Source organism: Paraburkholderia dinghuensis (assembly GCF_003837865.1).
Lineage (GTDB): Bacteria > Pseudomonadota > Gammaproteobacteria > Burkholderiales > Burkholderiaceae > Paraburkholderia > Paraburkholderia dinghuensis.
Genome location: NZ_RQIS01000001.1, coordinates 287,950 through 343,784, shown reverse-complemented (window position 1 = coordinate 343,784; position 55,835 = coordinate 287,950). Strand labels below are relative to the sequence as shown.

Here is a 55,835-nt window from a genome sequence, read left to right as displayed (position 1 = left end):
CGTGCATCCCGAGTCGCCGGCGGCCGTCGTCGCGCTGGCCGACGTGGTCGGCTCGACCACGCAGCTGATCGACGCGGCCGTAAAGCTCGATGCCACGCGTTTCATCGTCGCGACCGACCTTGGCATTCTGCATAAGATGCGTCTCGCTGCTCCGGGCAAGACCTTCATCGAGGCCCCAACGGCCGGCAACAGCGCCACCTGCAAGAGCTGCGCACACTGCCCGTGGATGGCAATGAATGGCCTCGAAAATCTCGCGGATGTGCTCGAGCGCGGCCACAACGAGATCTTCGTCGATGCCGCGTTGGGCGAGCGCGCACGCTTGCCGATCGACCGCATGCTCGCGTTCGCGGCCGAGCACAAGCGCCGCGTGCAGGCAAGCGGCGACCTCGCGCGCGATGGCGCACTTTTCTCGAATGTGGGGGCGGCGTAAATGGGTGCGATGGAACTGATCGGCATTGAGGCGGCGTCGCCGTTGCTGGCCGAGGTGCGTGCGCAATACGGTGCGGCGCTCGATGTCGCGATCGCGCGCAACGTGGCCGAGGCGCTGGCGGAAGACGTCGGCACCGGCGATGAGACGGGCCGTCTCGTCCCCGCCGACGAAATGCGCGACGCGCGCATCATCGTGCGCGAGGAAGCGGTGCTGTGCGGCGTGCTGTGGTTCGATGGCGTGATGCGCGGCGTCGATCCGCGCATCGAAGTGCGCTGGCATTATCGCGAAGGTGATCGCATGAGCGCCGACTCGACGGTTTGCTCGCTGCGCGGCCCGGCGCGTGCGCTGCTCACTGCCGAGCGCAGCGCCATGAACTTCCTGCAGATGCTTTCGGGTGTGGCGAGCGCGACGCGCCGCTACGTGGACGCGGTTGTGCACACGCAGGCACGCATCGTCGACACGCGCAAGACGCTGCCAGGCCTGCGTCTCGCGCAGAAGTACGCGGTACGGGTGGGCGGCGGCGCGAACCAGCGGCTCGCGCTTTATGACGGTATCCTCATCAAGGAGAACCACATCGCCGCCGCGGGCGGCGTGGGTGCCGCGATGGATGCCGCGCTCGCGCTGCACGCAGGCGTGCCGATCCAGATCGAAGTGGAGACGCTCGCCGAACTCGACGATGCGCTCGCACACGGCGCGAAGTCGATCCTGCTCGACAATTTCGCGCTCGATGCGATGTGCGACGCGGTGCGGCTCACGGCCGGCCGCGCGGTGCTGGAAGGCTCGGGCGGCGTGAATTTCGACACCGTGCGCGCGATCGCCGAAACGGGCGTCGACCGCATTTCAATCGGTGCACTGACGAAGGACGTGCGCGCCACCGACTTTTCAATGCGGATCGTCTGAGCGGTCCAAGCGCACGCGCGCGACTGGAATGCAAAAAGGGCCGCCTCTTGCGAGGCGGCCCTTTGTTTTTGTGGCGCTGGCGCGCTCAGTCGACCGTGCGGTTGCGCACGTGCTCGGGCGAGAGAACGCTCGGTAGTGCTTTCGGCAGCGTATTCGGCCAGTCGCGGCTGTAGTGGAGCCCGCGACTCTCACGCCGCGAGCGCGCGCTTTCAACGATCAGCGATGCGACTTCGACGAGATTGCGCAGTTCGAGCAGATCGCGCGTCACGCGGAAATTCGCGTAGTACTCGAGAATTTCGTCGCGCAAGAGGGCGATGCGATGCTGGGCGCGCTCGAGCCGCTTGTCGGTGCGCACGATGCCGACGTAGTTCCACATCAGGCGGCGAAGCTCGTCCCAGTTATGGGCCACGACGACTTCTTCGTCGGAGTCCGACACGCGGCTCTCGTCCCAGTCGGGCAGCGGCGCGTGTGCGGAAGCGCCGAAGCCTTCTGCCTCGATCGCTTCCGCCGCCGAGCGGCCGATCACGAGGCACTCGAGCAGCGAATTGCTCGCGAGCCGGTTCGCGCCGTGCAGCCCTGTGTACGACGTTTCGCCGACTGCGTAAAGGCCAGCGAGATCGGTGCGACCCGCGAGGTCGGTCACGACTCCGCCGCAGGTGTAGTGCGCGGCCGGCACGACGGGAATCGGCTCCTTCGTGATGTCGATGCCGAACTCGCGGCAACGCGCGAGGATCGTCGGAAAGTGCTCTTCCAGGAAAGCCGGCGGCTGGTGGCTGATGTCGAGATGCACGCAGTCGATGCCGTGCTTCTTGATTTCGAAGTCGATCGCGCGTGCAACGATATCGCGCGGCGCGAGTTCGGCGCGCGGGTCGTGCGCGGGCATGAAGCGGGTGCCGTCGGGCAGGCGCAGCACGCCGCCCTCGCCGCGCACGGCCTCGGAGATCAGAAACGACTTCGCGTGCGGGTGGAAAAGACAGGTGGGGTGGAACTGGATGAATTCCATGTTCGCCACGCGGCAGCCGGCGCGCCAGGCCATGGCGATGCCGTCGCCGGTCGCAGTGTCGGGGTTCGTCGTGTAGAGATACACCTTGCCGGCGCCGCCCGTCGCGAGGACGGTGTGCGCCGCCTGGATCGTCACAGTGCGATCGTTCTTCAGATCGAGCGCGTAAAGGCCGTGACAGCGGCGACCGGGCAAGCCGAGCCGGTCGGACGTGATGACGTCGATCGCCTGATAGTCCTCGAGCATCGTGATGTTCGGGTGCGTGCGTGCGCGCTCGATGAGCGTCTGCAACACGGCATGGCCCGTTGCGTCTGCGGCGTGAATGATGCGGCGATGGCTGTGGCCGCCTTCGCGCGTCAGGTGAAAGCCCAGTTCGGCGGCGGCGTCCTTCGTGAACGGCACGTCCTGCCGGATCAGCCACTCGATGGCCGCGCGGCCATGCTCGACGATGAAGCGCGTCGCGCTTTCGTCGCACAGACCGCCGCCGGCGACGAGCGTGTCGCCGACATGGTTTTCCACGCTGTCGGCCGAGTCGAGCACGGCGGCGATGCCACCTTGCGCGCGATCGCTCGCACCCTCGGATGCAGCGCGCTTCGCGATCACCACGACGCGCCGCGTATCGGCGAGGTTCAGCGCGACGCTCAAGCCCGCGAGCCCGCTACCGACGATCGCAACATCAAAATTCATGGTCCAGCTTCTCCATCTCTTGTTCTACTGCGGCGCGCGGTGCGGCCGACGAAGCGGCAAGCATACTCCCAACGGCGACCGAAGGAAAAGCAGGATGAAAGTCCAGATGGACAAAGGTGTCTTGCCGGTCGCAGAAAAAGAAAAACCCCGCGTGGAAGCGGGGTTTTCGGTCTTCGTCAGACTCGGAACCAGATCAGATTACTTGATCTTGGTTTCCTTGTACTCGACGTGCTTGCGCACAACCGGGTCGAACTTCTTGATCGACATCTTTTCCGGCATGTTGCGCTTGTTCTTCGTCGTCGTGTAGAAGTGACCCGTACCTGCGGTCGATTCCAGCTTGATTTTGTCGCGGACGCCCTTGGCCATGATTTACTCCTTAGATTTCGCCGCGTGCGCGCAGGTCTGCGAGCACGGAGTCGATACCGTTCTTGTCGATCAGGCGCAGGCCTGCGTTGGAGATGCGCAGACGCACCCAACGGTTTTCGCTTTCAACCCAGAAACGGCGGTTCTGCAGATTCGGGAGAAAACGACGCTTGGTCTTGTTGTTCGCGTGGGAAACGTTGTTGCCGCTCATCGGCGCTTTCCCAGTCACTTGGCATACTCGTGCCATGAGAGCACTCCTACGGTAATTCTGAGTTCGAGGGCCACTGAAGTTTCCCAAGCGAGACATGGCGGGCAAGGGGACACTCACGTATGGATGAGAGACAACCTCGAACCCGGCACATTTTCCCACCTGGAACGCCTTGAAGGGCTTCGGAACAGGGTTGGAAATAGGCAAACCGTGATACTAGCAGAAAAAGAGCAGAAAAATCAAACCCAATTTGCGCGTCAGTACAGCGGTGCGGAGGTGCTGAAAGCAGCGAATGCCCGTCAGTTCCAGTCGTTGCGGGCAAACGAGTAGGTATCGCGCGCGCCGATCACGAGATGATCGATCAACTGGACTTCGACGAGCGTGAGCGTCTCGCGCAGCACCCGCGTGAGACGCCGGTCGCTCGCGCTCGGCTGCACGGCCCCGGAAGGGTGGTTGTGCGCGACGATCAGGCTCGCGGCGTTGAGCATCAGAGCGCGCCTCACGATTTCGCGAGGATACACCACCATGCGCGTGAGCGAGCCGCGGGAGCTTTCTTCGGCGCGGATCAGGCGATGGCGGATATCCAGATAGAGGCAGACGAACACTTCGTAGGGGCGAGCGCCGATTTGCAGGCGCAGATAGTCTTCTACGGCGCCGGGCGTGTCGACGAGCGGTTTGTCGTCCAGTTGCTCGGCAAGTGCGCGCCGGGCCAGTTCGAACACCGCGAGCAGCTTGGCGCCTTTCGCGTCACCGATGCCGCGCAATCCATCGAATTCCTCGCGTTGTGCGTTGAGCATGACGCGCAGCGAACCAAAATGCTCAAGCAGTGAGCGTGCGACGTCGAAGACATCGTGACCTGGCAAGCCGGCGCCGAGCAGCAAGGCGAGCAACTCAACGTTGGAGAGCGCACCCGGTCCGAACGCGCGCAGACGTTCTCGCGGCATACCGCGATAACGTGCCGCAGCATCCACGGCGCTGGTTCGTGGACGCCTCGCGGCGGGTGCGGCGAGAACCGCACCCTTCAGGGTTTCCTCGCCTCGCCGCTCTGGCTTCGCGCAGGCTGCTTCCAGCATCGTGACCTCCATGGAGCGGCCCGGAATGCGCGGTGCAGCGGCCGTGCTGCGGCCGTTCGTACACACGCCCCAACCGCCCCGGATATGTGGCTTACAATAGTGACTTTGCGGCTGCGTCACCGCAGCCGGGATGGCGCCTCATGGCGCGTGCGCCTTGGGGCGCAACCAGACGAAAATGAGTACCGCATGAGCATCATCGATATCTCCGAGGTGAACCCCGGCTCCCACGTAACGTTGCACTATCGGCTCTCGCTTGCCGACGGCACCGAACTCGTCAATACGTTTTCCGAGCGGCCGGCCACGCTGATGCTCGGCGCCGGGCAGCTTGCGCCGCCGCTGGAAGATATTTTGCTGGGCTTGAAGGTGGGGCACCACTCGACCTTTCAGCTAGCGCAGGGTGTTGCGTTCGGTCAGCGCAATCCAGACCTGATCCAGCGCGTTTCGCTTGCCACGCTGCGCGAGAACGGCATGGTTGGCGACGACTTCAACCCTGGCGACCTCGTCGAATTCAACGCACCCGACGGCGGCCGCTTTGCCGGCGTGCTCAAGGAGGTCAACGAGACCTCCGCGCTGTTCGATTTCAACCACCCGCTCGCAGGCCAGGCGGTCGCGTTTGAAGTGAAAATCATCGGAATCCTGTAAGCCCATGAGTTACACGGACACGTCTCTGAGCGCCGACGCAGAAATCCTGCTCGCGCAGCCGCGCGGTTTCTGTGCCGGCGTTGACCGCGCGATCGAGATCGTCGAGCGCGCGATCCAGTTGCATGGCGCGCCTATCTACGTGCGTCACGAGATCGTTCACAATGCCTACGTTGTCGAGGATCTGCGCAAAAAAGGGGCGATCTTCATCGAGCAGCTCGATGAAGTGCCGTTCGGTAGCACGGTCATTTTCAGTGCGCACGGCGTATCGAAAGCGGTGCGCACGGATGCCGAGTCGCGCGGGCTGCGCGTCTATGACGCAACCTGCCCGCTCGTGACCAAGGTGCACGTCGAGGTCGCGAAAATGCGCGACGAGGGCCTCGACATCGTGATGATCGGCCACAAGGGTCACCCGGAAGTCGAGGGCACGATGGGGCAGGCGGCGGAGGGCATGTATCTCGTCGAGGATGCCGCCGACGTCGACGCGCTGCAGTTGCGCGACCCGGCGCGCGTCGCGTTCGTCACGCAGACCACGCTCTCGGTCGACGACGCGGCCGAAATCATCGAAGCGCTCAAGGCGCGCTTTCCCGAAATTCGCGAGCCGAAGAAGCAGGACATCTGCTATGCGACGCAAAATCGCCAGGACGCAGTGAAGTTCATGGCGCCCCAGTGCGATGTGGTGATCGTGGTCGGCAGCCCGAACAGCTCGAACTCGAACCGGCTGCGCGAAGTCGCCGAGAAGCGCGGCATTCCCGCCTATATGGTGGATGCGCCCGCTCAGATCGACCCTCAGTGGCTGGTGGGCAAGCGCCGTATCGGTCTGACGGCCGGTGCGTCGGCGCCAGAAGCGCTTGCGCAGGAGATCATCCGGCGTCTGCACGAACTGGGTGTGCGCAACGTGCGTGCGCTGGACGGCATCGAGGAAAACATCGCGTTTCCGTTGCCGCGCGGGCTGGGCATGTCGGCCTGAGGCGTCGAGGCTAGACAGGAAAAAGCGCGCCATCGGCGCGCTTTTTTTTACCGCCCGATCCATGAATTGAATCCCGTTAAATGGGGATCTATCACTGATCGAGTCGGGGTAACCGCGTCGGCGTGTCGGCTTTTTTCGCCTTTTCAGGCGCGATAGTGGGCTAAATTTTCAAATGTGACCCCATTTTTAGGCGCCTCATCTCCGAATTGAATTCAGTTTGCATCAATGTGGTGCGTCGCAACCGGTCGCTTGCGTGTATTCCACGTTGTGAGACAAAAGACCGTCTGACAAGGCCTTACGGTCGTTGTTTGCAACACTTGATGTGGATGACAGCAGATTTAGCGCAACTGATGTGCAAAAAAGGTGCAACTGCAGGCGCAACCCGCCGTGCTCATTGATCTCGAAATGCGGTTGCAATGCAGGAAAACCCTGCCGGTTCAACAATATTGCCGGTCGCATAATTGGAGTTACAATGCGCGCGTCCTGAAGGTTTGGCAGCCTTTTGGCGTGGAATTCGGAAGGCGCAGGAGACCTGATTGATGCGAGTCGAGTTTGCTTATGCCGCGTCTTCGGCAACTGCGGTTGCGCCGCGTTATGTGCGGTGCGTCGACAGTGCCTGGGCGGGTAGGGACGCAGCATCGATGATGCCAGCGTCCCCAGTAGGGACTAATGCGCGTTCCGGACATGACGGCGAAACCGGCTGGCCGCGTCATAGTCTGGCGCGCGCTGCAAACGGGACCGGCATGACCGTTGTCCGAGTTGACATGCCAATTGGCATGCAACTTGCTGCTGTACGCACCCTCGCGAGCCCCATTTTCCTGACGGATCGCAGAGTGCGCGCCGCTGCCATCGTCGATGATGTCGCGGCGCGGGCGTGGGGAACGTCTGCAGGTTTCGCCGAAGCCGCGTGCAGCGATGTGGCGTTTTTGGGCGGCGCGGGCAGCGAAGACGGCCCGAAAAAGGGAGTCACGACGTACGACGCAACCATGAGTGGCCAGCAGGCTGTCCGTCATGACGTCGCCACGAAGGTGACAGGTAGTTGAACCTGACGGCACCGAAACATCCGACGGTGCCGTTTTTGCATCCGCTTCCGGCGAGTGTGCTGCTGCAACACAGCGGTGATGCGAGCCGGATGTGGTTAACCGTAACCGGTCTTTTACTTCAGTACCCGAGAGTGTCGTTGCGGTTTTCGTGAACCATCGCCCACCGGCCGATGAACAGCGCGAATCCGGTCGCACGGGCTAAGGAGCAATAAATGGATATCTTCATCCAGCAGATCCTGAATGGGCTGGTGCTTGGCAGCGTCTACGCCATCATCGCACTGGGCTACACCATGGTGTACGGGATTCTGGGCATCATCAACTTCGCGCACGGCGACGTCCTGATGGTCGGCGCGATGGTCGCGCTTTCCGCCGTCACGGTGCTGCAGAATCATTTCCCGGGTCTCGGGAATATTCCCACGCTGGCGATCGCGCTGGTCATCGCCGCGGCGGTCTGTTCGGTCGTCGGGTACACGATCGAAAAGGTTGCGTATCGGCCGTTGCGCCGCGCGCCGCGTCTTGCGCCGCTGATCACCGCGATCGGTGTCTCGATCCTGTTGCAGACACTCGCCATGATCGTCTGGGGCCGCAATCCGCTGGCCTTCCCGCAACTGATCTCCACCGATCCGATCAACGTGATCAAGCCGAGCGAGACAGGCGTCGGCGCCGTGATCTCGCCGACTGAGATCGTCATCATCGTCGTCGCGTTCCTCGTGATGGCCGGACTCCTTCTCCTCGTTCACAAGACCAGGCTCGGCCGCGCGATGCGCGCCGTCGCCGAGAATCCGAACGTCGCGAGCCTGATGGGCGTGAATCCGAACTTCGTGATCTCGGCCACGTTCATGATCGGCTCGGCGCTGGCCGCGCTGGCAGGCGTGATGATCGCTTCCGAATATGGCAACGCGCACTTCTACATGGGTTTCATTCCCGGCATGAAGGCGTTTACAGCCGCGGTGCTGGGCGGTATCGGCAATCTCGGGGGCGCGATGGTTGGCGGTGTGCTGCTCGGTCTCATCGAGCAGCTCGGCGCGGGCTATATCGGCGGTCTGACCGGCGGTGTGTTCGGCAGTAACTACCAGGACGTATTCGCGTTCATCGTTCTGATCGTCGTGCTCGTGTTCCGTCCGTCGGGGCTGCTGGGCGAACGTGTCGCCGACCGCGCATAAGAGGGAGTAGAGCAAAATGACTTCAATTCAACCGATCGAGCCGTCGACGACGCTCATCCCCGAGAAGAACATGACGAAGACCCTCACGGTGGGCATCGTCACCGCGATCTTCGTCATCGCCTTGCCGTTCGTCGTGGGCGCCACAGGCGGCAACTACTGGGTGCGGGTGCTCGACTTCGCGATGCTCTACGTGATGCTGGCGCTCGGCCTTAACGTGGTGGTCGGCTTCGCGGGTCTGCTCGACCTCGGCTACATCGCGTTCTATGCCGTCGGCGCCTACACGGCCGCATTGCTGACGTCGCCGCACCTCGCCAACCAGTTCGAGTGGATCGGGGCCATGTTCCCGGGCGGCATGCATACGCCGTACTGGATCGTGATTCCGGTCGCGATGGCGCTGGCCGCCGGCGCCGGCGTGCTGCTCGGTGCGCCGACCCTGCGTCTGCGCGGCGACTATCTCGCGATCGTGACGCTCGGTTTCGGGGAAATCGTTCGTATCTTCATGAACAACCTCGACCGTCCGCTGAACATCACGAACGGGCCGCAGGGCATCACCGGCGTCGCGCCGCTCCAGGTGGGAGGCGTTAGCCTCGCGGCGCCGATATCGGTGTTCGGCTTCCAGTTCACGTCCGTATATACCTACTACTTCGTGTTCGTGTTGTGCGCACTGCTCGTGATCTGGGTGTGCACGCGGCTGCAACACTCGCGCATCGGCCGTGCATGGGCCGCGATCCGGGAAGACGAAATCGCCGCGAAGGCCATGGGCATCAACACGCGTAACGTCAAGCTGCTGGCGTTCGCGATGGGCGCGTCGTTCGGCGGTCTGTCGGGCGCGATGTTCGGTGCGTTCCAGGGCTTCGTGTCGCCGGAATCGTTCACGTTCTGGGAATCGGTCGTGGTGCTGGCGTGCGTCGTGCTGGGCGGTATGGGCCATATTCCGGGCGTGATTCTCGGTGCCGTGCTGCTCGCCGTGTTCCCGGAATTCCTGCGTTCGACGATGGGACCGCTGCAGCACGCGATCTTCGGCCACGAGATCGTCGATACCGAAGTGATCCGCCAGTTGCTCTACGGCCTCGCGATGGTCGTCATCATGCTGTATCGCTCGGAAGGCCTGTGGCCCGCGCCGAAGCATGAGGACCGCATTGCGAAGATCGCGAAGCGTGCAGGCAAGAAGCCGGTGCGCGCGTAACGGACACGGAGAAAACGACATGAGCAACAAACCCATCCGCCTGTCCGTGAAGGGCGTGAACAAGCGCTTCGGCGGCCTGCAGGCGCTCTCGGACGTTGGCCTGCAGATCGAGGAAGGCACGATCTACGGCCTGATCGGTCCGAACGGCGCCGGCAAGACGACGTTCTTCAACGTGATTACCGGCCTCTACACGCCGGATTCGGGCGACTTCAAGCTCGACGGCGAGGCGTACACGCCGACCGCCGTCTATCAGGTGGCGAAGGCGGGCATCGCGCGCACCTTCCAGAACATCCGTCTCTTCGGCGGCATGACCGCGCTTGAGAACGTGATGGTGGGCCGCCACGTGCGCACGAAGCATGGTCTGCTTGGCGCCGTGTTCCAGACACCTTCGGAGCGTCAGGAAGAGCGCGAGATCAAGGAGCGCGCGCTGGAACTGCTCGAATACGTGGGCATTTCGCAGTACGCCGACTACACGTCGCGCAACCTTTCGTATGGCCACCAGCGCCGTCTGGAGATCGCGCGTGCGCTGGCGACGGATCCGAAGCTGCTCGCGCTCGACGAGCCGGCGGCCGGCATGAATGCGACCGAGAAGGTCGAACTCACGCGCCTGCTCGACAAGATCCGCGCGGACGGCAAGACGATCCTGCTGATCGAACACGACGTGAAACTGGTGATGGGCCTGTGCAACCGTATGACAGTGCTCGACTATGGCAAGGTGATCGCCGAAGGTCTTCCGCACGACGTGCAGAAGGATCCGAAGGTGATCGAGGCATATCTGGGCGCAGGAGTGCACTGATGGCGAACGCAATTCTCAAGATCAAGGGCCTGCAGGTCAATTACGGCGGCATTCAGGCCGTGAAGGGTGTCGACCTCGAAGTGAAGCAGGGCGAGCTCGTCACGCTGATTGGCGCGAACGGTGCGGGCAAGACCACGACGATGAAGGCGATTACGGGCCTCAAGCCCTATAGCGCCGGTGACATCGAATACGACGGCAAGTCGATCAAGGGCGTGCCGGCGCACGAACTGCTCAAGCGCGGGCTCGCGATGGTGCCGGAGGGTCGTGGCATTTTCGCGCGCATGTCGATCGTCGAGAACATGCAGATGGGCGCGTACCTGCGCAACGACGTCGAGGGTATCAAGAAGGACGTCGACCGCATGTTCGGCTTCTTCCCGCGCCTGAAGGAGCGCGCGACGCAGCTCGCGGGCACGCTCTCGGGCGGCGAACAGCAGATGCTGGCGATGGCGCGTGCGATCATCAGCAAGCCGAAGCTTCTCCTGCTCGATGAACCGTCGATGGGTCTTTCGCCGATCATGGTCGAAAAGATCTTCGAAGTCGTGCGCACGATCTCGAAAGAGGGCATCACGGTGCTGCTCGTCGAACAGAACGCGCGTCTCGCGCTGCAGGCGGCGAACCGCGGCTACGTGATGGACTCGGGTGTCGTCACGATGGAAGGTGATGCGAAGAAGATGCTCGACGATCCGAAGGTGCGTGCCGCTTACCTCGGCGAATAAAGCATCGTTCTACGCTGCAAACAAAAAAGCCGCATGGGCCAGGCGCCCATGCGGCTTTTTTCAAAAGTGCGTGGCTGGCGCTACACGTTAGCGCATGCCGGCGGCGCGAGCCGCTTGCCGAGGCTCACCACAGCATCGGCGCGATAGCCAAGCGACTCGTAGAACGCGAGCACGTCGGCCTTGTCATGCAACACCTGCAGATTGAGCTTCGGACAGCCGAGCATGGCCAGCGCGGCTTCCGCGTGCCGCACGAGCCGCGTGCCGATGCCGAATCGCCGCGCGAGCGGATCGACGGCAAGGGAGTAAAGCCAGCCGCGATGCCCGTCGTAGCCCGCCATCACCGTGCCGACTAGCGCGCCGTCCTCGTTGCCCTCGTCGCCCTTGCTGCGCGTGGCGACGAAAAACAGCTCCGGCTGTGTGCCGAGCTTGTTCGCAATCGACAGACGCGGATCGCGGTGCGGCCGGCTCGTGTCCTGATACTCAGGAAACGCCTGCAGCCAGAGCGCGATCACCGCGTCGGTGTCGGCTTGCGCGAAAGGGCGGATCGTGACGGTCATCGTTCGCGGCTTCGTGCGGTTACAGCGAGTCCAGGACCGTGCGCAGCATCGCCATCATCTGGTCGATCTCTTCGTTCGTCACGTTGAGCGCGGGCATGAAGCGCAGCAGGTTCGGGCGTGCTGCGTTGAGCAGCAGGCCGTCCGGTTGCAGGAGGCGCGCTTTTTCGACGATCTGCGGACCGATGTCCTTGCCAAGCAGCAGCGCGCGCAAGAGGCCTTCGCCACGCTCGCCTTCGAAGCCGCGTTCTGCAGAGAGCTCGAGCAGTTTCTCTCGCAGATACTCGCCGCGTGCGCGCACGCCTTCGAGGAAGCCGGGCGCAACCAGTTGCGAGATCACCGAATAACCTACGGCCGTCATCAGCGGGTTGCCGTTGTACGTGCCGCCCTGATCGCCGGCTTCGAACACGCAGACGTCCTTCTTCGCGAGCAGCGCCGCGAGCGGCACGCCGCCGCCGATACCCTTGCCGAGCGTCATGATGTCCGGCTCGATGCCTGAGAGTTCATACGCGAACAGAGTGCCCGCACGGCCACAGCCGCTCTGCACTTCGTCGACGATCAGGAGAATGCCGTGCTTCTTCGTGAGCGCACGCAACTGCTGCATGAATTCGCGCGTTGCGGGAATCACGCCGCCTTCGCCCTGGATCGGCTCGAGCATCACGGCGACGGTCTTGCCCGAGATGAGCTTTTCGACCGATGCGATGTCGTTCAGATCCGCCTTCGGGAAGCCGGGCACCTGCGGCGCGTAGATCGTGTCCCAGCCGGGCTTGCCGCTTGCCGACATCGTCGCGATCGTGCGGCCGTGGAAGCTGTGATCGAACGTGATGACCTCGTACGCGCCGTCGCGACGCTTCCTGCCCCACTTGCGAGCGAGCTTGATCGCGCCTTCATTGGCTTCCGCGCCGCTGTTGGCGAAGAACACCTTGTCGAAGCAGCTGTGTTCGGTGAGGAGACCTGCGAGCTTCGCCATCGGCTCGTTGTAGAACGCCGGCGACGGGTTGATGATCAGGCGCGCCTGCTTTTCGAGCGCCTCGATCATGCCTTCGTTGCAGTGCCCGAGGCTGTTGACGGCCCAGCCCTGGATGAAGTCGAGATAGCGCTTGCCTTCGTTGTCGTAGATCCACGAACCCTTGCCATGCGTGAAAACGATATCGGGCCGGTTGGTGATGTACATCAGCGAATCGGTCGGGTACTCGGAAAAATTCATGGCAACGGGCTCCGCGCTCAGGACTGAAAGAAGAAAGGTGCCGCAATGAGGCGGCCGGAAATACAAAAAGCCACGGCTGGCCGTGGCTTTCGTGACTCGAACTCCATGCGCGTGGGTGTCAGACGCGCGTCCGCGAACGAAGCCAGGCCCTATTCGGGCAAGCGGCGACGTCGGAGAGCGGACAGGATGCGGTTCATGGGCGCAAGAATACGATAAGCCGAACTGCGCTGTAAACCGGCAATTCGCAGACGGCCGAAGAATTTTTCATGACGGCCGCCTTGCGTGTGTGCCGGAAAACCCGACTCAGACGGGATTCGCGAGGTCTGCGGCGCTCGTGAATGCGTCCGCGTAGAACTCGGCTTCGGGCAGGCCGTGGTGCTGCGAGAAGTCGCGCTGCGCCGACTCCACCATCACCGGGGCGCCACATGCGTACACCTGATGCCCCGAAAGGTCCGGCAGATCTTCGATCACGGCGCGGTGCACGAAGCCCGTGCGGCCAGTCCAGTTGTCGCCGGCTGCGGGCTCGGAGAGCACCGGCACGAAGCGGAAGTTCGGGATCGCCGAAGCCCATTGTTCGGCGAGATCCATCAGGTACAGGTCCTTCTTCTGACGCGCGCCCCAGTAGAGCGTCATCGGGCGGTTCAGCTTCTTGTGGACCGCGTGCTCGACGATCGCCTTGATCGGCGCGAAGCCGGTGCCCGAGGCGAGCAGCACGATCGGCTTGTCCGAATCCTCGCGCAGGAAAAAGGTGCCGAGCGGCGCCTCGAAGCGCAGGATGTCGCGCTCCTTCATCTGCGTGAAGACGTGGTCAGTGAATTTGCCGCCCGGCATGTGACGGATGTGCAGTTCGATCGGACCTTCGTCGTGCGGCGCGGTTGCCATCGAGTAGCTGCGGCGCGTGCCGTCCTTGAGGATGAATTCGAGGTACTGGCCCGCCAGGTACTGCAGGCGCTCGTTCGCGGGCAATTGCAGCTTCACGACGATGACATCGTCGGCCGCGCGAGCGATCGCGGCGACGCGCGTGGGCAGCTTGCGTACTTGCACGTCGCCGACGCCCGCTACTTCGCGGATATCGATTTCGAGGTCCGACTGCGCGCTCGCACAGCAGAAGAGGGCCATGCCGCGCGTTTTCTCATCGTTCGCGAGAGCCGATGCTGCGTGCGCGTGCTGCTCGACTTCGCCGCTGACGACGCTGCCCTTGCACGATCCGCAGGCGCCGTTCTTGCAGCCGTAGGGAAGGCCAATGCCCTGGCGCAGCGCCGCGTTGAGGATGGGTTCGTCCGGCTCGACCTGGAATTGCCGGCCGCTTTGCTTGAGCGTTACGTTAAAAGCCATATTCGAATGAAGTGTGAGTCTGTAATCGGTAATCCGTAACGGCGCCTGTGGTCAGCGCTGACGGCTTAAAATAGGTCCACCATGATTGCGACACGAACCTTGCGCCGTGCGCGCGTTTTGATCGTCGGATGCGGCGACATTGGCTTGCGCTGTGCCGCGCTTTTGCGTTCCCGCGCGCGGGTGTTCGCGCTCACGAGCCAGCCGGTGCGCGTCGCCACGCTGCGCGAGGCGGGCACGATACCGATGGTCGGCGACCTCGACGTGCCCGCGAATCTTACGCGTCTCGCGGGACTCGCGTCAGTTGTCCTGCATCTCGCGCCGCCCCAGCAATCCGGCGATGAGGATACGCGGACTCGCAGGTTGATCGCCGCGCTGACGGCACGCCGTCGCGCTGCCGCGCGTCCGGCCGGTGGAGGACGGCGAGCGCTGCGCACTGACATTGCGTTGAGTCCACGCTTGCGGATGTCGGTGCCCACACACGACACGCGCCCGAACGCCCTATCGGGCCCTCTGCGCCCTGCCTTTGGCCCGCGCGCGACGCACCTGCTGGCACGCCGCAAAGCGAGTTCTATTGTACCCGAGCGTACTGCCGGGCCCCGGCGCACGCATCCTGGCCGGTTGACGGTCGTCTACGCGAGCACGACCGGCGTTTATGGCGATTGCGCAGGGGCGCGCATCGACGAAACCCGCCCCGTGCGGCCCGCCAACGCGCGTGCGAAGCGCCGCGTGGCGGCCGAGCACCTCCTGCGCCGCGCGACCACGCGCGGCTCGCTCGTGACGAAGATCGCGCGTATTCCGGGCATTTACGCGGCCGACCGCCTGCCGCTCGCGCGGCTCGCGAAAGGTACGCCCGCGCTCGTCGAGCGCGACGACGTCTACACGAACCACATTCACGCCGACGATCTTGCCGCGATCATGGTGCGCCTCGCGACGCACGGTCGCCCGGGGCGCGTAATTCACGCATCCGACGACAGCGAGCTCAAGATGGGGGAGTGGTTCGACCGCGTCGCCGACGCCTTCGGCGTCGCGCGCGCGCCGCGCGTGAGCCGCGCCGAGGCCGAGCGCCAGCTCGATCCGGTGCTGCTGTCGTTCATGCGGGAATCGCGCCGGCTCGCGAATGGCCGGCTCAAGTGGGAATTGGGGATACGGTTGCGCTATCCGGATGTTGACGACTTCCTGCGCACGCTGCCGCCGCGCCCTTGAGCGCGGGCGCGGCGGCATGGCGCAAGCGTGCCGTTCACGTGATGGCCGGCAGCGCCTCGAGAAGGAGGAAACAGCACAGGGCGCCGATGAGGGCACCAATCAGGTTCGGCTGGTACCGATGCCGCAAGTGCATCGATACCATCAAAGCGCTGATCAGAATTGCCCCGAGAACTACGAACGCCATCGACACGGCTGAAATTTCGAATCCGCCGATGATCATGCCGTCCCTCCTTGCATTGCTTGTAATCGTTGTTTAACCGAGTATAGGGCGCAACGCCGGGAAGGGCATGCTGCAGCGCGGCGTAATACGAGGCGATGTGGGCGCGTCGGCGCGGTATCGCACACAGGCGCGGCGGGATGCGATGCGACGCGACGCCGATCAGCCGTTGCGCAGCGCGTCGATCTTCGCCGCGTCGAGCCAAAGCCATGCGCCCGGCGCCAGTTCCGCGGGCAGCGAGAGGCCGCCGATCCGCTCGCGATGAAGCGCCTCCACACGGTTGCCGACGGCGGCGACCATGCGCTTGACCTGGTGGTACTTGCCTTCGAGCACGGCGAGTTCCAGCTCGCGCTCGCCGCGTGCGACGGCGGCGACGGCAGCGATCGGCTCGCGCTCGCCATGCAGCAGGACGCCTGCGCGCAGCGCGTCGAGCTGGGCGTCGTCGAGTGCATGGCGGGTCGTCGCGACGTACACCTTGGGAACTTTGCGTTTAGGCGACGTGAACGCGTGGACGAACTGGCCGTCGTCGGAGAGCAGCAACAGGCCGGTCGTGTCCTGATCGAGCCGGCCGACGCATTGCACGCCGCGCGTTGCGAACTGCGCCGGCAGGAGATGAAACACGCTCAGATGATGCTGTGGATCGCGCGAGCATTCGTAGCCCGCAGGCTTGTTCAGCGCAAGGTACGCGCGCTCGTGGAACGGCCAGACCTCGCCGTCGACGCTGAAGGTGAGCCCCGCTGTGTCGAATGACGCGAGCGGATCGGTGCAGGGCGTACCCGCGACGGCAACGCGCGCATCGGTGACAAGCATACGGCACTGGCGGCGCGAGCCGAAGCCCTGAGAGAAGAGGATGCTTTCGAGATTCATGAGGGGCGGCGGACGGCGTCGAACGGCTGCATTCTAACCGGCACGGGCCGCTGAGCTTGAGCACTGCCGTTGCCGACCGCGCGGTGTTGTTCGGGCCGATGGCGTAGCGTGAAGCGACGCTTCGCGCAGTTGCGTCGCTTTTGCGTGCCTTGCTGGCGGTCGTACCCGCGCTGCTCTTCCCCATTCGCGGCACGATGCCGAATGCCGTCCGCGCGTGCGTGCGAGGCCCGCTCACGTGGACGACAGCATGGCGATTACGGTTGCGGATTTCCTTGTCGGGAGACGATGGACTGTCGATGCTGTCCGGCGCTCAGTTGAGCGGACAGCAGGTCGGTCTGCCGATCAAGATCGTTCTGCTAAACAATGGCATACCCGGATTCGTCGCGATGGAGATGAAGGCTGGCCGCCACGTGGAAACGGGCAGGAACCTCGGTGCGAGCCATTTCGCCGATATCGCGAAGGGCGCGGGTATTTTCAGCGTATCCGCGTACCGCGCCTGGTCAGGACAGCACGACGGTGCATCGACGATGCGGCAACGGGGAGGATGGCCGAGCTTGCGCGTAAGGCCGCAACATGCGAATGGGCCGGACCGGAGAAATGACGTAACTGGCGGATGCCGGCAACAAAAAACCCCGCCAGACAAGCCTTTGCGGGGTTTTGGGGGCTACTGGGTGTAGCCAGAAATCTTGATGGTGCCTCGGGCCGGAATCGAACCGGCACTCCTTTCGGAACCGGATTTTGAGTCCGGCGCGTCTACCAATTTCACCACCGAGGCGTTCTCCACCACGCTTTATCGCGCACTATCGCTTTTGGCGATCGGTCGCCATATACGGCAACCGCTGGGGAACTAGCCTTAAATTATGACGCAATTCCGCCGCCCCGGCAACCAGTACTGCCGGCCCGCTCAAACAGTGCGGGAGTACCGCTCCGAGCTCTGAGCACTGAGGTATCGGTCGAAAACCATCGCGATATTGCGCACGAACATGCGCCCGGCCGGCAGGATTTCCAGCCGGTTTGTGCTGCGCGCTACGAGGCCATCCTGCTCGAAGTCGCGCAGGCGCTCCATTTCGGGGGCGAACGTGCTCAGGAACCGTACACCGTACGCAGCTTCGAATTCGTCGAAGCGCAATTCGAGGTTGCACATCAGTTCGGTGATGATGTCGCGGCGCAGGCGGTCGTCGGCGGAAAGTTGTACGCCGCGCGCAGTCGCGAGACGTCCCTCTTCGATCGCGCCGCCGTAAGTCACCAGATCCTTCGCATTCTGCGCATAGACGTCGCCGACCTTGCCGATGGCCGAAGCCCCGAAGGCGATCAGGTCGCAATCTGCGCGCGTGCTGTAGCCCTGAAAATTACGATGCAGCGTGCGTTGCTTCTGCGCCAGCGCCAGTTCGTCGGTGGGCAGCGCGAAGTGATCCATGCCGATGTAGACGTAGCCTGCATCGGTGAGCTGCTCGATCACAAGCTGCAGCAGCGCGAGCCGCTCGGCGGGCGAGGGAAGCGTGTTTGCGTCCATCTGCCGTTGCATCTTGAACAGATGTGGCATGTGCGCGTAGCCGAACACGGAGAGCCGGTCGGGTGCGAGCAGAAGGATCGTTTCGAGCGTGCGCCGGAAGGTTTTCACGCTCTGATGCGGCAGGCCGTAGATCAGATCGACGCTGACCGACTCGAAACCGTTCGCGCGCGCCGCGTTCATGCAGTCGACGGTCATTTCGAGCGGCTGGATACGGTTGACCGCTTGCTGCACGACCGGATCGAAATCCTGTACACCGAGGCTCATGCGGTTGAAGCCGAGCCCGCGAAGATGGGCGATCGTCGCCGGTGACGCTTCGCGCGGATCGATCTCGATCGAATATTCGCCTTCGCTGTCCGGGCGCAGCGTGAAGTGCTCGCGCGTGGCGGCCATGAGCGTGCTCATCTCTTCGACCGAAAGGAAGGTGGGGGTGCCGCCGCCCCAGTGCAGTTGCGAAACGGGGCGCCTCGTGTCGAAGAGCGCAGCCTGCATTTCCAGTTCGCGCAGCAGTTGCTTCAAGTACGGCTTCGCACGGGCGCGATTCTTCGTGATGACCTTGTTGCAGCCGCAATAAAAGCAGACGGTGTCGCAGAACGGGATGTGAAAGTAGAGCGAGAGGTCGGTGTCGCTGGCACCGGGATCGGCAGCGGCGCGGCGGTAGAGGGCCGGGTCGAAATCGTCGCGGAACTGAAGCGCGGTCGGGTAAGACGTATAACGTGGGCCGTTCGCGCCATATTTGGCGAGGAGGTCGGGGCGGAACAGAAGATCGGCGTCGCTCATACGGGGCTCTCTTAGGTTGGCGCGCCGTAAGATTGTTCCCGGAGCCGGAGCGTGCGGCGCATCGGGCGACGAATTTTCTGGCGCCATGTTGATCTAGTTTAAGAGTCCGTGCCCTGACGCGATTGTGTAAAAAGGTCGCATTGATGGATGGCACAATGCCTCGGTTCGCCGATTGGCGGCGGATTGTATCGACAGTTTCAGGAAGCAGATGGTGAGTGCAGGTTCCCCCTTCGACGTGCCCGGGCACGCGTGCCGCCCCGGTTGCGGCGCGTGCTGCATCGCGCCGTCCATTACGAGTCCGATTCCTGGCATGCCGCACGGCAAGCCAGCGGGCGTACGCTGCGTGCAGCTCGGCGACGATCTGCAATGTGCGATCTTCGGCTCTCCGTTGCGCCCGGCGTGTTGCTCCGGACTGCAGCCGCAGGCGGAGATGTGCGGTGCGTCGCGCGAGGAGGCCATTCGCTGGCTCACGCGGCTTGAAGCCGAGACGCAACCGTTGCGCCACGCATGACGCCCTATCACGTTCCGTTCAAGCGGCCGCGTGCCGTCCATCATGGAGACTTCGCATGACCCACACCGCAAAGCGCGTTTCCCGGCGTGCCTTCCTGCTCGCGGCCTGTGCTGCGGCGGGCACGGCAACGTCGCTGGGCGCCTGTGCGACGGGGATCTTTCCGTTCATTCCCGATCACTACACGTTCTCGCAGCAGCAGGTGCAGGACGCGGTCCAGCGCAAGTTCCCGTACCGGCGGCAGATGCAGCAGCTCTTCGACGTTTCGCTCACGAACCCCGTCGTCATGCTGGAGCCCGATCGCAACCGCATCGCGGTGCAGCTCGACGCGCAACTTGCGAGTCCGCTTATCCGGCAGCCTGTGAGCGGCGTATTCACACTGTCAAGCGAACTGGCCTGGGATAGCGCGAGCCGCTCCGTGGTGCTGAAGTCGCCGTCGGTCGACCGCGTCGACATGCAGGGTGCCGCCGCAGCCTACGGGCAGCAGGTCGGGGCAGTGGTAGCGCTCGCTGCGACGCAGCTCCTCGACAACTATCCGATTCACACCTTCAAGCCCGAGCAACTGCAATTTGCGGGTGTCAGCTACGAACCCGGTACAATCACGATCCTTACAAACGGCATACGCGTGCAGATCGTCGAGAAATGAATCGACGAAACGCCGCGGCGCGAAGCCGTCGGCCGGCGTGCGTAATGCGGCGGGTGCCCGGTCCGGCGCGAACCTCGGCAAGGAGAACGGATGGACTGGTGGCTGACCTGCAAGGCCTTGATACTGGGCGTCGTCGAAGGGCTGACCGAGTTCCTGCCCGTATCGAGCACGGGGCATCTGATCGTTGCGGGCAGCGCGCTCAACTTCGAGGGTGACTTCGCGAAGACCTTCTTTGTCGTGATCCAGTTCGGCGCGATTCTCGCCGTCTGTTGGGAATTTCGACGCAAGATCGGCAGCGTGATTACCGGTCTGCCCACGCGGCCCGACGCTCGCCGTTTCACGTTGAATGTGATCGTCGCGACCGTGCCGGCCGTTGTGCTCGGCCTGTTGTTCGAGCGGGGAATCAAGTCGGTGCTGTTCGCCCCGGTGCCGGTGGCGCTCGCACTGGTCGCGGGCGGTCTTGTCATTCTGTGGGTGGAAGGGCGTCAGCGGCGGGCCGGCGCACCGACCGCGCAGGCGCCTTCGCGCGTCCGCTCGATCGACGAAATCACGCCCATCGACGCATTCAAAGTCGGTTGCGCGCAATGTTTCGCGCTGATTCCGGGGATGTCGCGCTCGGGCTCGACGATCATTGGCGCGATGCTGTTTGGCTTCGAGCGACGCATCGCAACCGAGTTTTCATTCTTTCTCGCAATACCGGTGATTTTCGGCGCCACCGTCTACGAACTGCACAAGAGCTGGCAGGGGCTATCAGTCGAATCGCTCGGCCTCTTCGGAATCGGCTTCGTTGCTGCGTTCGTGAGCGCGTTTCTCTGCGTGCGCTGGCTGCTGCGCTTCGTCGCCTCGCATGATTTCACCGCGTTTGCCTGGTATCGGATCGTGTTCGGTCTCGTGATTCTCGTGCTCGGTTACGGCGGCGGGCTCGGGTGGGGCGATTGAACGAAAACGGGGCGCTTCGAGCGCCCCGTTTTCCATCCTGCGAAGAAAAGGATCAGTCCTGTGCGCGGCGGCGGAACACCAGGTCCCACACACCGTGGCCGAGGCGCAGGCCGCGGCGCTCGAACTTCGTCACCGGACGATAGTCCGGGCGCGGCGCATAATCGGTGGCCGTGTTGACGAGCGCCGGTTCGGCGCCCAGCACTTCGAGCATCTGTTCCGCGTAGTTCTGCCAATCGGTCGCGCAGTGCAGGTAGGCGCCCGGTTTCATGCGCGATACGAGCAGTTCGACGAACTTCGGCTGGATCAGGCGGCGCTTGTGATGGCGCGCTTTGTGCCACGGGTCCGGGAAGAAGATGTGGACGCCGTCGAGGCTTGCGGGCGCAATCATCTGTTCGAGCACTTCGACCGCGTCGTGCTGGATGATCCGGATGTTCGTGAGATCGTGCTCCCCGATCAGCTTGAGCAGCGCGCCGACGCCCGGTTCATGAACTTCGACGCCGAGAAAATCGTCGTCCGGTCGCAATGCGGCGATTTCCGCCGTGCTTGCACCCATCCCGAAGCCGATCTCCAGCACGCGCGGCGCGTGGCGGCCGAACACTGCATTCCAGTCGGGCTCCGCGGGTGCGTACGGCACGACGAATCGCGGACCGAGTTCGTCGAGCGCGCGGCGCTGACCCGTCGACACGCGGCCAGCGCGCGTGACGAAGCTGCGGATACGGCGCAGGTGCAGGGCGTCGCCGGGTGCGTCGGAGGTCGCGTCGTGCGGCTCGTCCGATGAGGCGGGCGGCAGGCAGTCGTGCGGGACTGCGTCGTTCGGATCGTGAATCATCTTCGAGAATGGCAGGGTGAGGGCAGCGCGCATTGCGCCGGACGGCGAGGCGCTGCGGGTCCGGCGGGCGTAGCGTTCGTATCTGCCTGAATCGGGGTCGGGTTCGATTGGCGACGCGGGCTTGCGCTCTGGCGTGTTGCTGATGTGTCGCAGATCGGGCCGTGCGGGTCTCGCACGTTACCGTGCTGCGAGCGCGCCTGGACGCTGAAAACGACGCGCATTATAGCAGCGCCTGCCGGACCGTCCGGCGGCGTCCCGAGGCTGCGCCGCTGTGTTCAATCCGCAGAGATCGTCACGTGGATCGTCGCCGGGCGGTGCAGTTCGAACTCGTCGATGCGGCACGCGCGAACGTCCAGCAACAGGCGCTCCAGTTGAGCGGCGTCGTCGTAAAGCGGCTGGGCGTCCGCCGGAAGTCGCTCCGCGGCCTTCGCCAGCAGGTCGTTGCGGGCGCGCACGATCAGCGCAAGTGCGCGCCGACGGGGCATGAAGAAATGTTCCATCGGTGACGGTCCCTACGGCGTGCGCAAGGCGAGTCGTTCAAGAGAGGAGGATGGCAGGCCGGTGCGCGGCAGAAGCCGGAGCTGGAGCGTACGACGGGAGGAAATCAGGACAACCTGGAGTGACCGTGCGACGTCCAGGCACAAGACTGGCAAGCCGATGTGGAGCGGGCGATGGGAATCGAACCCACGTCTCCAGCTTGGGAAGCTGGGGTAATAGCCATTATACGACGCCCGCAGAGCGCGCCATTTTACGCGGAATTCGTCCGCTTGTGCAATCGCCGGCCGCCGTCAGACGGGCCGGTTTGAACCGCGGCGGTCACGCGTCGCGCAGACCGCCGCGTTATATCGCGCTCAGATTCCGAACAGCGTCAGCGATACGGCCGCGCGAGTGACCACCATTAGCAGCACCTGCACGATGACAAACAGCAGGATGGGCGAGAGGTCGAGTCCGCCGAGTTGGGGCAGGATGCGCCTCAGCGGGTTCAGGAACGGCGCCGTCAACTCGAACAGCACCGGCATGGCCGGCGAGTTTGGATTGAGCCACGACAGCAGCGCCATCAGGATCGTTAGCCAGATCAACAGGTTAAGCGCCCACTTCACGACCGTCAGCACGGCGACGACGACGAGCGTCGGCAACGCGCCGAACGGATCGATGCCTGCGAGCCAGACCGCCAGCAGCACGTAGACGACGGCCGCGATCAGCGCGGCTACGATACTCGCCCAATCGATGCCACGAAAACCCGGAATGATGCGCCGCAACGGCAGCACGAGCCAGTTGGTGACTTGCTGCACCGCGTGGCTCACCGCGTTGTAGGCCGGCACCCGGACAAACTGCAGCCATGCGCGCAGGAGTAAAGCGGCGCCAAACAGCGTGAAGATCGTGCTGAGCAGAAAACGGGCGATATCGCCGAACATCGGTGTCTTTTCCTTCGTGTGGTTAGTACCGCGGTAGCGTTGCCGGACTCAGGCCGATACCTTGATTTCGCTGATCAGGATCGTGCCATTGCCGCCGTCGGTGTAGTTGGGAATGTCGTCGAGAAGCGTTTGCGCATGCGGCTCGAATACGGCGTAGAACGCGTCGATCGTGTCAAACAGGAAATGTCCTGCGGCGACGTATGGCGGTGGCGTGCCGGGCGGCCCGGCATTGATGCCGACATCGACCGACCAACCCCGGAGCGTATCGCCGAACAGGCGCGCAGCGAGCGGCATGTGCCGCGTACTGTAGTACTCGCTGTCGAAATGCCCGTTTTCACGGTATGGATACAGGATGCTGACCTTGATCATTGTGCGTTCTCGTCGTTCGCCGTGAATCCTGAAGCGCGCGTCGTGTGGTCCCGGCGGCGCGCGCGCCGTTGCCACATTACCACGGCTTTTGTCGATGCTGTGTGGTTCGGCGCGGTCTGTCGCGCCGGTGCCCTGGCATGGACGCGCTGGCGTGACACCTTTTCCTGCAAACGGCTAAAGTGGTTCTGCTGATTCGCGTTGCCGTGTTGCTGCATCGGGGCGGCCGGTCAAGGCCACGCGCACGCAAGGCGCACATGCAGCGCGGTGACGCGCGCTGTGTATGCTGCCGTACTGAAGCGCGACAACCGGTGCGGCTAAAACGGATCGGGACACCCGGCGAGTTGTGTGGCGTACGGGCGATGACGGGTCCGCGGTCGGACCGCAAAGGCAAAGGCGGGGTGTGACAGAGCGGTTGGCGAGGCAAAGAACGACATGATGGCCTACGCCGGCTGGCAGGCAGGCGAAGCGCGCGGACACCGCGCACTGCGTGCGAAAACGAATACAGGCGCGACACAGGGTGTCGTGTGGGGGGCCGCGCGATGTGGACACCGCGCGGATGTCACAGGTTTAGCGCAAGGAGCGACGCAACGCGATGGCCACGGCCATCGCGATCGACGGTTTGAGGGCAATAAGGGGTGCGCTTGCGGCTATCTCGCAACACCGCCGTCGATGTCCCCGACTTTGCGCGCAATACGCTCCACGGTTTCGGTTTTGCTGTTGCAGTCGTGCGCTGTTTCCTGTCGGTAGTCCGATTCGGGAGTCCAACATGAGCATCTTCGCGTACCGAAAACATCTGCGATTTCTCACGCCTGTTCAGCGTCGCCGCTGGTGGGATCAGAAAAAGCGCCTGAAGCCAAGGGTGAAGATCAGCGGTGCCTACGTACCGCCAAGCGTTACGCGCGAGTTCGCTTACGTCAAAGTCGGATGACGCCGGGTAAGCGGCGCGTGGCCGCTGGACGCGGCAAGACCTGATGCCCGGTCCCTGACCGGGCATCGTCGTTTACGGGCCATTCCGGCCGCCGGCCTTAACCAATTTGTAATCAAACTTTACCGGGCGATTTGTCCCGCCGTGCCAATTCGGCAGCAAGCGTCACCGCGTGTCGTCGCGAACGACGATTCAAGCCTCGAAGTGGCCCGTTTGTCAGCTTTTACCGATCACGTTGCGTCGCGCTGCTTTGTTCGAGCGCCGCTAACCGCCAAAGTGGGATTGCAATTTGCAACAAATGGGTGCCGCCGGTGCGCGGCGTTTTCGATACATTTGAAGCGTGGGCTGTGCCTCATATAGAGATTGGCGCCGTTGTTGGCTGTCGGGAGAAGAGAAGTGAAGAAGACCGTTTCGTTTGTCGTTGCCGCTGTGCTGGGTGTGGGGCTCGTCAGTGCAGCGGAGGCGCATGTTTCGGTGGGCATCGGTATCGGCATTCCGGTTGCGCCCGTGGTTCCGGTGTATGCGCCTGTGTATGCGCCGCCTCCGCCCGTCGTCTATGCCCCGCCTGCGGTTGTGTATGCGCCGCCGCCTGCCGTCGTGGTGGGTGGATACTGGGGGCATCCGTACTGGGGTCATCCGTACTACCGCGGCTACCATCGCGGCTGGTATCACCACTGATTGAATGGGCAGGGCCTGGCCCTGCTCGTTTCGGGTGTCACGGCGCAACGCCGGCTTTTGCCGCGTTGCGCCGTTTGCCTTTGTGCGTTGCGTGATGGTGTGGTTCGCGCGTTTCAGGTGGCACCGGCACCCTGGAGGATCAGATCGCGATAGCCGTGGACGATCACGCTATACGAGAAGTACGCGAACAGGAGCGCCGAAAGCACATGGCACGTGCGCAGCAAGCCGGCGCCGGCGCGTTTGCGTCCGTGGCTTGCGAGGCCGCAGAGAAAGAGCGTCCAACCCAGGCCCCCGAGAAAGAATCCCGAGAGAAACAGAGCCGCCGCGCCTACGGTGGTCGCTCCCGTTTTCGCGATCAGCGCGCCGCCAACGGCCGCAAACCAGAGAATGGCGCTCGGCGATGAGAGTGCGAGTAACACACCGCGCACGAAGCTGCGCCAAGGATCGGGATTGGGCGAGACCGGATCCGCCGTACCCTCGACGGGCGGCGCGGTCGCTGGATTGAGCGCTTCGCGCGCCATCTTCCAGGTGAGCATCAGCAGAATGGCGGCACCGCCGATCCACACGATCCAGCGTACCGCGTTGAACTGCAGCAGTGCCGCCATGCCCGCGAGCGCGAGGGCGGCATAGATCAGATCGCCGAAACACGAGCCGAGGCCGAGCCAGAAGCCGGGCCTGAAGCCGTGTGAGAGTGTGAGCGAGATGATGGCGACGTTGACGAGGCCAATATCGAGGCAGAGCGAGAGCGAGAGAAAAAAACCGTCGGAAAGCAGGGAAACGTGAGGCATTGAAGCGGATTCTTGTTTATTTGGGCACACGCGGCGTGCCCGGATTTCGTTGTGTCCCCCACAATACCAGAAGCAGGCGCCGCGATCCCGTCACAGCGGCGCCCATCGCGAGCTTTCGGAATTTAAACGCCCATACACAGATACTTCAACTCGACATATTCGTCGATGCCGTATTTCGAGCCCTCGCGCCCGAGCCCCGATTGCTTGACGCCGCCGAACGGTCCGACCTCGTTCGAGATGAGTCCGGTGTTGATGCCGACCATGCCGTACTCCAGTGCCTCGGCCACGCGCCACACGCGACCGATGTCGCGGCTGTAGAAGTACGACGCGAGACCGAATTCGGTGTCGTTGGCGAGTTGAATCGCCTCATCTTCGTCGCTGAACCGGAACACGGCGGCGACCGGGCCGAACGTCTCTTCGCGCGCGATCAGCATCTCGCGCGTGACATTCGCGAGCACGGTCGGCTCGACGTAGCGCCCCTCGCGTACCTTGCCGCCGGTGACGAGCGTCGCGCCTTTCGCGGTCGCATCGCCGATATGCTGCGTGACTTTTTCGACCGCTGCGTCGTCGATCAGCGGGCCCTGCGTCACGCCCGCCTCGAAGCCATTGCCGACGCGGATCTTGCGCGTCTCCGCCGCGAGTTTTTCGACGAATGCCTCGTAGATCGTGTCCTGCACGTAGAAGCGGTTCGTACAGACGCAGGTCTGGCCCGCGTTGCGATACTTCGAAATCACCGCGCCTTCGACGGCCGCGTCGAGATCAGCGTCGTCGAAAACGATGAACGGCGCGTGGCCGCCGAGTTCGAGTGCGATCTTCTTGACCGTCGGTGCGCATTGCCGCATCAGGATGCGGCCGACCGGCGTCGATCCGGTGAACGACAGATGGCGCACGAGATCGCTCTCACAGAGCACCTTGCCGATTTCGATCGAATTCGCCGCGTCGGCGGTCACGACGTTGAACACGCCGCGCGGCACGCCCGCGCGCTGCGCGAGTTCGGCTAGCGCGAGCGCGCAAAGCGGCGTCTGCTCGGCGGGCTTCACGACGATCGTGCAGCCCGCCGCGATCGCGGGCGCGACCTTGCGCGTGATCATCGCGATCGGGAAATTCCACGGCGTGATCGACGCGCAGACGCCAATCGGCTGCTTCAGGACAACTAACTTTTTATCGGCGGCCGGACTCGCGAGGACGTCGCCGTTCACGCGCTTCGCTTCCTCGGCGAACCATTCCAGAAACGATGCCCCGTAGCTGACTTCACCGCGCGCTTCGGCAAGCGGCTTGCCTTGCTCCGCGGTCATGATTGCGGCGAGGTCGTCGGCGTGTTCGGTCACGAGGTCGAACCAGCGGCGCAGTATGGCCGCGCGCGCCTTGCCGGTTTTCGCGCGCCATGCGGGCAGGGCTGCGTTCGCAGCAGCGATTGCGCGCCGCGCTTCATCCGCGCCGAAGTCCGGCACGCGTGCAATCTGGGCGTTGTCGGCGGGGTCGAGCACGGCGAAGTCCGTCGGGCTGCCGCTCCATTCACCGTCGATGTAGGCGCGCGTCTTGAAGAGGGCGGGGTCCTTAAGCTGCGTGAGACGCTCCATTGCGGACAAGATCATCTTCATGCCTCCAGGGTGCGTGGGCGATGCGGCAGTCGCCGCATCGCCTGTCGAAACGCGCCGCGCCCAATGCGCGTCGCGTTTCGACGTGGCCCCGGGACGCGCCGCGCCTCAGAGCCCGAGTTCGTCGTACAGCCGGTCGATGCGCGCCTTCACGCCGGCATCCATTTCGATCGCCCGGCCCCATTCGCGCGTGGTCTCGCCGGGCCACTTGTTGGTCGCGTCGAGCCCCATTTTCGAGCCGAGCCCCGCCACCGGAGAGGCGAAGTCGAGATAGTCGATCGGCGTGTTCTCGACGAGGACGGTGTCGCGCGCGGGGTCGATGCGCGTCGTTATCGCCCAGATCACTTCCTTCCAGTCGCGGATATTCACGTCATCGTCGACCACAACAATGAACTTTGTATACATGAATTGCCGCAGGAAGCTCCAGACGCCGAACATCACGCGTTTCGCGTGCCCGGGATAGCTCTTCTTCATCTGCACGATCGCCATGCGATAGCTGCAGCCCTCGGGCGGCAGATAGAAGTCGGTGATCTCGGGAAACTGCTTTTGCAGCAGTGGCACGAACACTTCGTTGAGCGCGACGCCGAGCACGGCGGGCTCGTCGGGCGGTTTGCCGGTGTACGTGGAGTGATAGATCGCGTCGCGGCGCATCGTGATGCGCTCGACCGTGAAGACGGGGAACCACTCCTGTTCGTTGTAATAGCCGGTGTGGTCGCCGTACGGGCCTTCGAGCGCATGCTCGTAGCTCGCGCTCGCGCCCTTCGACGGGCGCGGCGGTGCGCCTGCCGGCGCTGCCACCGGTTCGCCGGTCTGCGGATAAATGAAGCCTTCGAGGACGATTTCCGCGCGGGCGGGCACCTGGAGCGTATCGACGCCCGGCGTCAGGCACTTCGCGAGCTCGGTGCGTCCGCCGCGCAGGAGGCCGGCGAACTGGTATTCGGAGAGCGTGTCGGGCACGGGCGTCACGGCGCCGAGGATCGTCGCGGGATCGGCCCCGAGGACCACGGCGACGGGGTACGGTTTGCCGGGGTTCTTCAGCGCGAACTCGCGGAAGTCGAGCGCGCCGCCGCGGTGGGCGAGCCAGCGCATGATCAGCTTGTTGCGGCCTATCAGTTGCTGGCGGTAGATGCCGAGGTTCTGACGGGTCTTGTTCGGCCCGCGAGTGACCGTGAGGCCCCACGTAACGAGCGGGCCGGCGTCGCCGGGCCAGCAGGTCTGAATCGGGAGCTTCGCGAGATCGACGTCCTGACCTTCCCAGACGATTTCCTGGCAAGGGGGCGAACTGACCGTCTTCGGCGCCATATCCCAGACGGCCTTGGCGAGCGTAAACAGCTTGCCGGCGTCCTTCAGCCCGCGCGGCGGTTCGGGTTCCTTGAGCGTCGAAAGCAGTTGCCCGACGTCGCGTAAAGACTCGAGCGCGGCGCCGTCGCCCACGCTGCCGGGCGCATCGATACCCATGCCAAGCGCGACGCGGCGTGGCGTGCCGAAGAGATTGCCGAGCACCGGGAACGCATGGGTCGCGCGGTTCTCGAACAGGAGCGCTGGGCCGCCCGCGCGGAGCACGCGGTCACACAGTTCGGTCATTTCGAGAACCGGGGAGACGGCTTGCGGCACGCGGCGCAATTCGCCGAGCGTCTCGAGTCGATCGACGAAGTCGCGCAGGTCTTTGTATTTCATCGGGAGCGGTTGACTGGCCGGGGCCGCGCACGGCGGCAGGTGGTGGGGCCGCAGCCCGCGAAAGGGCAGGCAGGGGCGGTTATGCAGTTGTCGATTTTACCTGTGTTGGCTGGCACACGCTGCGGGGCACGATGCGTAATGGGCCGCAAACGCGCATGGCGCGCGGGTCTCATCCTGCTGAACGCTGTTTATCATTACTTTTGGTTATGCATTGTGCGTTCTATAGTATTGACGATCTATAAAACGCTGCTAGAATCCAGCCACACTGGTTGCAGGGCTTGCAATTTTTAGCCACCGTCCCGGTCCTTCAGACGCAACGCGTCGCCGTCGAGCCGATTCCCTGCACGGCTTCACACGGTCTAGATATGTAGTCTTCGTCAGCGCTTCTTCGCGCTGGCTGTTCGCGTGAGAACTTCCGCGCGCGCCCCTGGCGCGCACCGAGTAGTACAGGAGTTCCATTCACGGCGCACGCGCCGTTTCCCGATGCCGCTGCCGCACCAGCCAGGGCGCGCGGTGTCTTGATCCTGCAATGGGCTGATGGCCATGTGCCCCCCTGCCGGATCATGCAACATGGGAGATCTGTCGATGAATACCTGGTTATCGTGGTGGCGTGCCGATGAGCGTGTAGCTCCAGGCCTCCGCGCGCTGCTGCGGCGCGGCACCCGCCTGAGTCATCACTTGTTCAGCATCGTTGGCGGCTGTGCCGTTCTGCTCGCGATTGCTCTGTGGATGCAGCCGACGTGGCGCGGTACGCTTGCTGCACGCCTCATGCCCTTCGTGTCGGCCGCCGTGCAGGCAGGCCCGGCGCGTCTGCTTCAAGGCAATCCGCTGCCGTCGTTCGCGCCGCCGGGAGCGGTCACTGACGACAATGCCAACGACGGTTCGTCGCTGCCGGTCGCGTACAGTTCCGACGCCAGCACGGCTGGCAACGCACCGACCGCCGTCAGTATGACCCCGCTCGATGCCGTCACGCTCAACGGTCTCGACCCGCATTCGCTCCCGAGCGTCGGTGCGCTCGCCCGCATGATTCCGTCGCAGCGCATCACGCCCGATGCCCGTGACGACCGCATCTTCGTTTCCCTGCGTGAACAGATGCTTGTCGCGAACTACCTTGCACGCCGCTATCACGTGGCGCAGGGCCCGGTCGGCGAACTCGTGAAGGCGTCGTTCGATACCGGCCGTGAAGTGGGGCTCGATCCTCTTCTGCTGCTCGCAGTGATGGCGATCGAGTCGGGCTTCAATCCGTACGCCGAGAGTGGCGTCGGCGCGCAGGGCCTGATGCAGGTCATGTCGAAGGTCCATTCCGACAAGTTCCAGTACTTCGGCGGACAGAGCGCGGCGCTCGATCCGCTCGCGAACATCAAGGTCGGCGCGCTCGTGCTGAAGGATTGCATCGCGCGCGGCGGGTCGGTTCCGGGTGGTTTGCGGCTCTACGTCGGTTCGACGTCGCAGGACGACGGCGGCTATGGCGCCAAGGTGATGGCCGAGCGTTTGCGTCTTCGCGACGTCTCCCGCGGCCGCAATGTGCCGATCAACGCGCCGCAGGCACCCGGCACTGCGACGGTCAGCGCGCCGGCGACGCAGAAGGTGGCCAGCAACAAGCGGGTGGAGGTGACGCTCGACGGGAAGACGGGCGTTACGCCGGTCAAGGAGGTCCCGGAGCAGGACGACGCCAGCGCGACTGCGCAGAAGCACGCTTCGTCGTCTGAATTTGGGGCGTAGGTAGCAGTCGATGTGATTGCGTAGCGGATCTGGCGTCTGCTGGACCCAGCAAAAAAGGCACCCTCGGGTGCCTTTTTCGTTTGTCCGCGCGATCGGCGCGACGCTACGGTCAGCGGTTGAACAACTTGCGCAACCGATCCACGGCTTCTTCGAGCCGCTCGTATGCGGTCGCATACGAAAGCCGCACGTACTGATGCGGCGCGCTCTCGCCGAAATCCATGCCCGGCACCATCACGGTACCTGCGTCGTGAAGCATGGCGCGGGTCAGGGCGTCACTGTCGCCTGCAGCCGGGTGCGCCACGTGGGTGCAATCGGCATAGACATAGAACGCGCCATCGGGCATCACCGGCACGGAAAACCCCAGCGATTCGAGAGCGGGGGCAATGAAGTCACGGCGCCGCTTGAATTCGAGGCGGCGTGACTCGTAGATCGCCAGCGTGTCCTTCTCGAAGCACGCGAGCGCCGCGTGTTGCGCAAGCGCCGACGCGCAGATGAACAGGTTTTGCGCCAGCTTTTCGAACGCGCCGACCAGTGCGGGCGGCACCACCAGCCAGCCCAGACGCCAGCCCGTCATGTTGAAGTACTTCGAGAAACTGTTGACGGTCACGACATCGTCGCCGAACGATAGTGCCGAGACCGGCGGCGTGTCATAGCTCAGGCCCTGGTAGATCTCGTCGACGATCGTGAACCCGCCGCGCGCGCGCACGGTCCGCACGATGCGATGCAGTTCGTCGGGTTCGATCGAGGTACCCGTTGGATTCGACGGCGATGCGAGCAACACACCGCGCGTCTGGGGCGTCCAGAGGCGCTCGACGTCGGCGGCAGTCAGCTGGAAGCGCGCTTCCGGGCCGCTCGGCACGAGCACGGGCTTGCCTTCAGCCGCGGTCACGAAGTGGCGGTTGCATGGGTAGCACGGATCGGGCATGAGCACTTCGTCGTCGCGATCGACGAGCGCCGTGCACGCGAGCAGCAGCGCCGCCGAGGCGCCCGCCGTGACCACCACGCGCGCCGGATCGATCGTCAGTCCATACGCGTGCTGATAATGCGCGGCGATCGCCTCGCGAAGCTGGTGGATGCCGAGCGCGCTCGTGTACTGGGTGACGCCGCGGCGTAGCGCTGCTGCGGCCGCCTCGACAACGGGTCCGGGGGCCGTGAAGTCCGGCTCGCCGATGCCCATGTGGATGATGTCGCGTCCGGCGCGTTCGAGTTTCGCCGCTTCTTTCGCCAGTTCCATGACGTAGAACGGCTGGATCGCGTCAACGCGCGCGGCAAGCCGCAGGAGCGGTTCGGCAACGGTATTCATGCGGGGGATTCCAGTTCTTGCTCACCGGCTGTGCCGGCGGGTCCGCGGGCGCGGACCCTCAAACAACGACAAGGTGCGGACGGCGCGCACGCGGCACGCTCCGCAGCCTCCTGCTTCACGATCTGCGTGCGGCCTGGGTTTCCGTGGCGCGCAACTGCACCGACAGTTTGTCGAGCACGCCATTGACGTACTTGTAGCCGTCCGAGCCGCCGAACGTCTTCGCCAGCTCGACCGCTTCGTTGATCACGACGCGGTACGGGATGTCGACGTGATGCGTCAGCTCGTAAGTCGCGACGAGCAGCACGGCACGTTCGACGGGCGAGAGCTGTTCGATCGGGCGGTCGAGGCACGGTGCGATGGCGGCCGACAGCGTGTCCGCTTCGCGGATCACGCCGTGCAGGATGGCGTCCAGATGCTCGTGATCGGCCTTGTCATAGCCCTGCGAACCGCGCAGCTGCGCATCGATTTCACCGGCGGGCACACCCGACAGCAGCCACTGATACAACCCCTGCGTGGCCAGTTCGCGGGAGCGGCGACGCGCGCTCTTCATTGGCGTTCCTCTTCGTCTTCCTCGTCTTCGTCCTCGTCGTCGTCGCCGCCGTCGAGTTGCTCGAGCGCTACCGTGAGGTTCGCCATCTCGACCGAGACGCGCGCCGCATCACGACCCTTCTCGGTCATGCGCGCGACCGCCTGCTCCTCGTTTTCGGTCGTCAGCACGGCGTTTGCGACCGGCACGCCGAAGTCGAGCGCGATGCGCGAGATGCCCGCGCCGCTCTCGTTCGAGACGAGTTCGAAGTGATAGGTCTCGCCGCGCACGACCGCGCCGAGCGCGATCAGTGCGTCGAACTGGCCGCTTTCCGCGAGCTTTTGCAGCGCGAGCGGGATTTCCAGCGCGCCGGGCACAGTGACGAGCAGCACATCTTCGCCCGTCACGCCGAGGCGTTCGAGTTCTTCGATGCAAGCGTCCGCGAGGCCGTTGCAGACGGGTTCGTTAAAGCGCGACTGGACGATGCCGATGCGCAGTCCGTCGCCATCGAGGTTCGGTTGGTATTGTCCGATTTCCATGTGGTGTCCGTAGGTTCGGTTAAGCGTGGTGACGAGTAGGAGGGCGCGTGGCGGTTGCCCGGTGGTTGCCGGTCAGGCGCGCGCCGCGCTGCGATCGGCGCCTTCAGGCGGACAGGGCGCTTCGGTGCTGCTGCCGGGCATCGGCACGAAGCCGGTGACTTCGAGCCCGTAACCCGACATGCTGCCGAGGCGGCGCGGTTTCGACAACACCTGCATGCGGCCCACGCCGAGCTCGCGCAGAATCTGCGCGCCGACGCCATAGGTCTTGAAGTCGACCGGACGGCGCGCGAGCGCCTCTGCGCGCTCCTTCTGGTCGAACGCCTTGAAGACGTCGATCAGATGTTCCTTGGTATCGCCGCAATTGAGCATGACGATCACGCCGAGATCGCGTGCAGCGATTTCACGCATGGCGGCGTCGAGCGTCCACGAGTGCGTGGATGCTCCGGTCTCCAGCAGATCCAGCACCGAGAGCGGCTCGTGCACGCGCACCGGCGTGTCTTGCCCGGGTGTGGGCTCGCCGCGCACGAGCGCGATGTGCGGAGTGCCTGTCGGGTGATCGACGTACATGATCGCGCGGAAGGCGCCGTGCGCCGTATGCATGGTGCGTTCCGCGACGCGCTCGACGATTGACTCGGTGCGGCTGCGGTAGTGGATCAGGTCGGCGATCGTGCCGATTTTCAGGTCGTGCTGCTGCGCGAACTCGATGAGGTCCGGCAGGCGCGCCATCGTGCCGTCGTCCTTGATGACCTCGCAGATCACCGCAGCCGGCGTGAGGCCCGCAAGCGCCGTGAAGTCGCAGCCCGCCTCGGTGTGGCCCGCGCGCACGAGTACGCCGCCCGGCTGAGCCATGATCGGGAACACGTGGCCCGGCTGGACGATGTGCTCGGCGCGCGCGTCGTGCGCGACGGCTGTCTGGATCGTGCGGGCGCGGTCGGCGGCGGAGATGCCCGTCGTCACGCCTTCGGCCGCCTCGATGCTGACCGTGAACGCGGTGCCGTACTGCGTGCCGTTGCGATATGTCATGAGCGGCAGGTTGAGCAGCTTGCAGCGCTCCTGGGTGAGCGTGAGGCAGATCAGGCCGCGCCCGTACTTCGCCATGAAGTTGATGGCTTCCGGCGTAACGAACTCCGCAGCGATGACGAGGTCGCCCTCGTTTTCCCGGTCTTCTTCATCGACGAGGATCACCATCCGGCCGGCTTTCAGCTCGGCGATGATTTCAGGGGTGGTGGCGAGGCTCATTCTTGGGATCTGTTCTGGAAAGCGCATATTTTACGCCACGCGGGCTTGCGCGTCGCCGTAGATGCTGGCGGGAACCGTTTTGATCCGCCCCACGGCCGTCTCGCAGCCATGGTCGTGCGTCGCGCTTTTGCCGTGTTTCGGCTCGCTGCATAGGGGGAGCCACGCGCCAGCGTTGGCCGAAAGGCTAGCTGGGCAGCGCAAGACGCGGCCGGCACAATAGTAACGGTTGACGTTATTAACGTAAGGCGTTACTATTCACGATGATTACTTCGTTTGCATGCCGAGACACCGAGGCGCTTTTTTTCGGGCGCCGGGTCGCCCGCTTCGTCCTCATCGAACGGGTGGCGATTCGCAAGCTGCAGCAGATCCATGCCGCCGTCACGCTGTCGTTTCTTCGGGCGCCGCCGGGCAATCACCTGGAGCGTCTGTCAGGCGACCTCGCCGGGTGGTACAGCTTGCGCATTAACGTGCAATGGCGGATCTGCTTCCATTTTGCGGACGGCGACGCATCGGGGGTTCGCATCATCGACTACCACTAAGGAGCATCAACATGGTACGGGAAGTTCCGCTTGCGACGCCGGGCGAGATTCTGTCAGAAGACTGGCTCAAGCCCTTGGGCATTAGCCAGTACGCGCTCGCAAAGGCGATCGGCGTGCCGCCGCGCCGCATCAACGAGATCGTGCTCGGCAAGCGCGCGATCACAGCCGACACGGCGGTGCGCTTCGCCGTCTATTTCGGCACCGACGCGCGCAGCTGGATGGAACTGCAGGCCCATTACGATACGGAGCGCGCACGTGAGCTACTGCAGGACGTACTTGCGCGCATCAAACCGCTGGTCCGGGCGGAACACGCCTGAGCGCATGGCGGCGATGCCGTATCCGACAGGAGTGCAACGTAATCGGGCTGGAACGACTCGTCCAGGAACGTGAAGCCGAGTACACCGCGGTACGTGCGTCCGCCGGAAACGCACCTGCATGATGACGCCGTTTGCCCCAGCAGCGGCACCCCTTTTGCGCTCGAAGTGAACGCGCCGCTACGCGGTAACGTTACTGCGTAACACAATATTCCCCTATTTTTTACAGCGAAGGAGCCGATAACCAAACATGGTTACTGCAGTGGGTGTAACCAGGCAGTCGAACACATGAACGTTGGTTATGTCATATTCAAATTCAGAAAGGCAACGTAGATACCGAGCGCGCCACCTTGGAGTTGGCGGGCGTCGTGAGCGACTGCAATGTCTGATCTTGATCTCGACCAAGAGAAATCTGGAGCGACTCGCCTCGTATTTTGAATGCTCAATTACGGAGTGCGTTGAAAAATTGATTAACGAAAAAAATAAATCGGTGCTGGAAGAGTTGGACGAAGACGCGCGACGGGCATTTATGGAACAAAAGAAGTAGCAAATCCATTGGCTGGAAGTGGTTGGGAATCCAGAAGTGCTTGAGATATTCACGTGACATCCAAAAATATCGCATCGAATAATGCGGCCGATACCGATATGGAAAAGCGTATCGGGTGGGCGATGTTCAGGCACATGTTGGGCAATGCCGCTATTCCTCTCCTTGGAAGTGGTGCAGGTAGCCTGTTAGTCGCCGGCGCTTTCTTTTGGCGCGACAGGCAGACGATAGCCATCCCCTGGCTTGTCGTTGTCTACGCAACGATTGTGATTCGCATTTACCTGACCCGCTGGTTTCGCGGTTTCGTTGCGGTACATGGTTTTTCGGAAAGGGCTGGAAACTGGTACGCCCTTTCCGTCGGGCTGTCGGGGATCGCGTGGGGATTCGGTGCCCTGTTGTTAAACAACGCGCCCGACGTGATATGCGCAGAGCTGACTATCACGGCAATTCAGGCGATGGTGATGGGCGGCGCAATCACACTCGGTGCGGTCATGCCAGCTTTTTTCGCCTTCTCCATTCCAGCCATTCTGCCGATGGTTGGTGTCCTGGCGTCAAGCGGCGAGGCCACTCAGATGGTGCTTGCCGGGTACAGCCTCATTTTTTTCGTTCTCGTCAGCCTGGTCGCGCGAAATTTCAACCGCTCGCTTCGTCGCGCTTTGAGGTTGAAGTTCGAAAATGAGGCTCTCGTCGATTTGCTGACCGAGAGGGCGAGGGAACTGGCGTTACGCGCGAATACCGACGGTCTCACCGGACTCGGCAATCGCTTGTGGTTTGACCAGATTCTGGAGTCGGAGTGGGCGCGCCTCAAACGATCGGGCGCCCCGCTTTCTGTAATCCTGCTCGACGTCGACCACTTCAAGCTTTTCAACGACACATATGGCCACGTAGCCGGCGATGCGTGTCTTAAGCAGATCGCTCAGGTTATGAAGGAAGTTTGTCGCTCGACGAGCGAGTTTGTCGCGCGTTATGGCGGCGAGGAATTTATTGTCCTGTTGCCTGAGGTTCATGCTGAAGCAATGTGTGGCGTTGCCGAAAGAATCCGCACACGCATTGCCGATCTCGAGATACCTCACGAGACGTCCCAGACGGCGCACCACATTACCGCCAGTTTGGGCGCTGTGACGGTGCAGTGCGGGGGCTCGACGACTTCAGCCGATGCCGTTGCTTTAGCGGATGAGCAGCTCTACCGTGCCAAAGCGCTTGGACGCAACCGTGTCGAGCATCTGGCGTGGGGCGCGCGCGATACGCCGGCTTAAATGCGTAACGCAAGTGCTTTAAGCGCGTAGACGCCGCTCCCAATATTGGTGCGGCGGGGCGGCTATTTCCTGTAGGGATAACGGTATCGTGAATGTGGAGTGCGACCGCATTCTGTCAGAATTTCTGTTGGCAAATCAGATCCGTAACGCCTTGTAGTGAAACGACGGCCGGTGGTCCATCCGCCAAAGAGGAGATCCCTTAAACGATCGATAGCCGTCCTGAGGCACGCGTCATTTCGAGATGCGGCGATCGTACGCCTGATGCACAACGCACGTACCCATCGGCGGCTCGACCGTTCCGGTTGCTCGATGCTATAAATTTTCGTCTCGTAATAAAAATATAAAGAATACGTAAGTGACCGAGTGGCCGGCGGGTTGACTCAATAAAATAAATCAATATTCCTAACGGCGAATCGTGGTATTTCGTATAAGTCAGAGTTATCGAGACAATTTCGAATGCTAGTATCGCAATACTAAATAAATTGCCAGCGCGTTCGCGTTGTTGATGATTTCGCCGTGGGGTCTTATGTACAAGCGCTATAAGCGTGGATTTGTCGTCGCTCTTCTGTTGATCGCGTGCACGTTGGCCATCTGGGCAGTGGTGCGTCACTTGCACGGAAGTTCCCCGCAAGACGCCGATGCAGAAGCGGACCCCAACACGCCGTTCACCGTGGTCGATGCCGCGAACCGCGAACTCGACGGACATCCGGCGCTTGCCCTGACGTTTTCCCAGCCGCTCGACGCCCGCACGGACTACGACAAGGTCGTGCGCGTCATGAAGATGCCGCCGAAGGACAAACCGATAACGGCTCGACAGGACGACAGCGACGAATACGACAGCGACGCCGGAAGTGCGCAGGGCGCCTCAGCGGCGAGCGAGGTCAGCGCATCGGCGGAACAGACGGATCTTGCTGGCGGCGTTCCCGTGTCCGGCGCGTGGGTTGTCGGTGACAATCCACGCATGCTCTATTTCCCGCACGTCGAGCCGCTGACTCGCTATGTCGTGCAGATTCAGGACACGCTGACAGGCAAGGACGGCCGCAAGCTCGGCCGCGAAGTGCGCTATTCGATCAACACGCCGGCCGTTTCGCCGGCGTTCTACTTCGCGAGCCGCGGCATGGTGCTGCCGGCGAAGGAGAGCGGCGGTCTGCCGGTGATCACCGTGAATGTGCCTGAAGTCGACGTGGAGTTCATGCGTGTGCGGCCGGACCAGTTGCCGCGCTTCGTCGACGCAATGCTCGCACGCAATCAGTCGTCGCAGGTCTCGGGCGATGGCGGTGATGGTGGCGACGAAAGTGATGACCGCAGCCATCGCGGCGACCCGGACCTGCAAGATGATCTGCACGGCGCAGTATCGCTCTGGTCGCTCGATCGCTTGCACAAGATGGCCGATAGCGTCTATCAGGGACGCTTCCTGACAGAGCAAAAGACGGACAAGCGCAGCGTCACGTACCTTCCCGTCGAAACGATCAAGGCGCTGAAGGAGCCCGGCATCTATGTCGCCGTGATGTCCCAGCCAGGGCGCTTCCGCTACGAATACCAGACCACCTACTACTACGTCAGCGACCTCGGCCTGCACCTGCGGCTCTTCGACCATGCGGCCGAAACCTTCGTCAGCTCGCTGATCGATGGCGGCGCTGTGTCGGGCGTCGACATCACGTGGCTCGACCACCAGGGCAAAGTTCTCGCGCGCGGGCAGACGGACGGCGACGGCCATGCGTCGTTTGCGAAGCAGCCCGACGGCGCGGCACTCGTGCTCGCGCAGAAGGACGGACAGATGTCGGTGCTGTCGGTACGCGAAGCGGCGCTCGATCTCGGCGAGTTCGAGATCACGGGCTCCGACTTCAAACCCGTGCGGCTTTTTGCGTGGAGCGGACGAGACCTCTATCGTCCGGGCGAGACCTTCACGATGTCGGTGCTCGCACGCGATGCCGATGGCAAACCTGTGCCGCCGCAAGCGCTGCAGGCAAAGTTGCGTCGCGCCGATGGCAAGACCCAGTTCGTTTCGACCTGGCAGCCGGTGCCGGGGCGACCCGGCTATTACCAGCAGAAGATCACGCTGCCGGGCGACGCGCCCACGGGCAACTGGTCGCTCGAACTGCGCAATGATCCGGCCGCGAAGGAGCCGGGTGCGACGGTCGCCTTCAAGGTGGAAGAATTTCTGCCGGAGCGAATGAAGCTCGATCTGACGAGTCCGTCGGCCGTCCTCGCGCCAGGACAGGCGTTCCGTGTCGACGTCACCGGCATGTACCTGTACGGCGCCCCTGCCGCGGGCAACCGTCTGCTTGGCGTCGCGGAATTCTCGCGCGACCGGAATCCGCTCCAGACGCGCTACCCGGGCTTCGAGTTCGGCGATGCGAACGACGACACGCTGAAGGTACGCCAGCAACTCGACGAGCAGGCGCTCGACGATGACGGCAAGAGCTCATTCGACATTGCCACCGAACCAGCCGCAAACGCGCATTCGCCGGTTACCGTGCGCGCGACACTGAGCTTGCTCGAAACAGGCGGTCGCCCCGTCGTGCGCAACATCGAGCGCACGATCTGGCCGGCGCAGGTTATGACGGGCGTACGTCCCCTCTTCGCGGGCGACTATGCGCCCGAAAACTCCCCAGCTGATTTCGAGGTGATCCGTGTCGACCAGGCCGGTAACCTGAAGGCCGCAAAAGGCCTGCAGGTGAGGATGTTCCGCGAGAACCGCGACTACTACTGGCGATTCGACGATCAGCGCGGCTGGAATTCCGGCTTTACGGAAACAGACGAGTTGACCTATACGGGCGTGGTGGACACGCCCGCGAGCGGCCGCGCGAAGGTGCGTGTGCCTGTCAAATATGGACGCTACCGCCTCGAACTGTTCGACGCGGCCACTGGACTGACGCAGCGTTATCGCTTCTACGCGGGTTGGAACGCGCAAAGCGACGAACAGGCGGGCCAGCGTCCTGACCGCGTGACGCTGAAGCTCGACCGCGATGCGTACCAGAGCGGCGACACGGCGCACCTGACGATCACGCCGCCGCACGCTGGCACGGCGCTGATCACGGTCGACGGCGATCACACGCTGTGGACGAAGCGCGTGAAGATCGACGGCGCGAGCCGCACAGTCGACATTCCGGTCGACCGGGCGTGGCAGCGGCACGATCTGTACGTGAACGTCATGGTGCTGCGTCCCGGTAACGAAGGCGACCTCGTCACGCCGACGCGCGCACTCGGCCTCATTCAGCTACCGCTCGCGCGCCAGGACCGAAAGCTCGATATGACGATCGAAGCGCCGGCGAAGGTGAAGTCCGAGTCCGTCGTGAAGGTCAAGGTGAAGGTGCCGGCGGCGAAAGGGCAGAACGCGATGGTGACGCTGGCGGCCGTCGACGTCGGTATTCTCAACATCACAAAATTTTCGGTTCCCGATCCGTTCGAGGCGTTCTTCGGCAAGCTCGCATACGGCGCCGACCTGCATGACATCTACGGCCGCCTGATCGAGAAGATGGCCGGCAAGAAGGGCAAGCTGAAGTGGGGTGGCGACACCGCGCCGAAGACGACCCAGGATCTGCCGAAGAAGGTGAAGCTCGTCGACCTGTTCACTGGCCCTGTCGCGCTCGATGCGAACGGCGAAGCGGAGATTCCGCTCACGCTGCCCGATTTCAACGGCACGCTGCGCCTCTCAGCCGTTGTTGCGACTGCCGACCGTTTCGGCAGCCAGAGTCAGGAGCTGGTCGTGGCCGCGCCGGTGATCGCCGAGCTGTCGATGCCGCGCTATCTGAACTTCGGCGATCGCTCGACGTTCGCGCTTGACCTGCAGAACCTCACAGGCGGCGCCGGAACGTTCAAGGTCGACGTGAAGGCACAGGGCGGCCTCAGCGTGCAGAACGGCTCGCGTGAAGTGACATTGCGCGCTCAGCAGAAAACGACGTTGCGCTATAGCGTCGATGCCGGCGAGCAGGTCGGCCTGCATGCGATCGACGTGTCGGTGCTGGGCGCGGGCGTCGCGATCACTCGCCACTACGCGCTCGAAGTCGAAGCGCCTACTCCGTCGACACAGAAGACGCTGCGCTACACGGTCGATCCAGGCGCGACGATCACGATTCGCGATCCGGCCGTCATGGGTTTCTATCCGGGCTCGCTGTCGGCTCACCTGTTCGGGTCGAATTTGCCGCCGATCGATGTAAAGGCGGCCGTCAAGTGGCTGCTCGAATATCCGTACGGCTGTGCCGAGCAGACAACGAGCAGCGCCTATCCGTGGCTTTATGTCGACGAGGCGGCGGCGCGGCGCTACGGCCTCAAGGTCTACACGCGCGACGAGCGCGCACAGCGGATCGATTTCGCCCTCGGCAAGCTGGGCGGCTACCAGTCGGCTCGCGGCGGTTTTAGCCTGTGGGGCGGCGCGCAGGACGACTTCTGGCTGTCCACCTATGTGACCGGCTTTCTCCAGGACGCGCGCGCACAAGGCTTCACCGTGCCCGATGCGCTCTACAACAAGGCGATGGACTATCTGCTGCGCGGTTTGCAGGAGGGCAGCGCGCAGATTACACCGTTGCCCGCGCGTGTCGCGACGCCTGACGAACTGCGTCGCCTCATCGACGATTACACGCGAAACAACCGCGCCTACGAGGGGCTCGTACAGGCCGGGTATGTGCTCGCACGAGAGCGCCGTGCACCGATCGCGACGCTGCGCTTGCTGTTCGATCAGCGTGCGCAGGCCAACTCAGGACTTTCGCTCGTCGAGCTTGGCATCGCGTTGAACCTGATGGGCGACACTGCGCGCAGCCAGCAGGCGATCGCGCAGGGGCTCAAGATGGAGCGCCGGACGGGTTACTGGTGGTGGGACTACGGCAGCGATGTGCGTGACCTGGCGATGCAGTATGTTCTGCTCGATCGCGACCACATCAAGGCGCCGGATGCGGCGACGTTGCTGGGTCGCGTGCAGGGTGCGCTCGCTGCGAGGGGCGAGTATTACAGCACGCAGGAGCGTCTCGCGCTGTTCCGCCTTGGCCAGTCGCTGGGGTCGCAAGAGCCGAAGCCGTGGCGCGCAACGATCACCAGCGCGGGCAATACGCGTAGCGTCGACAGTGCGACGACACAGTTCGCGGATGTCAGCGCGACGGAGTTGGCTCAGGGGCTGACCGTGACGAATCCGTCGGATCAGCGCCTGTTCGTGGAGCTCTCGTTGAGCGGCAACCCAGTGCAAACGCCGAAGGCACCCGCTAGTGGCAGCGCGCAATTCTCGCTGGTACGCGAGTATCTGAAGGCCAACGGTGCCCCGCTCGGCAACGCGCCGTTAAAGGTCGGCGATACGGTGCTCGTCCATCTGCGCGTGCGCGCAGACTCCTACGTGACGGCCTCGGCGCTCGTCGTCGACCGGATACCGGCCGGCCTCGAAATCGAGAACGCAAACCTGGTTCAGGGCGAAAACGGCGATAGTCTCAAGGTTGGCGGCACCGATGTGAACGAGGCGATGCAGAGCAACCGCATCCAGCACGTCGAGTTCCGCGATGATCGGTTCGTTGCCGCGGTGAAGCTCGGCTGGGGCGATCAAGATCTGTTTTACCGTGCTCGCGTCGTGACGCCGGGGCAGTACACGGTGCCGCCGGTCTTTGCGCAGGACATGTACCGGCCGGATGTCTTCGGCGTGCTGGATCCGCAGACGAAAATGACGATCGTCGACAGTGCTACGCCGGCCGCGACCGCTGCCGCGGCGAACGAGCCCAGCTCTTCTGGGGCGGCCGAGCAAGCCCGCGCTGCGTCGGCGACGGCCAACCCGGCCAACTGACTTTCAGCAGCGGATCGTGTCTAACGACGGGGACCGCACGACGGCGTCCGTGCGCTCGCGCTGGGCAGGTCGCTGCGCCTGTCTGCGTCGCAGCATGCGACGCCTGCTGGTCCGTGCACGTGCGTCGCGCGCGTTGCGGATCGGCGCATCGGTTGGCGTAGTGATCGGCCTCTTCGCAATCGCCGCCGACCGTCTATATCCGCTGCCGACGCCGGGGCGCTCCGCGCCGTTCTCGCTGATCGTCACGGCGCGCGACGGCACACCGCTGCGCGCGTTTCCGGACAAGCTGTATATCTGGCGCAATCCCGTCGCGCTTACCCAGGTTTCGCCTCTGTACGTTGAGGCGGTCATCGGCTATGAGGACCGGGCGTTCTGGTGGCATCCGGGCATCAACCCGTTCGCGCTGGTGCGGGCTGGCGCGCAGTGGATACGGCACGGTCACATTGTGTCGGGCGGCTCGACGATCACGATGCAGGTTGCACGCATGATCGATCCGACGCCACACACGATGGCCGGCAAGCTGCACCAGATCCTGCGCGCGCTTCAACTCGAGGCGCACTTCTCGAAGCGGGAAATTCTCTCGCTCTATTTGAATTACGCGCCGATGGGCGGTGTGCTCGAAGGTGTCGATGCGGCGAGCCGCGCCTATATCGGCAAGCCGCCTTCGAATATGAGCCACGCCGAGGCCGCGATGCTCGCGGTGCTGCCGCAAGCGCCATCGTTGCTGCGTCCCGACCGCTATCCCGAACGGGCTCGACAGGCACGGGACAAAGTGCTGCACCGGATGGCGGATCGTTGGCCGGCGCCCGATATCGCCGATGCCCTTACCGAGCCTGTTTATGCGCAGACGATCCGCGAGCCCATGCTCGCGCCCTTGCTGGCGGAACGGCTGAGGCGCGGTGCGCGTGGCAAGCTGCGCGTGACGAGCACGATCGACGCGGATCTGCAAAGCACGGTCGAAGCGCTGTTGCTCGAGCGCGTGCGCACGCTGCCGCGCCACGCGTCGAGCGCGGCGCTCGTCATCGACAATGCGACGCTCGAAGTCCGCGCCTACGCTGGCTCGGCAGACTTCAGCGATCTCGAACGCGCGAGCCACGTCGACATGGTGCGCGCATGGCGTTCGCCGGGTTCTACGCTCAAGCCCTTTCTCTATGGCTTTGCGCTCGACGCCGGGATAATCGATTCGGAATCCCTGCTAAATGATGTGCCGCAGTCGTTTGGCGGCTATCAACCAGGCAACTTTCAGCAGTCGTTCAGCGGCGCAGTGAGCGTGTCTGAAGCACTGACGCGTTCACTGAACGTGCCGGCGGTGCAGGTACTCGATCAATACGGCCCGGACCGCTTCGTCGGCAAGCTGAGGCAGGGTGGCCTGAAACTACGCTTTCCGCGCGGGGCAACGCCGAATCTCGCGGTGATTCTCGGTGGCGCCGATACGACGCTCGAAAATCTGGTGGGTGCCTATGCATCGCTTGCGCGTGGTGGAATGGCAGGCTCGCCGCGCCTCACGCCTGATGCGCCGCTCGACGAGCACCGCATGATGAGCGCCGGCGCCGCGTACATCGTGCGCGATATTCTCGAGACCGGCGGCCCGCTTGGGCGCGCGATCGGAGAGCGCGGCACGTCGCGTGGCATCGCATGGAAGACGGGGACGAGCTTTGGCTTTCGCGATGCGTGGTCGATAGGCGTGACGGATCGCTATACGGTGGGCGTATGGATCGGGCGGCCGGACGGAACCCCGAACCCCGGCTACTTCGGTGCGAACGCGGCGACACCATTGATGATGAGCATCTTCTCGACGCTGCCGGATGCCGTCGTGACGTCGCACCGCGCACCGCCGCCGGACGTGACTCAGGCTCAGATCTGCTGGCCGCTTGGCAATGTCGTTGGCGCGCAGCCCGACGCGCTGTGCGCCGTGCAGCGCCGGGCATGGTTGCTCGCCGGCGTGGCCCCACCCACCTTCCCCGATCCGGTTCGCGGCGGCGAGCCGATCCTGCGTTACACCATCGACACCGTGACTGGACTGCGCGCAACGTCGGACTGTACGGATCATCCGTTGCGGCAAGCAGAAAGCCCGTTGTGGCCTGTGGCGCTCGAGCCATGGCTCGATGAACGGAGCCGTCGGCTTGATCCGCCGCGCTGGGCGCCTGGCTGTGCGCCGCCGGCTGGCGGTGCAGGGCGCCTCGCCATTACCGGCGCAAGTTCAGGTGAGGTCGTCCGGAGTGCGTATGGCGCCGCTGCGCCGCAGGTACATCTGGGTGTGATCGGCGCGCGGGGTGTCGTCGGCTGGCTCGTGAACGGGACGCTTGCTGGGCGCGCCGCGGCCGCGAGCGGATGGACCGTGCAGTTCCCTAAGCCGGGTGAATATGCGATTACTGCGTTCGATGAAAGCGGGCGATACGATCGCGTGACGATCGAGGCCCGGTAGCGGGTCGACAGGTCGCTCAGTTCGCGCTCACGCGGCTCACGCGCGTTTTTCGGGCGCAGACGCTGACAACGTCCCTTTCACGCACATGCTGAGTCTGATTGCGAACGCTCGTGCAGCAGAACGAGGGCGTCCGCGGCCGGCGCGCATACCGTTGGAAATACCATCGCGTCCCGTCTTCGGTCATCCGATGACTTTGTGCGTGAGCGTGTGTCATTTGTTTATCCCAATTTCTTCGTTCCCTTCTGGTGCCCCGCGCCATAGAGTGGCTCCGTCCACTTAACGAGAAATGGAGATCACATGCGTATTCCGCCGTTGCTTAAGGTTCTTGTCGCCGGTGTCATCGCGGTCGGTACCGCGGCCGCTCATGCCGACCAGCTCGCCGACATCAAGCAGAAGGGTGAAATCGTATTCGGCGTACTCGGTACCGATGAGCCGAACAGTTTCATCGATCCTCAGACGCGCGACTATATCGGCTACGAGATCGATCTTGCCAGGGATGTGGCGAAGAAGCTCGGCGTGAAGCCGGTATTCAAGCAACTCTCAGTGGCCGCGCGTATTCCCGAACTGCAGCAGGGTCATGTCGATGTGCTGGCGGCCTCGCTCACGCACAACAAGGAGCGCGAGTCCCAGATCGATTTCGGGCTGACGCACTTCATCACCGGATCGAAGGTGCTGGTCGTGAAGTCCAGCGGTATCCACAGCATCCCTGATCTGGCCGGCAAGCGCGTGTTGACGGTCAAGGGCGGCACGCAGGTACCTAACCTGCTGCGCGTGGTGCCGACGGCGCAGGTCATCACATTCGAGACCACCCAGCAGGCATTCCAGGCGTTGCAGCAAGGCAAGGGCGTGGCCTACGTGAACGACGAATCGTCACTGTATGACGACGTCCACAAGCTCGGCCCGCGCGCTTCCGAATATGAAATCCTGCCGCAGAACCTGAACGTGGAACCGCTCGCACTGGGTGTCCGCAAGGGCGAGCCGGCGCTTAAGACGGCCATCGATGGCGAACTGCGCGAACTGGAAGCGTCGGGCGAGGCGAATCGACTCTATGACAAGTGGTACGGGAAGGACAGCAAGCTGAAGTTCGGCCCGCGCAACTTCAGGATCGAAACCGACAAGATCGACGACGACAAGGTCACCGGCTAACCGGCACCGTCTCATCTGCGGCAGCTCACCAGGCGCTTCGATGGTGGGCTGCCGCCGTTCTATCGTTTTACGTCTTTCCATGCCGTCATTCGATCTGTCGATCCTGCTCTCGGGCCCGTACCAGGCGATGTTGCTGGCCGGTCTACGGCTGTCGCTGACCTTGCTGGGCGCGACGTTTGTCCTCGCCCTGCCGCTTGGCACGTTGATAGCGCTCGCGCGTCTATCGCCCTTCGCGCCGGTACGTGGTCTCGGTAGCGTGTTCGTTGAGTCGCAGCGCAATGTGCCACTGCTCGCGCATCTGCTGTTCTGGTACTTCGGCGCCCCCGAGCTGCTTCCCGATGCGGCCAGGCAATGGCTCTATGCGCACGACGTCGAAACGATCGCAGCGGTGGTCGCGATCACGCTGTATTACGCCGCATTTATCGCCGAAGACGTGCGCAGCGGTATTCGCGCTGTCCCGACCGTTCAGTTCGAGGCAGCGCGCGCGCTCGGCCTGCCGTGGCTCAAATCGATGCGTCTCGTCGTGCTGCCGCAGGCGCTGCGCGTCGCCGTGCCGCCGTTGCTCTCGCAGACGCTCAACATCTGGAAGGACACAAGCATCGCCACCGTAATCGGCACGGCGGAACTCATGTATCAGGCAGCCAAGGTGGAAAGTGCCACGTTTCGCAGTTTCGAGGCCTTCACGTTCGCGACGGTGAGCTATCTGGCGGTGTCGCTGCTGATCTCGGTGCTCGCGAGCGGGTATCACCATTACTTCCCACCGCGCGCATCATAAGGATTCCGACATGACGTTGATCGACGTGATCCGGACGTACGGGCTCTATTTTCTGGTCGGCCGCTTTCCGCAAGGGCCGCTGGGTGGGCTTGCACTGACCCTCGTGCTGGCAACGTTTGGCCTGTTGCTCGCGATGCCGCTCGGTCTGTTGCTCGGACTCGCCCGCGTAAGCCCGTGGCGTTGGCTGCGCTGGCCAGTGACGACGCTGGTGTTCGTGGTGCGCGGCACTCCGCTGCTCATGGTGGTGTTCTGGGCGTACTTCTTCCTGCCGAGCGTCACGGGTATCCAGACGGGGCAGTTCGCCACGATGCTGATGGCGCTGGTCTTGTTCGATAGCTGTTACCTGGCCGAAATCGTGCGCGCCGGCATTGTGGGCCTGCCGCGCGGCCAGATGGAGAGTGCGCGCTCGCTCGGGTTGCCGTGGTTCGCCGCCATACGTCTCGCGATCCTGCCGCAGGCGCTGCGTCATATGCTGCCTTCGCTGGTCAACCAGTTCATTTCGACCATCAAGGAGACGTCGCTGGGTTACATCATTGGTCTGGCGGAAGTGTCCTTCGTGGCCACGCAGATCAATACGCAGGTATTCATCTATCCCACGTCCATCTACCTGATCCTCGGCTTGACTTACTTCGTACTGTGCTTTTCCCTTTCGCGGTTTGCGTTCTGGCTGGAGCACCGGTCTGCACGCCAGACCGTGTACAACGCATCGGCCATGGCCACCTCATGATCAAGTTCGACAACGTCAACAAGTGGTACGGTCGATACCACGCGCTGGTCAATATCACCGAAACCTTTGCCAAGGGCGAGGTCGCGGTGGTCTGCGGACCGTCGGGTTCGGGTAAATCGACGCTGATCCGCACGCTTAACCGGCTCGAGCCGATCGACTCGGGACGTATTGTGCTGGACGGCGACGATATCCATCGTCGCGGGCTCGATATCAATGCGTTTCGCTCGCACATCGGTTTCGTGTTCCAGCAGTTCAATCTGTTTCCGCATCTGAGCGCGCTCGAAAATCGCACGATCGCGCCGGTGCACCTGACGCGCGCCACGAGGCAGGAGGCACGCGAGCGTGCGCTGGCGCTGCTCGATCGGGTGGGACTTGCGCACAAAGCGAACGCGTTCCCATCGGAGTTGTCGGGTGGCCAGCAGCAGCGCGTGGCGATCGCGCGTGCATTGACGATGCAGCCGCCCGTGATGTTGTTCGACGAACCGACCTCCGCGCTCGATCCGGAAATGGTGGGCGAGGTTCTGCAGGTCATGAAAGGCCTTGCGCGCGACGGCATGACGATGGTGGTCGTGACGCATGAAATGGGCTTCGCGCGCGAAGTGACCGACCGGGTGCTGTTCATGGATCACGGCGAAATACTGGAGCGCGCCACACCGGAGCGGTTTTTCGCTCGGCCTGAGCATCCGCGCGCCAGGCGGTTCATTTCGGATATCCGTATGGCGTCCGCGTCGCTTTGAGTCGCGCTGGTTTGCCGGAATTACATCCCTGTGTGCGAACGGCATCAGCCGTCATTGGTTAGGAGAGCTGCAAAACGACGCGTCGATTCAAATGCAGAAAATGCAATGATCAGACCGACGGTGATCGGCACGGCAAGAAAGGCGCCCGCGATGCCCCAGATCGACGACCACACGGCGAGACTGATCAGGATCACCGCGGGACTCAGGTTCAACGAGCCGCCCATCAGCCACGGGTCGAGGAGGTGGCCGACCACGAAATTCGCGGTCGTGAGCAACATGAACAGCACGATTGCTTCGCTCAACTGGCCAAACTGCAGCGCGGCGAGCAGCGTCGGCACGGCGACCGAGATCCACGAGCCCGCATACGGGATGAAGTTCAGGAGGCCGATCAGCACGGCCCACAGCTCCGCAAATTCAAGTCCGATGAAGCGCATGCAGATCCAGCTCACGATGCCGAGGATCGCACCGAGCAGGGCCTTCATCGCGAGATAGACGCCGATCTTCGAGTTGATCTCGTCGATGACGGACACGATGCGCGTCGACCCTTCCGCGAAGTTCACGAGCTTGCGGCGGTATTTAGCGTGCTCGATGAGAAAGAACGTCGCGTAAAGCAGCACGACGATGATCGCCGCGAGCAGCGACGATACCGACGACAACATCGTGGTAATGATCGCCTGCACGTCGACGCTCGCCAGCAGATCGCGGCGGATCGCAGTCCAGCTCGCTTCGGTTTCGATGTGAAGCAGCGCGGCGAATTTCGTGAGCAGCACGAGCAGCGTCGCCTCGTACTTCGGCGCGACCGCCATCAGCCGGTCCTTGTCGGATAGCAGCAGGTCGACCGACAGGTAGACGGTGAAGAGCATCAGCGTTGCCGCGATCGTGTAGCGCAGGCCGGCCCGCAGGCGTTTGCCGACGTAGGGAATGCGGCACAGCAGGTTGGCGAGACCGAAGACCACGTACGTTGCGATGATGCCGAACGCGATCGGCACCAGTACGGAGCGGCCGACGTAGAGCCCCCATCCGAGCAGCGTGGCGAGCACGGCCGCGCATGTGCATTTCAGCAGACCCTCGTTCATGCGTCCCCCTGCGAGCAGCGTTGCCTGCCGGGTTGCGGGCCGCTGCGTCAGTCGCAGCGGGACTCTTCGCCGGATAGCGACGGATCGGCGGTACGGCGCTTGCGTCGTCCTCGCCACAGCACGCCGACGACCAGCGCGACGACACCCGCGCCTATCACGATCGCCATCGCAGCCGGCAGGTGCGCACGGACCCACGGCACGTTGCCGAAAAAATAACCGGGCCCGGCGAGTGTGCATACCCAGATCACTGCACCCGCGCTCGCGAAACGCACGAAGCGGCGAAACGGCATTTTCGTCGCACCGGCGAGCGCGGGCGCGACCGCCCGGACGATTGCGATGAAGGGTGAGTACAGCAGCAGCGCGGCGCCGTGACGCGCGTAGAGCGCGCGCGTTCGCGCAGTCAGCTTGTCGATCCAGCCACCGCTCTTTGGCTGCCATACCGCTGCGATGGCACGTGCGAGCCAATAGTTGAACACTTGTCCAGCCACCGCGGACGCGACCACCACCGGCGCAAGCCACACGGGCTGCAGCACGCCGACGGCGGCGAGTGCGCCGGAGAGGAACAGCAGCATGTCCGCCGGCAGAAAGACGAGCGGTAGTACGCCGACACTGCAGAAGATGAACGCTCCGAGGATCGCGTAGGCCAGCGTTCCATGCTGGACCAGCAGTGCTTCGAGGTCCTGGTCCAGTTGCAGTACGAATTGCACGAACGTGGCCATGCTCGCCCGGTACGTGTCGGTTGGTCGAGCGGTCAGTATAGCGACAAGCGCGCGGCAGTCTCGCTCCGTGCGGCCGGCGGGGGGGGGGCTCGCCGCACGCGAGCCACGCAAAACCCGAGCTTACTGAAGGGTTGGCCTTGCCCGTGCCGATCAGATCGGCATTCGTCTTGCCAGGAGCTTCAGGAAATTCGGGGCGTTTGATTGGAGCGGCGTACAGGCGAACTGCCACTGTGCGATTGCGTCGTCGACGTGCCGTTTCTGCCCAGCGGCTAGCAGTTTCGCCGTTTTTGACCTACAAATTAACTCAGGCGTTTTGGGACGCGAAGCGGCGGCGCTTCGCGTCGATGTCGTTTCGGGCGACGCACAACACAAGCCGCTGCAGTCGGAGGTCGACATGGACGCGCAAAGTTGGAGTTATACAGAACTGACTGCCGCAGTCGAGGCCGAGATTGCACTGCAACTCAAAAGGGCTCATGTTGCGTCCTCCGAAGTGGAGCGTAGAAGCTGCCAGGACTATGCCGTCGGCACCTACTTCGCCTGGGAGTCGATCATGCGTGCACATTCAGCCGAGCGCCGACCGGAGGACGCGCAGCGGCTTGCCGAAATGGTGTCGCCGTCGGCTCACCTGATTCCCCCTCCGCAGGAATCGATAAATTCCATCGCCGCGGCAAAGGTGCGCTAGGGAGTTGCAGGCTCCGCCACAGTGGTGCGCCGAGCCTGTCCTGATCCGCGCAGTTTTTTCTCCGTTGGATGTATGCCTCTTTTCGTCGGGGAGCGTTGGAGGATCAGGTCTGCGAGGTACGCAGGGAGCGCGTCACTGGCAACTCAACCAGGCCGGAAATCCCCACGTCCGACCGCGACTAGCTCGGGCTCAGACTCAAGACGCGCCACCGCGTTAGCGCCGCGCTGGATCTGTGACGAAGCCGATCTTCGAAAGACCACCACGCTGCGCGGCCGACATCAATTGCGCGACGTGTTCATAGGCGACTCGCCGGTCCGCATTCAGATGTAGCTCCGGCTGCGGCGATGCGTGCGCAGCCGCTGCGATCTTCAGGTGCAGCGCGTTGTAGTCAACCGGTTCGCCGTTCCAAAGCACGGAGCCGTCTTGCTGGATCGACACGTTGACCTGCGCCGGTTTCGCGTCCTCTTTCTGGCTGCTCGCGTGCGGCAGGTCGATCTTCACCGCGTGGCGAATCACCGGAATCGTCACCATGAACACGATGAGAAGAACCAGCATGACGTCGACGAGCGGCGTCATGTTGATCTCATTCATCACGCCATCGTCTTCGTCGCTGGAAAAGGCATTCATCGCCATCGAAAACCTCCGTGGTTATTGGCCGCTCGCGGCGACCCGCACGTTGCCCTTCGCCGACGACAGTCGCGTGCCCGTCACGAAGTAGGCGTGCAGGCCATGCGCGAAGCGGTTCAGCTTCGTGACGATTGCCTTGTTCGCGCGAGTCAGCGCGTTATAGCCGAGCACAGCCGGGATCGCGACGAACAGGCCGAATGCGGTCATGATCAGTGCCTCGCCGACCGGCCCCGCGACCGCGTCGATCGACGTCTGACCGGTTGCGCCAATCGTCATCAGCGCGTGATAGATGCCCCACACGGTGCCGAACAAACCGACGAACGGCGCCGTGCTGCCGATCGACGCGAGCACCGCGAGGCCGCCTTGCATCTTCGCGACCGCGTCGTCCATCGTGTCCTTCAGGCAGCGCGTCAACCAGTCCGACACGTCCATCCGGTCGTGCAGATGCGGCTGCGTCTGGTGATGATGCTCGGCGGCCTCCTGACCCGACAGCGCGAGCGCGAGGAATGGATTGTCTTCGCGGTTGTCGTGGCCAAGCTTCTGCACCCCGTCGGCGAAATTGTCCGAATGCCAGAACCGCTCTTCAGCGTTCTTCGTCAGTCGCTTCAGGCGCACGACGTTCCAGCCCTTCGCGACGATCACGCACCAGGACAGCACCGACATGATCAGGAGCGTGAGCGCGATGCCGCGTGTCACGAATTCGCCTTGCTCCCATACGTGGGCGATACCGTAGTTCTGCATTTTTCCTTCCTCTTTTCAATTCGTGAGATTCACAGCCTCACTCATCCTTAGTTATGCAGACTGAAGTCGAAAGGTTGAGTGTAGGCGGCACGCACTGGTTCGCCGTTTTCCATATACGGTTTGCACGCGCTATCACGCATCGCTGCGAGTGCGGCGTCGTCGAGACGGCTGTAACCGCTGCTCTTTTTGAGCTGGATGTCCTCGATCTGCCCGCTCAGGCCGACCACGAAGCCCACGGACGCGGTGCCGGTTTCGCCACGCCGCTTCGAGAGCATCGGGTAATCCGGCTGCGCGATCCGGCAGTCGAGGTGCGGCACGTTTTTCGGTGCGCTCAATTCCATCGTCGGCTTGCCCCGAGCGGCGGCGGCAGGCTGCGACACTTCAGGAACTGAAGGCGCGGCAGCGGTCGGTGTCGGACCTGCCTGCGCGGGCGTCTCGTTCTGGTGTTCCGACGGTGCTTGTGCGACGGGCAGTGGCATCGGGCGCGCCATTGGCCGCGCCGCGGGTTTTGCGGGGGCGACGCGTTGGACCGGTTTTGGCGGTGTCGGCGGCGAATTGACTGCGGCTGCAACCGCAACCGGGTCGGGCTGAAGCAGTTCGGCGGCGATCGCGTGCGAGCCGAGCGCGACTGGCGCGGCGGCGTCACGTCGTGTCAGCACGATTGCGATCAGCATCGCGTGCAGTGCCACGACGAGGGCGATTGCTGTGGCGACGCGGCGATCCGCTCCGGCAGCAAAAAACATGGGCTGTGTACTCAATTCCAGGGATGAAGCAGGGGTGTCGAACGTCGTCTACGCAGGGATGCGCACAGTCCGGCTCACTGCCGGCCGAGAAATATTATACAAAATGCGAATCATTCGCAATCGCATTACGGTAAGATTCAGCTCCTGGGCTTTTGCGCCGGGTGCGATTCGCGCACGAGCCGCCTTCATGACTCTCTTGCAGGAGAACGGATGCAACCGGACTGGACGGTGCGCCTGCCATCGACACGCTTTACTGCCGACACTACGGCCAGGTCGGCATGAGCGCGCTGTTCGATCGCGCGCGTCGGGCAAGGCCCATGACGGCGCGCATAGTGGGCGCCGTCTTCGGCGGTTATGCGCTCGGCGCGCTCGCGAGCGTCGTGGCGCTCGTGCTCCCGATCGGCACGACGCAAGCGGCGATCACCGGCATGCTCGCGAGTTTCATCGTGTACGCATGTACGGTGATTGCGGTCTTTCTTGCGCGTCGTGGACGCAGCGCGAGGCAAAGCATGTCCGGCCTGCATACGTGGGCGGGTTTGCTGGCCGGGTGGTTGCTCTACGCGATGTTCTTGACCGGCACCGTCAGCTATTTCAGGGACGAAATTTCGCAATGGATGCGCCCGGAACTCGCGTTCGACCACGAGCCCCCCGATGCGGCGACCGCCGCCAGGCGCGTGAGCATCACGCTCGGCACCGTCGCGCCGGACAGTCCGCAGTGGTTCATGCAACTGCCGACGGCACGCAGCAACGTCGTCAGTGCGTTCTGGCTCGCGCCGCATCCGCAGCCGGGTCAGCAGGCCTTCCAGAGCGCGACGTTCGATCCTGCGACCGGCATGAAGCCCGCGATACGCGACACACTCGGCGGCGACTTCTTCTATCGCTTCCACTATCAGTTCTACTATCTACCGGCAGTGTGGGGCCGCTGGCTCGCGGGCCTGTGCGCGATGTTCATGCTGACCGCGATTATCAGCGGCGTCATCACGCACAAAAAGATCTTCGTGGACTTCTTTACGTTTCGCTGGGGCAAGGGCCAGCGCGCGTGGCTCGATGCGCATAACGCACTATCGGTGTTCGGCCTGCCGTTTCACCTGATGATCACCTACACGGGACTCGTCACGCTGATGACGATGTACATGCCCTGGGGCGTGCAGCTCGCGGTGAGGACACCGTCCCAGCAGCATGCGCTGGACATGCAGTTGAGCACATTCATCGAGCCGGTCGGGCGGTCGGGCGTGAAGGCTGCGCTCGCGCCCGTCGATGCGATGGTGCGGGCAGGTGAGGCTCGCTGGGGCCGCAATGGTGTCGCGAGTGTGCTGGTGACGAACCCCGGCGACGCGAAAGCGCGCGTGGTGATCACGCGAGGCACGGCCGCGCGTGTATCGACGAGCCCGCAATACCTGCTGTTCGACGGCGCAAATGGAACGCTGCTCGACGTGCAGGACCGCGTCGGCCGGGCAGCCCAAACGCGCGGCGTACTGTACGCGCTGCACATGGGACGCTTTGGCGATCTGCCACTGCGCTGGCTGTATTTCCTCATGAGCCTCGCGGGCACGGCCATGGTCGGCACAGGACTCGTAATGTGGACCGTGAAACGTCGCCAGAAACTGCCCGATCCCGTGCGGCCCGACTTCGGTTTCCGGTTGGTCGAGCGTCTGAACATCGCGAGCATCGCGGGTCTCTCGATCGCGATGGCGGGCTTCCTGTGGAGCAACCGGCTGTTGCCGGCGTCGCTGGCCGCCCGCTCGGACGTCGAAGTCGACGCGTTTTTCGCGATCTGGGCCGCCACGCTGCTCTACGCGCTAGCTCGACCCGCCCGGCGCGCGTGGATCGAACTGCTGTGGTTCGCGAGCGCCTTGCTCGCGCTGTTGCCGGTGCTCAACGCCCTGACGACCCAGCGCCCGCTTTGGCGCAGCGTGGCCGAAGGCGATTGGGTCTATGCGGGCTTCGATCTGACGATATGGACGCTGGCAGCGCTGCACGGCGCGCTCGCCGTGCGTACGTCGCGACACCGCCCGCGCGTGCTGCAACCCCACAAGCGCCGCGCCGTGACTGCGCTGCACGAGGAGAGCACATGATGCGGCTGCTTGCGTTACTTCTGTGCGTCGGCGCGTTTGGGTGCCTTGCAATGGCGATGGCGCGTCACCAGGAAGCGCTCCTGGGACGGGCGCTTCCGGCTGCGCACTCGCGTTGCCTGCGCGGCGCGGGCGGGTGCTCGCTGGGGATCGCGCTCGCGTTCGTCGTCGCCGATCAGGGTTGGGCGCTGGGCCTAGTCGCGTTCAGCGGCAGTACCAGCGTTGCGGCCGGGACCGTATATGGCGCGCTCATCGCGTGGGGGCGGTGGTCCGACGCCAGCTGATCGATCAGCCACCCTGTTTCGCTTGTCATTCCCTTGCCAACTGTCAGGTTTCTTTCCAATGCAAATGGTAATCGTTCTCATTTAAATGTACGATGGCGGCCTCCGATGCTAACCACATC

Annotated in this window: 54 protein-coding genes and 2 tRNA genes (1 of these 56 running past the window's edge); 28 read left to right on the top strand and 28 right to left on the bottom strand. The window is 63.5% G+C overall.

Annotation, left to right across the window (positions count from 1 at the left end):
- Together nadA and nadC are read left to right on the top strand one after the other, a co-directional pair.
- Positions 1-430, top strand: partial view of a quinolinate synthase NadA gene (gene nadA / locus D1Y85_RS01625; RefSeq protein WP_124149270.1) — the final stretch only. Its footprint begins 701 nt before the window's first position; only the last 430 of its 1,131 coding nucleotides appear in the window; its start codon lies beyond the left edge, outside the window; its stop codon occupies positions 428-430.
- A complete protein-coding gene (gene nadC, locus D1Y85_RS01620; RefSeq protein WP_124149269.1) occupies positions 431-1,330 on the top strand; it encodes a carboxylating nicotinate-nucleotide diphosphorylase in 900 nt (299 codons plus the stop codon).
- An 85-nt stretch (positions 1,331-1,415) separates the two neighbouring features.
- Here nadC and nadB read toward each other — a convergent pair whose 3' ends face one another.
- The 4 genes from nadB to radC all read right to left on the bottom strand — a co-directional run bounded on the left by nadB (position 1,416) and on the right by radC (position 4,661).
- The gene (nadB, locus tag D1Y85_RS01615) at positions 1,416-3,017 is read right to left on the bottom strand and encodes an L-aspartate oxidase (RefSeq protein WP_124149268.1); all 1,602 of its coding nucleotides are present in this window, start codon (positions 3,015-3,017) and stop codon (positions 1,416-1,418) included.
- Positions 3,018-3,215: 198 nt separating this feature from the next.
- Positions 3,216-3,383, bottom strand: a complete 168-nt coding sequence (gene rpmG, locus D1Y85_RS01610; RefSeq protein WP_027794136.1) for a 50S ribosomal protein L33 — start codon at positions 3,381-3,383, stop codon at positions 3,216-3,218.
- A 10-nt stretch (positions 3,384-3,393) separates the two neighbouring features.
- Positions 3,394-3,627, bottom strand: a complete 234-nt coding sequence (gene rpmB, locus D1Y85_RS01605; protein ID WP_027817503.1) for a 50S ribosomal protein L28 — start codon at positions 3,625-3,627, stop codon at positions 3,394-3,396.
- Positions 3,628-3,887: 260 nt separating this feature from the next.
- Positions 3,888-4,661: a RadC family protein gene (radC, locus tag D1Y85_RS01600; RefSeq protein ID WP_124149267.1), complete on the bottom strand. Its 774-nt coding sequence runs from the start codon at positions 4,659-4,661 to the stop codon at positions 3,888-3,890.
- Between the two features lie 186 nt (positions 4,662-4,847).
- On the opposite strand from radC, the gene D1Y85_RS01595 reads away from it, so the two are divergent.
- From D1Y85_RS01595 to D1Y85_RS01565, 7 genes are all read left to right on the top strand, one after another.
- The gene (locus D1Y85_RS01595; protein WP_124149266.1) at positions 4,848-5,303 is read left to right on the top strand and encodes an FKBP-type peptidyl-prolyl cis-trans isomerase; all 456 of its coding nucleotides are present in this window, start codon (positions 4,848-4,850) and stop codon (positions 5,301-5,303) included.
- 4 nt (positions 5,304-5,307) lie between these two features.
- The gene (gene ispH / locus D1Y85_RS01590) at positions 5,308-6,270 is read left to right on the top strand and encodes a 4-hydroxy-3-methylbut-2-enyl diphosphate reductase (RefSeq protein ID WP_124149265.1); all 963 of its coding nucleotides are present in this window, start codon (positions 5,308-5,310) and stop codon (positions 6,268-6,270) included.
- A 743-nt stretch (positions 6,271-7,013) separates the two neighbouring features.
- Positions 7,014-7,313 (top strand): hypothetical protein, encoded by a 300-nt coding sequence (locus tag D1Y85_RS01585; protein ID WP_124149264.1) that lies wholly within the window; start codon positions 7,014-7,016, stop codon positions 7,311-7,313.
- 212 nt (positions 7,314-7,525) lie between these two features.
- Entirely contained in the window at positions 7,526-8,476 is a 951-nt protein-coding gene (locus D1Y85_RS01580; protein ID WP_124149263.1) for a branched-chain amino acid ABC transporter permease, read from the top strand.
- A gap of 16 nt (positions 8,477-8,492) precedes the next feature.
- Positions 8,493-9,662, top strand: coding sequence for an ABC transporter permease subunit (locus D1Y85_RS01575; protein ID WP_124149262.1), 1,170 nt, complete (start codon positions 8,493-8,495; stop codon positions 9,660-9,662).
- Between the two features lie 19 nt (positions 9,663-9,681).
- Complete coding sequence (locus D1Y85_RS01570; protein WP_124149261.1) at positions 9,682-10,458, top strand: ABC transporter ATP-binding protein; 777 nt, start codon at positions 9,682-9,684, stop codon at positions 10,456-10,458.
- Positions 10,458-11,174, top strand: coding sequence for an ABC transporter ATP-binding protein (locus D1Y85_RS01565; protein WP_124149260.1), 717 nt, complete (start codon positions 10,458-10,460; stop codon positions 11,172-11,174). The genes D1Y85_RS01570 and D1Y85_RS01565 overlap by 1 nt, the downstream gene beginning before the upstream one ends.
- 80 nt (positions 11,175-11,254) lie before the next feature.
- On the opposite strand, the gene D1Y85_RS01560 is transcribed toward D1Y85_RS01565, so the two are convergent.
- The 3 genes from D1Y85_RS01560 to D1Y85_RS01550 form a co-directional block, all read right to left on the bottom strand.
- Positions 11,255-11,731 carry a GNAT family acetyltransferase gene (locus tag D1Y85_RS01560; protein WP_124149259.1) on the bottom strand — a complete coding sequence of 159 codons (477 nt, stop codon included), beginning with the start codon at positions 11,729-11,731 and terminating at the stop codon, positions 11,255-11,257.
- Between the two features lie 19 nt (positions 11,732-11,750).
- On the bottom strand, positions 11,751-12,935 hold the full coding sequence (locus D1Y85_RS01555) for an acetylornithine transaminase (protein ID WP_124149258.1): 1,185 nt from the start codon (positions 12,933-12,935) through the stop codon (positions 11,751-11,753).
- 303 nt (positions 12,936-13,238) lie between these two features.
- A complete protein-coding gene (locus tag D1Y85_RS01550) occupies positions 13,239-14,270 on the bottom strand; it encodes a CDP-6-deoxy-delta-3,4-glucoseen reductase (protein WP_124149257.1) in 1,032 nt (343 codons plus the stop codon).
- Positions 14,271-14,351: 81 nt separating this feature from the next.
- On the opposite strand from D1Y85_RS01550, the gene D1Y85_RS01545 reads away from it, so the two are divergent.
- Positions 14,352-15,473: an NAD-dependent epimerase/dehydratase family protein gene (locus D1Y85_RS01545; RefSeq protein WP_124149256.1), complete on the top strand. Its 1,122-nt coding sequence runs from the start codon at positions 14,352-14,354 to the stop codon at positions 15,471-15,473.
- 34 nt (positions 15,474-15,507) lie between these two features.
- Here the strand turns inward: D1Y85_RS01545 and D1Y85_RS01540 are convergent, their stop codons facing one another.
- Together D1Y85_RS01540 and D1Y85_RS01535 are read right to left on the bottom strand one after the other, a co-directional pair.
- A complete protein-coding gene (locus tag D1Y85_RS01540) occupies positions 15,508-15,693 on the bottom strand; it encodes a hypothetical protein (protein WP_124149255.1) in 186 nt (61 codons plus the stop codon).
- A gap of 159 nt (positions 15,694-15,852) precedes the next feature.
- Positions 15,853-16,557 carry a pseudouridine synthase gene (locus D1Y85_RS01535; protein WP_124149254.1) on the bottom strand — a complete coding sequence of 235 codons (705 nt, stop codon included), beginning with the start codon at positions 16,555-16,557 and terminating at the stop codon, positions 15,853-15,855.
- 194 nt (positions 16,558-16,751) lie between these two features.
- On the opposite strand from D1Y85_RS01535, the gene D1Y85_RS01530 reads away from it, so the two are divergent.
- On the top strand, positions 16,752-17,234 hold the full coding sequence (locus D1Y85_RS01530; RefSeq protein ID WP_124149529.1) for a thiamine pyrophosphate-dependent enzyme: 483 nt from the start codon (positions 16,752-16,754) through the stop codon (positions 17,232-17,234).
- Between the two features lie 13 nt (positions 17,235-17,247).
- On the opposite strand, the gene D1Y85_RS01525 is transcribed toward D1Y85_RS01530, so the two are convergent.
- Positions 17,248-17,332 (bottom strand) — tRNA-Leu (locus D1Y85_RS01525).
- 129 nt (positions 17,333-17,461) lie between these two features.
- Positions 17,462-18,847 carry an oxygen-independent coproporphyrinogen III oxidase gene (hemN, locus tag D1Y85_RS01520; RefSeq protein WP_124149253.1) on the bottom strand — a complete coding sequence of 462 codons (1,386 nt, stop codon included), beginning with the start codon at positions 18,845-18,847 and terminating at the stop codon, positions 17,462-17,464.
- 208 nt (positions 18,848-19,055) lie between these two features.
- Here hemN and D1Y85_RS01515 point away from each other — a divergent pair, with 208 nt between their 5' ends.
- The 3 genes from D1Y85_RS01515 (at position 19,056) to D1Y85_RS01505 (ending at position 20,940) form a co-directional block, all read left to right on the top strand.
- Positions 19,056-19,358, top strand: coding sequence for a YkgJ family cysteine cluster protein (locus D1Y85_RS01515; protein ID WP_124149252.1), 303 nt, complete (start codon positions 19,056-19,058; stop codon positions 19,356-19,358).
- A 55-nt stretch (positions 19,359-19,413) separates the two neighbouring features.
- Positions 19,414-20,001, top strand: a complete 588-nt coding sequence (locus D1Y85_RS01510) for a DUF1439 domain-containing protein (RefSeq protein ID WP_124149251.1) — start codon at positions 19,414-19,416, stop codon at positions 19,999-20,001.
- Between the two features lie 90 nt (positions 20,002-20,091).
- The gene (locus D1Y85_RS01505) at positions 20,092-20,940 is read left to right on the top strand and encodes an undecaprenyl-diphosphate phosphatase (RefSeq protein ID WP_124149250.1); all 849 of its coding nucleotides are present in this window, start codon (positions 20,092-20,094) and stop codon (positions 20,938-20,940) included.
- A 52-nt stretch (positions 20,941-20,992) separates the two neighbouring features.
- Here D1Y85_RS01505 and trmB read toward each other — a convergent pair whose 3' ends face one another.
- The 5 genes from trmB to D1Y85_RS01480 form a co-directional block, all read right to left on the bottom strand.
- Positions 20,993-21,769, bottom strand: coding sequence for a tRNA (guanosine(46)-N7)-methyltransferase TrmB (trmB, locus tag D1Y85_RS01500; protein ID WP_124149528.1), 777 nt, complete (start codon positions 21,767-21,769; stop codon positions 20,993-20,995).
- Between the two features lie 275 nt (positions 21,770-22,044).
- Positions 22,045-22,254: a hypothetical protein gene (locus tag D1Y85_RS01495; protein ID WP_124149249.1), complete on the bottom strand. Its 210-nt coding sequence runs from the start codon at positions 22,252-22,254 to the stop codon at positions 22,045-22,047.
- Positions 22,255-22,429: 175 nt separating this feature from the next.
- Positions 22,430-22,504: transfer RNA gene (locus D1Y85_RS01490), tRNA-Gly, on the bottom strand.
- 116 nt (positions 22,505-22,620) lie between these two features.
- Positions 22,621-23,184, bottom strand: a complete 564-nt coding sequence (locus D1Y85_RS01485; RefSeq protein ID WP_124149248.1) for a YggT family protein — start codon at positions 23,182-23,184, stop codon at positions 22,621-22,623.
- A 48-nt stretch (positions 23,185-23,232) separates the two neighbouring features.
- Positions 23,233-23,553: an EthD family reductase gene (locus tag D1Y85_RS01480; RefSeq protein ID WP_124149247.1), complete on the bottom strand. Its 321-nt coding sequence runs from the start codon at positions 23,551-23,553 to the stop codon at positions 23,233-23,235.
- Between the two features lie 1,321 nt (positions 23,554-24,874).
- Between D1Y85_RS01480 and D1Y85_RS01475 the strand changes: the two genes are divergently transcribed.
- Positions 24,875-25,156, top strand: coding sequence for a hypothetical protein (locus D1Y85_RS01475; protein WP_124149246.1), 282 nt, complete (start codon positions 24,875-24,877; stop codon positions 25,154-25,156).
- A 113-nt stretch (positions 25,157-25,269) separates the two neighbouring features.
- On the opposite strand, the gene D1Y85_RS01470 is transcribed toward D1Y85_RS01475, so the two are convergent.
- The 3 genes from D1Y85_RS01470 to D1Y85_RS01460 form a co-directional block, all read right to left on the bottom strand.
- Positions 25,270-25,944 (bottom strand): LysE family translocator, encoded by a 675-nt coding sequence (locus D1Y85_RS01470; RefSeq protein WP_124149245.1) that lies wholly within the window; start codon positions 25,942-25,944, stop codon positions 25,270-25,272.
- A 122-nt stretch (positions 25,945-26,066) separates the two neighbouring features.
- Positions 26,067-27,539 carry an NAD-dependent succinate-semialdehyde dehydrogenase gene (locus D1Y85_RS01465; RefSeq protein ID WP_246024730.1) on the bottom strand — a complete coding sequence of 491 codons (1,473 nt, stop codon included), beginning with the start codon at positions 27,537-27,539 and terminating at the stop codon, positions 26,067-26,069.
- 111 nt (positions 27,540-27,650) lie between these two features.
- A complete protein-coding gene (locus D1Y85_RS01460; protein WP_124149243.1) occupies positions 27,651-29,219 on the bottom strand; it encodes a UbiD family decarboxylase in 1,569 nt (522 codons plus the stop codon).
- 585 nt (positions 29,220-29,804) lie between these two features.
- On the opposite strand from D1Y85_RS01460, the gene D1Y85_RS01455 reads away from it, so the two are divergent.
- Positions 29,805-30,941 (top strand): transglycosylase SLT domain-containing protein, encoded by a 1,137-nt coding sequence (locus D1Y85_RS01455; RefSeq protein WP_124149242.1) that lies wholly within the window; start codon positions 29,805-29,807, stop codon positions 30,939-30,941.
- Positions 30,942-31,050: 109 nt separating this feature from the next.
- Here the strand turns inward: D1Y85_RS01455 and D1Y85_RS01450 are convergent, their stop codons facing one another.
- From D1Y85_RS01450 to ribBA, 4 genes are all read right to left on the bottom strand, one after another.
- Positions 31,051-32,244 (bottom strand): pyridoxal phosphate-dependent aminotransferase, encoded by a 1,194-nt coding sequence (locus D1Y85_RS01450; protein WP_124149241.1) that lies wholly within the window; start codon positions 32,242-32,244, stop codon positions 31,051-31,053.
- Between the two features lie 115 nt (positions 32,245-32,359).
- Positions 32,360-32,794, bottom strand: a complete 435-nt coding sequence (nusB, locus tag D1Y85_RS01445) for a transcription antitermination factor NusB (protein WP_124149240.1) — start codon at positions 32,792-32,794, stop codon at positions 32,360-32,362.
- Positions 32,791-33,309: a 6,7-dimethyl-8-ribityllumazine synthase gene (gene ribH, locus D1Y85_RS01440; protein WP_124149239.1), complete on the bottom strand. Its 519-nt coding sequence runs from the start codon at positions 33,307-33,309 to the stop codon at positions 32,791-32,793. Before ribH ends, nusB begins: the two co-directional genes overlap by 4 nt.
- A 72-nt stretch (positions 33,310-33,381) precedes the next feature.
- Positions 33,382-34,548, bottom strand: a complete 1,167-nt coding sequence (gene ribBA / locus D1Y85_RS01435) for a bifunctional 3,4-dihydroxy-2-butanone-4-phosphate synthase/GTP cyclohydrolase II (protein WP_124149238.1) — start codon at positions 34,546-34,548, stop codon at positions 33,382-33,384.
- A gap of 260 nt (positions 34,549-34,808) precedes the next feature.
- On the opposite strand from ribBA, the gene D1Y85_RS01430 reads away from it, so the two are divergent.
- The 9 genes from D1Y85_RS01430 to D1Y85_RS01390 all read left to right on the top strand — a co-directional run bounded on the left by D1Y85_RS01430 (position 34,809) and on the right by D1Y85_RS01390 (position 48,772).
- Positions 34,809-35,087, top strand: coding sequence for a type II toxin-antitoxin system RelE/ParE family toxin (locus tag D1Y85_RS01430; RefSeq protein ID WP_124149237.1), 279 nt, complete (start codon positions 34,809-34,811; stop codon positions 35,085-35,087).
- 11 nt (positions 35,088-35,098) lie between these two features.
- Positions 35,099-35,404 (top strand): HigA family addiction module antitoxin, encoded by a 306-nt coding sequence (locus D1Y85_RS01425; RefSeq protein ID WP_124149236.1) that lies wholly within the window; start codon positions 35,099-35,101, stop codon positions 35,402-35,404.
- Between the two features lie 597 nt (positions 35,405-36,001).
- Positions 36,002-37,201: a GGDEF domain-containing protein gene (locus D1Y85_RS01420; protein WP_124149235.1), complete on the top strand. Its 1,200-nt coding sequence runs from the start codon at positions 36,002-36,004 to the stop codon at positions 37,199-37,201.
- A gap of 601 nt (positions 37,202-37,802) precedes the next feature.
- Positions 37,803-42,962 (top strand): alpha-2-macroglobulin family protein, encoded by a 5,160-nt coding sequence (locus D1Y85_RS01415; RefSeq protein WP_246024750.1) that lies wholly within the window; start codon positions 37,803-37,805, stop codon positions 42,960-42,962.
- 16 nt (positions 42,963-42,978) lie between these two features.
- Complete coding sequence (pbpC, locus tag D1Y85_RS01410) at positions 42,979-45,387, top strand: penicillin-binding protein 1C (RefSeq protein ID WP_246024729.1); 2,409 nt, start codon at positions 42,979-42,981, stop codon at positions 45,385-45,387.
- Between the two features lie 297 nt (positions 45,388-45,684).
- On the top strand, positions 45,685-46,533 hold the full coding sequence (locus tag D1Y85_RS01405) for an ABC transporter substrate-binding protein (RefSeq protein ID WP_124149233.1): 849 nt from the start codon (positions 45,685-45,687) through the stop codon (positions 46,531-46,533).
- 79 nt (positions 46,534-46,612) lie between these two features.
- Complete coding sequence (locus D1Y85_RS01400; RefSeq protein ID WP_124149232.1) at positions 46,613-47,308, top strand: amino acid ABC transporter permease; 696 nt, start codon at positions 46,613-46,615, stop codon at positions 47,306-47,308.
- Positions 47,309-47,318: 10 nt separating this feature from the next.
- The gene (locus tag D1Y85_RS01395; RefSeq protein ID WP_124149231.1) at positions 47,319-48,035 is read left to right on the top strand and encodes an amino acid ABC transporter permease; all 717 of its coding nucleotides are present in this window, start codon (positions 47,319-47,321) and stop codon (positions 48,033-48,035) included.
- On the top strand, positions 48,032-48,772 hold the full coding sequence (locus tag D1Y85_RS01390; protein WP_124149230.1) for an amino acid ABC transporter ATP-binding protein: 741 nt from the start codon (positions 48,032-48,034) through the stop codon (positions 48,770-48,772). The genes D1Y85_RS01395 and D1Y85_RS01390 overlap by 4 nt, the downstream gene beginning before the upstream one ends.
- Positions 48,773-48,816: 44 nt before the next feature.
- Here D1Y85_RS01390 and D1Y85_RS01385 read toward each other — a convergent pair whose 3' ends face one another.
- Together D1Y85_RS01385 and D1Y85_RS01380 are read right to left on the bottom strand one after the other, a co-directional pair.
- On the bottom strand, positions 48,817-49,848 hold the full coding sequence (locus tag D1Y85_RS01385) for an AI-2E family transporter (protein WP_124149229.1): 1,032 nt from the start codon (positions 49,846-49,848) through the stop codon (positions 48,817-48,819).
- Positions 49,849-49,895: 47 nt separating this feature from the next.
- Positions 49,896-50,567, bottom strand: a complete 672-nt coding sequence (locus tag D1Y85_RS01380; RefSeq protein ID WP_124149228.1) for a DedA family protein — start codon at positions 50,565-50,567, stop codon at positions 49,896-49,898.
- A gap of 394 nt (positions 50,568-50,961) precedes the next feature.
- Here D1Y85_RS01380 and D1Y85_RS01375 point away from each other — a divergent pair, with 394 nt between their 5' ends.
- Positions 50,962-51,249: a hypothetical protein gene (locus D1Y85_RS01375; RefSeq protein WP_124149227.1), complete on the top strand. Its 288-nt coding sequence runs from the start codon at positions 50,962-50,964 to the stop codon at positions 51,247-51,249.
- 213 nt (positions 51,250-51,462) lie between these two features.
- Here the strand turns inward: D1Y85_RS01375 and D1Y85_RS01370 are convergent, their stop codons facing one another.
- The 3 genes from D1Y85_RS01370 to D1Y85_RS01360 are packed head-to-tail and all read right to left on the bottom strand — an operon-like array spanning position 51,463 to position 53,360.
- The gene (locus D1Y85_RS01370) at positions 51,463-51,882 is read right to left on the bottom strand and encodes an ExbD/TolR family protein (protein ID WP_124149226.1); all 420 of its coding nucleotides are present in this window, start codon (positions 51,880-51,882) and stop codon (positions 51,463-51,465) included.
- Positions 51,883-51,897: 15 nt separating this feature from the next.
- A complete protein-coding gene (locus tag D1Y85_RS01365; protein WP_124149225.1) occupies positions 51,898-52,617 on the bottom strand; it encodes a MotA/TolQ/ExbB proton channel family protein in 720 nt (239 codons plus the stop codon).
- Between the two features lie 47 nt (positions 52,618-52,664).
- Complete coding sequence (locus tag D1Y85_RS01360; protein ID WP_124149224.1) at positions 52,665-53,360, bottom strand: energy transducer TonB; 696 nt, start codon at positions 53,358-53,360, stop codon at positions 52,665-52,667.
- Positions 53,361-53,788: 428 nt separating this feature from the next.
- Between D1Y85_RS01360 and D1Y85_RS01355 the strand changes: the two genes are divergently transcribed.
- Positions 53,789-55,435: a PepSY-associated TM helix domain-containing protein gene (locus D1Y85_RS01355; protein WP_221410259.1), complete on the top strand. Its 1,647-nt coding sequence runs from the start codon at positions 53,789-53,791 to the stop codon at positions 55,433-55,435.
- Positions 55,432-55,716, top strand: a complete 285-nt coding sequence (locus D1Y85_RS01350; protein ID WP_124149223.1) for a DUF3325 domain-containing protein — start codon at positions 55,432-55,434, stop codon at positions 55,714-55,716. Before D1Y85_RS01355 ends, D1Y85_RS01350 begins: the two co-directional genes overlap by 4 nt.
- Positions 55,717-55,835 lie beyond the last annotated feature (119 nt).

Bases quoted from the DNA above. Each gene is read 5' to 3' on its own strand.
- D1Y85_RS01375 (WP_124149227.1), top strand. From the start codon at position 50,962: ATGGACGCGCAAAGTTGGAGTTATACAGAACTGACTGCCGCAGTCGAG.
- radC (WP_124149267.1), bottom strand. From the start codon at position 4,661: ATGCTGGAAGCAGCCTGCGCGAAGCCAGAGCGGCGAGGCGAGGAAACC.
- D1Y85_RS01585 (WP_124149264.1), top strand. From the start codon at position 7,014: ATGACCGTTGTCCGAGTTGACATGCCAATTGGCATGCAACTTGCTGCT.
- D1Y85_RS01365 (WP_124149225.1), bottom strand. From the start codon at position 52,617: ATGCAGAACTACGGTATCGCCCACGTATGGGAGCAAGGCGAATTCGTG.
- hemN (WP_124149253.1), bottom strand. From the start codon at position 18,847: ATGAGCGACGCCGATCTTCTGTTCCGCCCCGACCTCCTCGCCAAATAT.
- D1Y85_RS01355 (WP_221410259.1), top strand. From the start codon at position 53,789: ATGCTCGCGAGTTTCATCGTGTACGCATGTACGGTGATTGCGGTCTTT.
- D1Y85_RS01400 (WP_124149232.1), top strand. From the start codon at position 46,613: ATGCCGTCATTCGATCTGTCGATCCTGCTCTCGGGCCCGTACCAGGCG.
- rpmG (WP_027794136.1), bottom strand. From the start codon at position 3,383: ATGGCCAAGGGCGTCCGCGACAAAATCAAGCTGGAATCGACCGCAGGT.
- nadB (WP_124149268.1), bottom strand. From the start codon at position 3,017: ATGAATTTTGATGTTGCGATCGTCGGTAGCGGGCTCGCGGGCTTGAGC.
- D1Y85_RS01560 (WP_124149259.1), bottom strand. From the start codon at position 11,731: ATGACCGTCACGATCCGCCCTTTCGCGCAAGCCGACACCGACGCGGTG.
- D1Y85_RS01385 (WP_124149229.1), bottom strand. From the start codon at position 49,848: ATGAACGAGGGTCTGCTGAAATGCACATGCGCGGCCGTGCTCGCCACG.
- D1Y85_RS01595 (WP_124149266.1), top strand. From the start codon at position 4,848: ATGAGCATCATCGATATCTCCGAGGTGAACCCCGGCTCCCACGTAACG.
- nadC (WP_124149269.1), top strand. From the start codon at position 431: ATGGGTGCGATGGAACTGATCGGCATTGAGGCGGCGTCGCCGTTGCTG.
- D1Y85_RS01480 (WP_124149247.1), bottom strand. From the start codon at position 23,553: ATGATCAAGGTCAGCATCCTGTATCCATACCGTGAAAACGGGCATTTC.
- ispH (WP_124149265.1), top strand. From the start codon at position 5,308: ATGAGTTACACGGACACGTCTCTGAGCGCCGACGCAGAAATCCTGCTC.
- D1Y85_RS01350 (WP_124149223.1), top strand. From the start codon at position 55,432: ATGATGCGGCTGCTTGCGTTACTTCTGTGCGTCGGCGCGTTTGGGTGC.
- ribH (WP_124149239.1), bottom strand. From the start codon at position 33,309: ATGGAAATCGGACAATACCAACCGAACCTCGATGGCGACGGACTGCGC.
- D1Y85_RS01535 (WP_124149254.1), bottom strand. From the start codon at position 16,557: ATGAATCTCGAAAGCATCCTCTTCTCTCAGGGCTTCGGCTCGCGCCGC.
- D1Y85_RS01575 (WP_124149262.1), top strand. From the start codon at position 8,493: ATGACTTCAATTCAACCGATCGAGCCGTCGACGACGCTCATCCCCGAG.
- D1Y85_RS01390 (WP_124149230.1), top strand. From the start codon at position 48,032: ATGATCAAGTTCGACAACGTCAACAAGTGGTACGGTCGATACCACGCG.
- D1Y85_RS01565 (WP_124149260.1), top strand. From the start codon at position 10,458: ATGGCGAACGCAATTCTCAAGATCAAGGGCCTGCAGGTCAATTACGGC.
- D1Y85_RS01380 (WP_124149228.1), bottom strand. From the start codon at position 50,567: ATGGCCACGTTCGTGCAATTCGTACTGCAACTGGACCAGGACCTCGAA.
- D1Y85_RS01545 (WP_124149256.1), top strand. From the start codon at position 14,352: ATGATTGCGACACGAACCTTGCGCCGTGCGCGCGTTTTGATCGTCGGA.
- rpmB (WP_027817503.1), bottom strand. From the start codon at position 3,627: ATGGCACGAGTATGCCAAGTGACTGGGAAAGCGCCGATGAGCGGCAAC.
- D1Y85_RS01455 (WP_124149242.1), top strand. From the start codon at position 29,805: ATGAATACCTGGTTATCGTGGTGGCGTGCCGATGAGCGTGTAGCTCCA.
- D1Y85_RS01450 (WP_124149241.1), bottom strand. From the start codon at position 32,244: ATGAATACCGTTGCCGAACCGCTCCTGCGGCTTGCCGCGCGCGTTGAC.
- D1Y85_RS01530 (WP_124149529.1), top strand. From the start codon at position 16,752: ATGCCGAATGCCGTCCGCGCGTGCGTGCGAGGCCCGCTCACGTGGACG.
- D1Y85_RS01495 (WP_124149249.1), bottom strand. From the start codon at position 22,254: ATGCCCCGTCGGCGCGCACTTGCGCTGATCGTGCGCGCCCGCAACGAC.
- D1Y85_RS01485 (WP_124149248.1), bottom strand. From the start codon at position 23,184: ATGTTCGGCGATATCGCCCGTTTTCTGCTCAGCACGATCTTCACGCTG.
- ribBA (WP_124149238.1), bottom strand. From the start codon at position 34,548: ATGAGCCTCGCCACCACCCCTGAAATCATCGCCGAGCTGAAAGCCGGC.
- nusB (WP_124149240.1), bottom strand. From the start codon at position 32,794: ATGAAGAGCGCGCGTCGCCGCTCCCGCGAACTGGCCACGCAGGGGTTG.
- D1Y85_RS01465 (WP_246024730.1), bottom strand. From the start codon at position 27,539: ATGATCTTGTCCGCAATGGAGCGTCTCACGCAGCTTAAGGACCCCGCC.
- D1Y85_RS01555 (WP_124149258.1), bottom strand. From the start codon at position 12,935: ATGAATTTTTCCGAGTACCCGACCGATTCGCTGATGTACATCACCAAC.
- D1Y85_RS01470 (WP_124149245.1), bottom strand. From the start codon at position 25,944: ATGCCTCACGTTTCCCTGCTTTCCGACGGTTTTTTTCTCTCGCTCTCG.
- D1Y85_RS01405 (WP_124149233.1), top strand. From the start codon at position 45,685: ATGCGTATTCCGCCGTTGCTTAAGGTTCTTGTCGCCGGTGTCATCGCG.
- D1Y85_RS01505 (WP_124149250.1), top strand. From the start codon at position 20,092: ATGGACTGGTGGCTGACCTGCAAGGCCTTGATACTGGGCGTCGTCGAA.
- D1Y85_RS01550 (WP_124149257.1), bottom strand. From the start codon at position 14,270: ATGGCTTTTAACGTAACGCTCAAGCAAAGCGGCCGGCAATTCCAGGTC.
- D1Y85_RS01360 (WP_124149224.1), bottom strand. From the start codon at position 53,360: ATGTTTTTTGCTGCCGGAGCGGATCGCCGCGTCGCCACAGCAATCGCC.
- D1Y85_RS01540 (WP_124149255.1), bottom strand. From the start codon at position 15,693: ATGATCATCGGCGGATTCGAAATTTCAGCCGTGTCGATGGCGTTCGTA.
- D1Y85_RS01570 (WP_124149261.1), top strand. From the start codon at position 9,682: ATGAGCAACAAACCCATCCGCCTGTCCGTGAAGGGCGTGAACAAGCGC.
- D1Y85_RS01580 (WP_124149263.1), top strand. From the start codon at position 7,526: ATGGATATCTTCATCCAGCAGATCCTGAATGGGCTGGTGCTTGGCAGC.
- trmB (WP_124149528.1), bottom strand. From the start codon at position 21,769: ATGATTCACGATCCGAACGACGCAGTCCCGCACGACTGCCTGCCGCCC.
- D1Y85_RS01430 (WP_124149237.1), top strand. From the start codon at position 34,809: ATGATTACTTCGTTTGCATGCCGAGACACCGAGGCGCTTTTTTTCGGG.
- D1Y85_RS01395 (WP_124149231.1), top strand. From the start codon at position 47,319: ATGACGTTGATCGACGTGATCCGGACGTACGGGCTCTATTTTCTGGTC.
- D1Y85_RS01510 (WP_124149251.1), top strand. From the start codon at position 19,414: ATGACCCACACCGCAAAGCGCGTTTCCCGGCGTGCCTTCCTGCTCGCG.
- D1Y85_RS01460 (WP_124149243.1), bottom strand. From the start codon at position 29,219: ATGAAATACAAAGACCTGCGCGACTTCGTCGATCGACTCGAGACGCTC.
- D1Y85_RS01425 (WP_124149236.1), top strand. From the start codon at position 35,099: ATGGTACGGGAAGTTCCGCTTGCGACGCCGGGCGAGATTCTGTCAGAA.
- D1Y85_RS01515 (WP_124149252.1), top strand. From the start codon at position 19,056: ATGGTGAGTGCAGGTTCCCCCTTCGACGTGCCCGGGCACGCGTGCCGC.
- D1Y85_RS01370 (WP_124149226.1), bottom strand. From the start codon at position 51,882: ATGGCGATGAATGCCTTTTCCAGCGACGAAGACGATGGCGTGATGAAT.